Source organism: Rhodovulum sp. 12E13, from assembly GCF_003340565.1.
In the GTDB taxonomy this organism is placed as follows: Bacteria; Pseudomonadota; Alphaproteobacteria; order Rhodobacterales; family Rhodobacteraceae; genus HLUCCA09.
In genome coordinates this window covers 1-57320 of the sequence record NZ_QPLK01000013.1, presented here as the reverse complement: position 1 = coordinate 57320, position 57320 = coordinate 1, and the positions used below count along the sequence as shown (strand labels likewise).

Genomic DNA, 57320 nt, shown 5'->3' with positions numbered 1-57320 from the left:
TCCATTCGCAGTTGGCGAAGCATCCCGCGGTGCACATGCCGCCTCTCAAGGAGGTGAATTACTGGAACACCGTGCGCGCGCCGTTCACCATGCAGTACCGCTACGATGCGCGGGCACGCCTGCGTCAGGTCAAGGGACCGTATGGCTTGCGTCTCGGTTTCCGGGGATTGCTGAGTGCGGAGGCCCGCCACGAAGCGGAGATCGCGGCGTCCTATGCGGCCCTTCTGAACGGGAACGGCCTGGACCACGACTCCTATCTTCGGTTTCTCGGTCTGGATCGGACGCGGGCAAACGTCATCGCTGATTTTACGCCATGGTATGCATTGCTTTCATCAGAGACTTTCGCGGAGATCGATCGGATGCCCGTGGATGTGAGCTACCTCTTCCTGATGCGCGACCCGATCGACCGGCTCGTATCAGGCGTCAACCACTGGGCAAGGCACTATGCCAGGGCGCCAGATCTCCGGGCGCGCGTAGCCGAGCGGATCTGGCATGACGCGTTGAGTTCGGATGACAACATGCATGTTCGGTTCTCGCGCTATGACCTCACGATCAAGAGACTTGAAGCAGTCATCCCTCGGGAGAGGATCATGTATCTCTTCTATGAGCAGATCACGAAGCCTGCCTCGCGGGACGCGCTGGCGGAGTTTCTCGACATTCAGCCTGACGGGCCCTGGGAGCACACCGATCGCGTCAACGCGCAGCGCCAGACGAAATTTCTTCCGGGTGACGATGAACGCGAGCGTGCCTATGCATGTCTCGCTCCGACTTACGCAACGATCCACGGCAGGTTCCGAGATTCCGTACCGGAGGCATGGCTTCCCCTTCCCAGCTCTGCCCAAGCAAGGAGTACACCATAGTGACCGACGCCCTCGAAAGCCTCGGCCGCCATCTCGAGGAGAAACGTCCCGATTGCGTCACCGACTGGCGGGTCGCGCATGGTGAGCTGACCGTCGGCATCGTGCCGGCCTCGATCGCGGGCTTCGCCGAGTTCCTCAAGACCGACGCGACCGCCCGCTTCACCACGCTGGTCGACATCACCGCCGTCGATCATCCCGAGCGCGAACGGCGCTTCGACATGGTCTATCACTTCCTGTCGATGTGGCAGAACCAGCGCATCCGCGTGAAGTCGGCCATCCGCGAGGACACCGTCGTGCCCTCGCTGGTCGAGGTCTTCCCCGCCGCCAACTGGTTCGAGCGCGAGGTGTTCGACCTCTTCGGCATCCTGTTCTCCGGCCACCCGGACCTGCGGCGCATTCTCACCGATTACGGGTTCCGCGGGCACCCGCTGCGCAAGGACTTCCCGACCACCGGCTTCACCGAGGTGCGCTACGACGAGGTGCAGAAGCGCGTCGTCTACGAGCCTGTCAAGCTGGTGCAGGAATACCGCCAGTTCGACTTCATGAGCCCGTGGGAGGGCGCCGACTACATCCTGCCCGGGGACGAGAAGACCGAGGAGGGCGCCAGGTGACCGGCGCCCCCCGGCTCGCGGCGACCGGCGCCGGAGACGTTGCCGCCGTCCGCGCGCAGGCAGTGGCCTATTGCGAGGCGCTCCACCACGCCCGGGCAGACGTGCTCGAGGCGATGTGCGATGCGGGCTTCGCCATGCGCGCGCCCGCCACGACAGGGGCTGCCGAGGCAGGACAGGACCCGCTGCGGTGGGACCGGGCGACCTTCACGGCCCGGGTGGCCGCCCGCGATCCGTTTCCCGGCGACCCCTCGTTCGAGATCCTCTCGGTCGACGTGACGGGCGACATCGCTCAGGTGCGCCTGTGGGTCGACGTGCCGCCCCGCCGCTACGAGGATTTCCTCGGTTTCGTGCGCACCGGCGCCGACTGGCGGCTCGCCACCAAGCTGTTCCGCACGGCCCGCGGGCCGGCGCTGGAGGGATAGAGATGAAAGACGCGACCGACCGCTTCGACGACGCGCTCACGCAAGAGCAGCAGATCCGCAATTTCAACATCAACTTTGGCCCGCAACACCCTGCGGCACATGGTGTTCTGCGGCTGGTGCTCGAGCTCGACGGCGAGATCGTCGAGCGCTGCGACCCGCATATCGGCCTGCTGCACCGCGGCACCGAAAAGCTGATGGAGAGCCGCACCTACCTGCAGAACCTGCCCTATCTCGACCGGCTCGACTACGTCGCGCCGATGAACCAGGAGCATGCGTGGTGTCTCGCGATCGAGCGGCTGACCGGGCTCGAGGTGCCGCGCCGCGCCTCGCTCATCCGGGTGCTCTTCTCCGAGATCGGCCGCATCCTGTCGCATCTGCTGAACGTCACCACGCAGGCGATGGACGTGGGCGCGCTCACGCCGCCGCTCTGGGGCTTCGAGGAGCGCGAGAAGCTCATGATCTTCTACGAGCGGGCGTGCGGCGCGCGCCTGCACGCGGCCTATTTCCGGCCCGGCGGCGTCCACCAGGATCTGCCGCCCGACCTGATCGACGATATCGAGGCGTGGTGCGAGCCCTTCCTAAAGGTGCTCGACGATCTCGACGAGCTCCTGACCGAGAACCGCATCTTCAAGCAGCGCAACGTCGATATCGGCGTCGTCAGCGAGGAGGAGCTGCAGGACTGGGGCTTTTCCGGCGTGATGGTCCGCGGCACGGGGCTGGCATGGGATCTGCGCCGCGCGCAGCCCTACGAGTGCTACGACGAGTTCGACTTCCAGATCCCCGTCGGCAAGAACGGCGACACCTACGACCGCTACCTCTGCCGCATGGCCGAGATGCGCGAGAGCGTGAAGATCATGCGCCAGGCCTGCGCCAGGCTGCGCGAGCCCGAGGGGCAGGGCGACATCCTCGCCCGCGGCAAGTTCACGCCGCCCAAGCGCGGCGAAATGAAGACGTCGATGGAGGCGCTGATCCACCACTTCAAGCTCTACACCGAGGGGTTCCACGTGCCGGCGGGCGAGGTCTACGCCGCGGTCGAGGCGCCCAAGGGCGAGTTCGGGGTGTATCTGGTGGCCGACGGCACCAACCGGCCCTACCGCGTCAAGCTGCGCGCGCCGGGCTACCTGCACCTGCAGGCGATGGATCACATCTGCAAGGGGCACCAGCTGGCCGACGTCTCGGCCATCCTCGGCACCCTCGACATCGTCTTCGGGGAAGTGGACCGGTAGGTACCTGACGCAGGCGCGCGGCCCCGTGGTGGCCGGACATCGATCTGGCCATCGGCCGCGCCCCGGTCGGCGCGGCGTGCGCCTGCCCGGTGACCGTCACGCGGCGCCCGTCCCGCCTCTGGGTGGCGCGGCGTGCGGCACCGCCCGCGGCCGCCGCCGTGTCCGCCGCCCTGCGCCCTGCTGCGGGCAACGCCGTGTGACGTTCCCGGCCGGCGCGGTCCGCTTGACGCCGGCGCGCCGCCCCAGTCTTCTTCTTGCTTCAAATATCCCCGCCGGAGGCTTCCGCCGGCGCCACGGGCGCGCGGGCTGGGGCACGGCGCAGCGCAGCGACAGGCCATGCTCCTCACCCTCGCCATGATCGCCGCCGCCATCGGCGGTCTCGTTACGCTCTGGCTCGCGGTCGACTTCGCCCGCGATCCGGGCGGTGCGATGCGCCGGGCCACGCACCGGCCCGAGATGCTGCCCCAGGTCATGGTGGGCCGCTACGCCGCCTTCACGGCGCTCGCCTTCGGGGCGGCGGCCTACGGCGACCCGTGGCCGATCCTCTTTCTCTTCGTCGTCTTCTCGGCGATCAGCGCCTTCGATGCCGCGCTCTACGCCCGCGCCGGCCATCCGTTCCTGCCCCACGCCGCCGCGGCCGCCGCCTGCTGGATCGTCATCGGCCTTGCCGCCGCCGCGCTCGCGGGGCCATAAGCGGGCGAGCCGCCGAGGCCCCCGCGCGGGGCTTCGTCGCACTGAACCTGGGCGCGTAGCCCGCTACTGTCCCGCCCCGGAAACGCCGATCCGAGGAGAGCCCATGCTCCGCCGCCTGCACCCCGACCAGCCCGACAGCTTCGCCTTCACCCCCGAAAACCGGGCCTGGGCCGAGGCGCAGATCAGCAAGTATCCGCCCGGCCGCGAGGCCAGCGCGATCATCCCGCTGCTGTGGCGCGCGCAGGAGCAGGAAGGGTGGCTGACCCGCCCCGCCATCGAGCATGTGGCCGATATTCTGGGGCTGGCGCATATCCGCGCGCTCGAGGTGGCCACCTTCTACTTCATGTTCCAGCTCGCCCCCGTGGGATCGGTCGCCATCGTGCAGGTCTGCGGCACCACGCCCTGCATGCTGTGCGGCTCCGAGGCGCTGATCGAGGTCTGCAAGGACAAGATCGCCCGCCACCCCCATACCGTCTCCGACGACGGCACGTTGAGCTGGGAAGAGGTGGAGTGCCTCGGCGCCTGCTCGAACGCGCCGATGGTGCAGATCGGCAAGGACTACTACGAAGACCTGACGCCCGAACGCCTGGGCGAGATCATCGACGCCCTGCGCGCGGGCGAGGTGCCGGTGCCGGGGCCGCAGACCGGCCGCTACGCCTCCGAGCCCGCCGGCGGGGCGACGACGCTGACCGCCCATGTCGAGGGCCGGCCCGAGCACAACGCCTCGGTCGCGCGCGCGCTGGCGCTCGGCGATACGGTCAAGCGGATCGACGGCACCGAAGAGCCTTTCTCGGCAACCTGGACCGACCAGGGCGGGCGGCCGCAGGGCTGAGACCCGCCGGTGCCGTGCGGCGCCGACAGCCGCGCCTGACAAAGGTGTGTCAATTTTGCCTGACGGCTCTATGTCACACCGGGCGAGACACACGCTCGCAAACACGCTAGAAAGGGGAGGCGACCTGGTGTCGCCGGCTCAGTTATCTTGGGGAGAGAGATGAAGAAGCAATCGATTGGTTCCGGGGATACGGCCCTCGGCGCGGTCGCCGTGGCGGGGGTGTTTGCCGCCGTCGGCTCCGGCATGGCCGCGGTGATGTGGGGGTTCGACATCAACCAGACGGGCGGCACGTTCATCGGGCTGTTCGCGGTGATCCTGCTCGTTCTCCTGCTCGGCTGGCGTGATCCGCAGCCGCCGGGCGGCGGAAGGCGGGCGCCCACGGCACAGGACCACATGAAGGCGGGGACCGCCCCCACGCCGTCCACCACCACCCATTCGGCCGCGCCCTCGGCGGCCGGCCCCACCACATCGGCAGCCGCCGCTGTCGCGCCGTCCTCCGGGACGGCGCAGACAGCCCCCGGCTCTGCCCCGGGCGACGCCCCGGCGCCCGCCAGGGCCGACGCGGCCGCGGGCGAGGTCGGCACCAAGCCAAGGCTGCTCGATGCGCCGAGCGGCGAGCCGGACGACCTCAAGCAGATCAAGGGTGTGGGCCCGGCGCTGGAAAAGCTGTGCCATTCCCTCGGCATTTACCATTTCGACCAGATCGCCAAGTGGACGGACGCCGAGGTGGCGTGGGTCGACGAGCACCTCGAGGGCTTCAAGGGCCGCGTCAGCCGCGACGACTGGGTGAGCCAGGCCAAGACCCTCGCCTCTGGCGGCTCCACCGAATTCTCCGAGAAAGTCTCCAAGGGCGACGTCTATTGATGCGCCGCGCCACACAGGGCGCAGGCGGCGCAGGGCGGACGGCCCGGGGAGCGCGACCCCCACGATGACGACCTACGACGCGCCCGGCGCGCTCGAGACCGAGGGACCTTCCCGGGCTGAGGCTCCCCTTCGGTCGCGCGTGCATCGCCCGGACACTGCGCGCTCCGGCTGCGCTCCGGCGACGCGCGGCGGCGCCGCGGCCGGCGTCGCCGCAAGGGCGAACAGCGCCGCATGAGCCGCATCGACCCCGAGGCGACAGAGCGCGCCCGCCGCCGCAAGGGACGAATGGTCGCGCTCGTGATCGCGGGCGCGGGGTTGGCGGCGATCCTCGCGCCATATCTTGTCGCGTGGGCGGGGCTGCCCCTCCGCTTCGAGTTTCTGATATACCTCGCCGCGATGGCCGCCTTCGTCTGGGCGCTGGTGGTGAGCCTGCAACTCTGGCGGGACAGGGACGGCCGATAGACCCGCGGGCCGCGGGCCACGCAATGCGAACAGGGCGCGCAGGCGACGCGCGCAGGAGACGACGCGATGCTGAAGGACGAAGACCGCATCTTCACCAACCTCTACGGGATGCACGACCGCACCCTCGTCGGTGCCCGCAAGCGCGGCCACTGGGACGGCACGGGCGATCTCATCAGGAAGGGCCGCGAGTGGATCGTGGAAGAGGTCAAGTCGAGCGGCCTGCGCGGGCGTGGCGGCGCGGGGTTCCCGACCGGGCTCAAGTGGTCGTTCATGCCCAAGGAGAGCGACGGCCGGCCCCATTACCTCGTCGTCAATGCCGACGAGTCCGAGCCCGGCACCTGCAAGGACCGCGAGATCATGCGCCACGATCCGCACACGCTGATCGAGGGCTGCCTGATCGCCGGATTCGGGATGGGCGCCAACACCGGCTACATCTACATCCGCGGCGAATACATCCGCGAGCGCGAGGCGCTGCAGGCGGCCATCGACGAGGCGTATGACGCGGGCCTCCTGGGAAAGAATGCGGCCGGCTCTGGCTGGGATTTCGATCTCTACCTGCACCACGGTGCGGGTGCCTATATCTGCGGCGAGGAGACGGCGCTGCTGGAGAGCCTCGAGGGCAAGAAGGGCATGCCCCGGATGAAGCCGCCCTTCCCGGCCGGGGCGGGCCTCTACGGCTGCCCGACCACGGTGAACAACGTCGAGAGCATCGCGGTGGTGCCGACCATCCTGCGGCGCGGCGGCGAGTGGTTTGCCGGCTTCGGGCGGCCCAACAATACGGGCACCAAGATCTTCGCCGTCTCGGGCCACGTGAACCGGCCCTGCGTGGTGGAAGAGGCGATGTCGATCTCCTTCGAGGAATTGATCGACCGGCATTGCGGCGGCATCCGCGGCGGCTGGGACAACCTCAAGGCGGTGATCCCCGGCGGTTCCTCGGTGCCCATGCTGCCGGCCGCGACGATGCGCGATGGCGCGATCATGGATTTCGACTGGCTGCGCGAGAACCGCTCGGGCCTTGGCACGGCGGCCGTGATCGTGATGGACCAGTCGACCGACGTCATCAAGGCGATCTGGCGGCTCGCGAAATTCTACAAGCACGAGAGCTGCGGCCAGTGCACGCCCTGCCGCGAGGGCTCGGGCTGGATGATGCGGGTCATGGAGCGGCTCGTGCGGGGCGACGCCGACCCTGCCGAGATCGACATGCTGCTCGACGTGACCAAGCAGGTCGAGGGGCACACGATCTGCGCGCTGGGCGACGCGGCGGCCTGGCCGATCCAGGGCCTGATCCGCCACTTCCGCCACGAGATCGAGGACCGTATCGCCCACAAGCGGAACAAGCGCGCCGCGCCGGTCGCAGCGGAGTAGGGCTGCGGCACAGGCGCGACGCCGGGCCGTATGGTCGCCGAATTGCGCGGGCTCGGCGGCAGGTCGGGCCGCGCCGGGGGCTGACGCCGGGCAAGGCGCGCGGAACCGCCCGCGCATCAGAGCCGTTTCCGTGGTCGGGCGGCGCGCTTTCCGGCGGCGCCGCGTGTCAGCGTGACGGAGGTCATCCCGTGCCGGACAAGGAAACCGCGATCCAGGCGGTGCTGATCTGGCTCGCCGTCTACCCCAGCGTGCTGCTGTTCAGCTACGCCTTCCGCTGGCTGGGGGTCGGCGCGCCGCTCTGGGTCGAGATCCTCGTCTCGACGGCGCTGACGGTGCCGCTCATCACCGTGGTGGCGCAGCCCGTGATCGGGCGGATCATGGCGCGGCTGCGAAAGCGGCGGCAGCGTCGACGGTCGGCCGCCCGGTGGGGCGCGCGCGCCCCGCAGGAACACCGCGCTATTGAATAGCCGCGCGCGCGGCCCCCAGATCGGCAGGACGCCAAGGACACCGGACGCTTCGCCATGAGACACCTGATCGCCACCGCCCTCGGGATCGTGCTCTTCGCCCTCGCGCTCGGCGGGGCCGCCGGGGCGTTGCCGCCGCTCGCGCAGAACAAGCCGATCAACGACCAGCTCTTCGCCGCCGCCGTGGGCGACCGGATCCGCAAGGAATGCCCGGAGATCTCGGCGCGGCTCTGGGTGGTGATGCGCAAGGCGCAGGCGCTCGAGCGCTATGCGCTGGACCAGGGCTACACGCAGGCGCAGATCGACGCCTATACCGCGTCGGACCCCGACAAGAAGCGGCTGGAGGCCCGGGCGCTGGCCTACCTCGCCGAACGCAGCGCGCGTCCGGGCGATGCCGAGGCCCATTGCCGGGTGGGCCGTGCGGAAATCGCGGCGAAGTCGCCCATTGGCGAGCTTCTCCGCAGCCGCTAGGTGAGGGCGGAACGCGACAGGAGTCCGCGCGGACCATGCCCGCGCGCCCGACAGGAGGCCGCCCCATGAGCGATGCGCCCGACGCACCGAAGCCCGAGCTGCGCACGATCGTCATCGACGGACAGGAGATCGAGGTCGACCCCGCCATGACCCTGATCCAGGCCTGCGAGCAGGCCGGCATCGAGATCCCCCGCTTCTGCTACCACGAGCGGCTGTCGATCGCCGGCAACTGCCGGATGTGCCTCGTCGAGGTGGTCGGCGGCCCGCCCAAGCCCGCCGCCTCCTGCGCGATGCAGGTGCGCGACCTGCGGGGCGGCCGCAACGGCGAGCCGCCCGAGGTCAAGACCAACTCGCCCATGGTGAAGAAGGCCCGCGAGGGGGTGATGGAGTTCCTGCTCATCAACCACCCGCTCGACTGCCCGATCTGCGACCAGGGCGGCGAGTGCGACCTGCAGGACCAGGCCATGGCCTACGGCGTGGATTTCAGCCGCTACCGCGAGCCGAAACGCGCGGTCGAGGATCTCGATCTCGGGCCGCTGGTCGAGACGCACATGACGCGCTGCATCTCGTGCACCCGCTGCGTGCGCTTCATCACCGAGGTGGCGGGCATGCCCGAGCTCGGCCAGACGGGCCGCGGCGAGGATGCCGAGATCACCAGCTACCTCGGCAAGACGCTCGATTCGAACATGCAGGGCAACATCATCGACCTGTGCCCGGTGGGCGCGCTGGTGTCCAAGCCCTACGCCTTCACCGCCCGTCCCTGGGAGCTGACCAAGACCGAATCGATCGACGTGATGGACGCGATGGGCGCCTCGATCCGGGTCGACACCAAGGGCCGCGAGGTCATGCGCATCCTGCCCCGCAACCATGACGGGGTGAACGAGGAGTGGATCTCCGACAAGACCCGTTTCGTCTGGGACGGGCTGCGCCGGCAGCGGCTCGACCGCCCCTATATCCGCGAGAACGGCAGGCTGAGGCCCGCCAGCTGGCCCGAGGCGCTGGGCGCCGCCGCACAGGCGATGCAGGGCAGGCGCGTGGCCGGGCTCGTGGGCGATCTGGCCAATGTCGAGGCCGCGTGGTCGCTCAAGAGCCTCGCCGAGGGCCTCGGCGGCACGGCCGAATGCCGGCTCGACGGCGCGGCGCTGCCCGCGGGCGACCGGGCAGGCTATGTCGGCACCGCCTCGATCGACGACGTGAGCGCGGCCCGCCGCATCCTGCTGATCGGCACCGACCCGCGTGCCGAGGCGCCGGTGCTCAATTCGCGCATCCGCGGCGCGTGGCTCGCCGGTGCCGAGGTGTCGCTGATCGGCCGCCCGGTCGACCTGACCTACGACTACGAGCATGTCGGCGCCGACCGCGCCGCGCTGCGACGGGTGCTCGATGCCGGCGGCACCGAGGCGATGCGCGAGGAGCCCTCGGTCGTGATCGTCGGCCAGGGGGCGCTGACGGGCGAGGACGGCGCCGCGGTGCTCGCCGCCGCCCGGCGGATCGCCGCGCAGACGGGCAGCGGCCTGATGGTGCTGCACACCGCCGCCGGCCGCGTCGGCGCGATGGATGCGGGCTGCACCAGCGAGGGTGGGCTGGCGGGGGCGCTCGACGGGGCCGAGACGGTCTATGCACTGGGCGTCGACGAGATCGACATCCCCCCCGGCCCCTTCGTGATCTATCAGGGCAGCCACGGCGACCGCGGCGCGCACCGGGCCGACGTGATCCTTCCGGGCGCGGCCTGGACGGAAGAGCAGGCGCTCTTCGTCAACACCGAGGGCCGGCCGCAGCTCGCGCTGCGCGCTGGCTTCCCGCCGGGCGAGGCCAAGGAGAACTGGGCGATCCTGCGCGCGCTCTCGGCCGAGTCCGGCCGGACCCTGCCATGGGACAGCCTCGCGGAGTTGCGCCGCAATCTGGTCGAGACGGTGCCGTTCCTCGCCATGGTCGATCAGGTGCCGGAGAACGCGCCGCCCGAGGACCTTCCCGAGCCCGGCTCGCTGGGCGAGGGGGCGTTCGGCACCGCGATCGGCGACTTCTACCTCACCAACCCGGTCGCCCGAGCCTCGGAGCTGATGGCCGAACTCTCGGCGCTGGCGAAGGCGCGCGCGTCGGGGGCGGCGATGGCGGCGGAGTGAGGGCCCTCGTCGTCGCGGCCCTGTGCGGCGGGCTGTCGGCCTGCCTCCCGTCGGCCGGCGGCGGAGGGCCCGACTATCTCGGGATCGAGACGAAGCTGCTCGACGAGGATCTCGTCAACATCGTCGCCCGCCTCGGCCGCGGCACGCAAGCGGATGTCGCGGAGTATGCGCGCTGCGCCGCCGCGCAATACACGCTGATCCGGGGCTTCGGCTTCGCGCGACATGTGCGCACAAGCGTCGGATCGGAGGCTGGCGTTCGGATCGCAGATGCGGTTTACACGATTTCGCCGGCGCTGCCCCGCGGCGAGCGCACCCTCGACGCCGAGGTGATCGTCGCGGATTGCAGGGCGCGGGGAATACCGACGGTCTGACGACCGGAGCCGGGCGGGGGCCGCGAACACCCCGCACCCGGCACGAGCGATTGCAGGGAGACGCAAGAGCGCATGGCCGACCTCATCGCCAGCAACCTGGGCACGTTGCTTCTGATCGTGCTGCAGACGCTGATGGTCATCAGCTTCGTGATGATCTCGCTCCTGTTCCTCGTCTATGCCGACCGAAAGGTCTGGGCGGCGGTCCAGATGCGCCGGGGGCCCAACGTGGTGGGCGTCTTCGGCCTGCTGCAGACGGTGGCGGACGCGCTGAAATACGTCGTCAAGGAGATCGTCGTTCCGGCAGGGGCCGACCGGACGGTCTTCCTGCTCGCGCCGATGACCTCGTTCGTGCTGGCGCTGATCGCCTGGGCGGTCATCCCCTTCAACGAGGACTGGGTGCTGGCCGACATCAACGTGGCGATCCTCTACGTCTTCGCCGTCTCCTCGCTCGAGGTCTACGGCGTCATCATGGGCGGCTGGGCCTCGAACTCCAAGTACCCGTTCCTCGGGTCGCTGCGCTCGGCCGCGCAGATGATCTCCTACGAGGTGTCGATCGGGCTGATCATCATCGGGGTGATCATCTCGTCGGGCTCGCTCAACTTCTCCGCCATCGTCGCCGCGCAGGACGGCGACCTGGGGCTGCTCAACTGGTACTGGCTGCCGCACCTGCCCATGGTGTTCCTGTTCTTCATCTCCGCGCTGGCCGAGACGAACCGGCCGCCCTTCGACCTGCCCGAGGCGGAATCGGAGCTCGTGGCGGGCTACCAGGTGGAGTATTCCTCGACGCCGTTCCTGCTGTTCATGGCAGGCGAGTACATCGCCATGTTCCTGATGTGCGCGCTCATCACCCTGCTGTTCTTCGGCGGCTGGCTGTCGCCCATACCCGGCCTGCCCGACGGCGCGCTGTGGATGGTGGGCAAGATGGCGTTCTTCTTCTTCCTCTTCGCCATGGTGAAGGCCATCGTTCCGCGCTACCGCTACGACCAGCTGATGCGGCTGGGCTGGAAGGTGTTCCTGCCGATGTCGCTCGGCTGGGTTGTGATCGTCGCCTTCCTCGCCAAGTTCGAGGCGCTGGGCGGCTTCTGGGCCCGCTGGCCGGGCGTGGGCGCATGACGGGCAGGGCCTCGGCATGCCGCCAGCGCCAAGGCGTTTCGAAACGCCTTGGGCAAGCGCTTTCGAAAGCGCTTCGCAACGCCTTTGCAAGGGCGTTTCCCGCGCCCGCGCGCGCGGGCGCTGCACCAACCGGAGGCACGACATGACCGCGATCGACTGGACGAGGGCGGGCAAGTACTTTCTGCTCGTCGACGTGTTCAAGGGGATGCGCCTCGGCCTGCGCTACTTCTTCGCGCCCAAGGCCACGCTGAATTATCCGCACGAGAAAGGCCCGCTAAGCCCCCGGTTTCGCGGTGAACATGCGCTGCGCCGCTATCCGAACGGCGAAGAACGGTGCATCGCCTGCAAGCTCTGCGAGGCGATCTGCCCGGCGCAGGCGATCACCATCGACGCCGAGCCCCGCGCCGACGGCTCGCGCCGCACGACGCGCTACGACATCGACATGACGAAGTGCATTTATTGCGGCTTCTGCCAGGAGGCGTGCCCGGTCGACGCCATCGTCGAAGGGCCGAACTTCGAGTTCTCGACCGAGACGCGCGAGGAGCTGATGTACGACAAGGAGCGTCTGCTGGCGAACGGCGACCGGTGGGAGGCCGAGATCGCCCGCAACCTCGAGATCGACGCGCCGTATCGCTAGAGGCCCCGCCCATGGTTCCCGACTACTCGAAGGTTCTCCAGCACTGGATGGAGACGGGCGCGCAGATGGCGCGCGCGGCCAATCCGGCGATGGAGACCTTCAGGATGCCCGCGCTCGACGAGTGGTTTCCCACCATGCCGCGCGACGCGCTCGAGATGACCATGGGCAAGACCTTCAACCCCGACGGGCTCGACGCGAAGACGCGCCTTCTGGTCACCCTCGCTGCCCTGACCGTGATCGGCGGGCATGCCGAGGACCAGATCCGCATCACCGTGCGCCACGCGCTCGAAGCGGGCGCCACGCCGCAGGAGGTGGCCGAGACGATCGGACAGATGGCCATGTTCGGCGGCGTGCCCGCGATGCAGAAGGCCATGGAGGCGGCGCGCGAGGTGATCGCCGACCGCACCGAGAAGGAGGCCGGCGATGACGGTTGACCGCCGCGGACGAAGCCCCGAGACCACGCCCCGGCCCGACCGGAACGGAGACGCGCAATGACCATCGCCGACATCGCCTTCTTCGCCTTCGCCTTTACCGTGGTGGCGGCCGCGCTCTTCGTCGTCGTCAGCCGCAACCCGGTGCACTCGGTGCTCTGGCTGATCCTGGCCTTCCTGTCGTCGGCCTCGATGTTCGTGCTGCTTGGGGCTGAGTTCGTCGCCATGCTGCTCGTCATCGTCTATGTCGGCGCGGTCGCGGTGCTGTTTCTCTTCGTCGTGATGATGCTCGACGTGGACTTTGCCGCGCTCTCGGCGGAGATGGCGAAGTACGTGCCGCTCGCCGCGCTCATCGGGGTGATCCTGCTGATGCAGCTCGCGCTCGTCTTCGGCGCCTGGGCCACGGCCGACGGGGTGGCGGTGCTCGACAGCCCGCAGGCCACGCCGGAGGGCACGCACAATACCGCCGCACTCGGGATGGTGCTCTACGACCAGTATTTCCTGCTCTTCCAGCTCGCGGGCCTGATCCTGCTGGTGGCGATGATCGGCGCCATCGTGCTGACGCTGCGCCACCGCGAGGGGATCAAGCGGCAGGACGTGCTGGCGCAGATGTACCGCGACCCGGCCAAGTCGATGGAACTGAAAGACGTCAAGCCCGGGCAGGGGCTGTGAGGCGCGCGAATCCTCGAACGAAGATTCGTGACCGGAAGAGGGGGACCGCATGGTCGGACTTGAACACTACCTGGGCGTGGCCGCCGCGCTCTTCGTGATCGGGGTCTTCGGGATCTTCCTCAACCGGAAGAACGTGATCGTCATCCTGATGTCGATCGAGCTGATGCTGCTGTCGGTCAACATCAACCTCGTGGCCTTCTCGGCCTATCTGGGCGACATCAAGGGCCAGATCTTCACGCTCTTCGTGCTCACCGTCGCCGCCGCCGAGGCCGCCATCGGCCTCGCCATTCTCGTCTGCTTCTTCCGCAACCGCGGCACGATCGCGGTGGAAGACGTGGCCAGCCTCAAGGGATAAGGGCATGACCACGATCCTGCTGTTCGCGCCGCTGCTCGGCGCCATCGTCGCGGGCCTGTTCTGGCGCACCATCGGCGAGAAGCCGGCGCAGATCACGGCGACCGCGCTGCTGTTCCTGTCGGCGCTTCTGTCGTGGATCGTGTTTCTCACCTTCGACGGCACGACCCAGCAGATCACGCTGTTCCGCTGGATCGAGTCGGGCAGCCTCGTGGCCGACTGGGCGATCCGGCTCGACCGGCTGACGGCGATCATGCTGATCGTGGTCACGACCGTCTCGGCGCTCGTGCACCTGTATTCCTTCGGCTACATGGCGCATGACGACAACTTCCCCGAGGGAGAGCCCTACCGCGCGCGCTTCTTCGCCTACCTGTCGCTCTTCACCTTCGCCATGCTGATGCTGGTCACGGCGGACAACCTCGTGCAACTCTTCTTCGGGTGGGAGGGGGTCGGCCTCGCCTCCTACCTGCTGATCGGTTTCTACTACCGCAAGCCGTCGGCCGGCGCGGCGGCGATGAAGGCGTTCATCGTCAACCGGGTGGGCGATTTCGGCTTCCTGCTGGGCATCGGCGCGCTGTTCTTCCTGGTCGACAGCGTCAACCTGTCCGACATCTTCGCGGCCGCGCCCGAGATCGCCGAGACGCAAATGACCTTCCTGTGGCGCGAGTGGGCCGCCATCGAGGTGGTCGCGGTGCTGCTGTTCATCGGCGCGATGGGCAAGTCGGCCCAGCTCTTCCTGCACACCTGGCTTCCCGACGCGATGGAGGGCCCGACGCCCGTCTCGGCGCTGATCCACGCCGCGACGATGGTGACGGCGGGTGTCTTCCTCGTCTGCCGGATGTCGCCGATCATCGAGTTCGCCGATGCGGCCGCGACCTTCATCGTGGTGATCGGCGCGGTGACGGCCTTCTTCGCCGCCACGGTGGGCCTCGTGCAGAACGACATCAAGCGGGTGATCGCCTACTCCACCTGTTCGCAGCTGGGCTACATGTTCGTGGCCGCGGGCGTGGGAATGTACTCCGCCGCCATGTTCCACCTGCTGACGCACGCCTTCTTCAAGGCGATGCTGTTTCTCGGCGCGGGCTCGGTGATCCACGGGATGCACCACGAGCAGGACATGCGCAACTACGGCGGCCTCCGCCACAAGATGCCCAGGACCTTCTGGGCGATGATGCTGGGCACGCTGGCCATCACCGGCGTCGGCATCCCGCTCAGCTACGATCTCGTGGGCCTGCCGATCGGCTTTGCCGGCTTCGCCTCCAAGGACGCGATCGTGGAGAGCGCGTTCGCCGCGGGCGGGGTGGGCGAGTTCGGCTTCTGGGCGTTGGTGATCGCGGCGGCGCTCACGAGCTTCTACTCGTGGCGGCTGATGTTCCTCACCTTCTACGGCGAGCCGCGCGGCGACCGGCACACCCACGAGCACGCCCATGAAAGCCCCAACTCGATGCTGGTGCCGCTCGGCGTGCTGGCGGTGGGCTCGGTGCTGGCCGGCATGGTCTTCTTCAAGCCGTTCTTCGGCCATGTCGACGACGTCGCCCGCTTCTACGGGGTGCCCTACGAGGAGCCGCAGGCCGAGGGCGACGATCACGGCGAGGAGGGCGCGGCCGCGGGCGAGCACCATTACGCCTTCGTCGGCCAGCCGGGCGAGGGCGCGCTCTACATGGCGCCCGACAACACGGTGCTGGAGGATGCCCACGAGGTGCCGAAATGGGTCAAGGCGAGTCCGTTCCTCGCCATGCTGCTCGGCCTCGGGCTAGCCTACCAGATGTATATCCGCCGCCCCGAATGGCCGGCGCAACTCGCGCGCAACCAGCGCCACCTCTACGCCTTCCTGCTCAACAAGTGGTACTTCGACGAGATCTACGACGCGGTCATCGTCCGGCCCGCCCGCGGCGCGGCGGGCGTGCTGTGGAAGCGTGGCGACGGCTCGATCATCGACGGCGCGATCAACGGGCTGGCGCTGGGGGTCGTGCCCTTCTTCTCGCGGCTCGCGGGGCGGGCGCAGTCGGGCTACCTGTTCCACTACGCCTTCGCGATGGTGCTGGGGATCGTGGTTATCGTCAGCTGGCTGATGATCCGGGGGGGCTGAGCCATGGACAACCTGATCTCGATCATCGTCTTCCTGCCGACCATCGCCGCGGCGATCCTCGCGCTGTTCCTGCGCGGCGAGGACGAGGCGGCACGGAAGAACGCCAAGTGGCTCGCACTGATCGCCACCTCGGCCACCTTCGTGATCTCGCTGTTCCTGCTGTGGGGCTTCGACCCGGGCGACACGGGCTTCCAGTTCGTGGAAGAGCGCGAGTGGCTGCTGGGCCTGACCTACAAGGTGGGCGTCGACGGCATCTCGATCCTGTTCGTGATGCTGACGACCTTCCTGATGCCGCTGGTGATCGCCAGCGCGTGGGACGTCACCCACCGCGTCAAGGAATACATGGTGGCGTTCCTGCTGCTCGAGACGCTGATGCTCGGCGTCTTCGTCGCGCTCGACCTCGTGCTGTTCTACCTGTTCTTCGAGGGCGGCCTGATCCCGATGTTCCTCATCATCGGCATCTGGGGCGGCAAGAACCGCATCTACGCGGCATTCAAGTTCTTCCTCTACACCTTCCTCGGCTCGCTGCTGATGCTGGTGGCGATGATCGCCATGTACGTCGACGCGGGCACGACCGACATCGTGGCGCTGCTCGACCACAACTTCGGCACCGAGACCGTGAGCGTGCTCGGCATCCAGGTGCTGGGGGGCATGCAGACGCTCATGTGGCTGGCCTTCTTCGCCTCCTTCGCGGTGAAGATGCCGATGTGGCCCGTCCACACATGGCTGCCCGACGCGCACGTGCAGGCGCCCACGGCGGGCTCGGTGGTGCTCGCGGCGATCCTGCTCAAGATGGGGGGATACGGCTTCCTGCGCTTCAGCCTGCCGATGTTCCCCGTGGCCTCCGACCTGCTCGCGCCGCTGGTGCTGTGGCTGTCGGCCGTCGCCATCGTCTATACCTCTCTGGTGGCGCTGGCGCAGGAGGACATGAAGAAGCTCATCGCCTACTCGTCGGTCGCCCACATGGGCTACGTCACGATGGGCATCTTCGCGGCCAACCAGCAGGGGATCGACGGCGCGATCTTCCAGATGATCAGCCACGGCTTCGTCTCGGGCGCGCTCTTCCTGATCGTCGGCGTGATCTACGACCGGATGCACACCCGCGAGATCGACGCCTACGGGGGTCTCCTGGTGCGGATGCCGGTCTATGCGGCGATCTTCCTGCTGTTCACCATGGCCAACGTGGGCCTGCCGGGCACGTCGGGTTTCGTGGGCGAGTTCCTGGCCATCGTCGGCGTATTCCAGGTCAACACCTGGGTCGCCTTCGTCGCGGCGACGGGGGTGATCCTGTCGGCGGGCTATGCGCTCTGGCTCTACCGCCGCGTCGTGCTGGGGGATCTCATCAAGGAGAGCCTCAAGTCGATCAAGGGCACGACCGCGCGCGAGCGGGCGATCTTCGCGCCGCTCGTGGTGATGACCCTGCTGCTCGGCGTCTATCCGAGCCTCGCCACCGACATCATCGGCCCCAGCGTCACCGCGCTCGTGGGCGAATACGAGACCGCACTGCTCGAGGCCGGAGACATCCGCCTCGCCATGGGAGAGTGACATGGGCGCCGACCTCGCCATCCTGCTTCCCGAGATCTTCCTGGCCGTCTACGCCATGTCGGCGCTGCTCTTCGCCGTCTGGACGGGGAAGGACCGGATGGCCTCGATGGTCCTGTGGACGACCGCGGCGGTCTTCGTCGCCGTGGCGATCTGGATCGGGCTGTCGCCCGGCGGCACGCGCGAGGCCTTCGGCGGCATGTTCGTCGACGACGGCTTCGCCCGCTTCGCCAAGATCGTGTGCCTCCTGTCGGCGGCGGCGGTGCTGCTGCTGTCGGAGAGCTACATGGTCCGCCGCGACCTGTTGCGCTTCGAATACCCGGTACTGATCACGCTGGCCGTGACCGGCATGATGGTAATGGTCTCGGCCGGCGACCTGATCGCGCTCTATCTGGGGCTCGAGCTGCAATCTCTCGCGCTCTACGTCGTGGCCTCGATCCGGCGCGACAACGTGCGCTCGACCGAGGCGGGGCTGAAATACTATGTGCTCGGCTCGCTGTCGTCGGGCATGCTGCTCTACGGCGCGTCGCTGGTCTACGGCTACTCGGGCACGACCGAGTTCGCCGGCATCGTCACCGCGGCGACCGACGGCGAGATCGGGCTGGGCCTCGTGATCGGCCTGTCGTTCATGGCCGCCGGCATCGCCTTCAAGGTGTCGGCCGCGCCCTTCCACATGTGGACACCCGACGTCTACGAGGGCTCGCCCACGCCCGTCACCGCCTTCTTCGCCACCGCGCCCAAGATGGCGGCCATGGCCATGCTCGCCCGCGTGCTGCACGACGCCTTCGGGCAGGCGGTGGGCGACTGGCAGCAGATCGTGGCGTTCCTCGCGGTCGCGTCGGTGTTCGTCGGGGGCGTCGCCGCCATCGGGCAGCGCGACATCAAGCGGCTGATGGCCTATTCGTCGATCGCCCACATGGGCTACGCGCTGATCGGGCTGGCGGCCGGCACCGCCGCCGGGGTCGAGGCGATGCTGCTCTACATGGCGATCTACATCGCGATGAACATCGGCACCTTCGCCTTCATCCTCTCGATGAGCCGCGAAGGGCGGGCGATCACCCGGATCGACACGCTCAACATGCTGTCCGAGCGCGAGCCGGGGAAGGCCTTCGCGCTGCTCGTCCTGCTGTTCTCCATGGCGGGCGTGCCGCCGCTCGTGGGCTTTTTCGCCAAGTTCGCGGTGCTGACGGCGGCGGTCGAGGCGGGGCTCGCCTGGCTCGCCGTGGCGGGCGTGCTCGCAGCGGTGATCAATGCCTACTACTACCTGCGCATCGTCTACCTGATGTATTTCGGCTCGCCCGACGCCGACCGGATCGACGGCCGGATGGGCGCAGTGCAGTGGGGGTTCCTGATGGCCTCGGCCGCCGTGATGGTGCTCGGCGTCGTCAACCTCTTCGGCGTGGACGGGGCCGCGGCGGTCGCGGCGGCGGCGCTTGTCGACTGACGGCGGCGGCGCGGCCGGGGCCGGCTGGCCCGCGGGCACGGGGCGGATCGTCCTGCCCCGCGTCGACAGCACGATGGCCGAAGCCGCGCGCCGCGCCCCCGAGCTGACCGGCACGACCTGGATCATGGCAGCCGAGCAGACGGCCGCGCGCGGCCGGCAGGGCCGCCCCTGGGCGATGCCGCCGGGCAACTTCGCGGCGACGCTCGTTCTCTGGCCCGATACCGGCCCGGGGGGCGGCCCCGCGCAGGTGGCCCTGCGCAGCTTCGTCGCCGCGCTCGCGCTCTACGACACCTTCGTGGCGCTGACGGGCGAGCGTGCCCCGTTCGCGCTGAAATGGCCCAACGACGTTCTGCTGGACGGCGGCAAGGTCGCGGGCATCCTTCTCGAGACGGCGCCGGGCGGCGCGCTCCTCGTTGGCGTGGGCGTCAACCTCGCCGCCGCACCCGACGCGGCCGACCTGCCCGCGGGCGCTCTGACGCCCGTGTCGCTCTCGGGCGAGTTGGGGGTCGAGGTGTCGCCCGCCGCCTTCCTCGACGCGCTCGCCCCCGCCTTCGCCGTCTGGGAGGGGCGGCTGGTCGAGGAGGGCTTCGCGCCGGTGCGCGAGGCGTGGCTCGCCCGCGCCGCCCGTCTGGGAGAGCCGATCCGCGCCCGCACCGGCCAGAGAGAGCTTTCGGGCGTGTTCGAGACGGTCGACGAGGCCGGCCACCTCGTGCTGGCGACGGGCGAGGGGCGAGAGGCGATCGCGGCGGCCGAGGTGTTCCTCTAGGGCGCCGCTCGAAGGGTCGCCACGCGAAGGGAGGCGCGCGCCATGCTGCTCTGCATCGATTGCGGCAATACCAATACCGTCTTTTCCGTCTGGGACGGCACCCGCTTCCTGGTGACGTTGCGCTGCGCCACCGTCCACCAGCGCACGGCCGACGAGTACTTCGTCTGGTTCCGCACGCTGCTCGAGCATCACGGCCTGAACGGGCCGGAGGGCCTCGGGATCGACGAGGTGATCGTCTCGTCGACCGTGCCGCGCGTGGTGTTCAACCTGCGGGTCTTTGCCGACCGCTATTTCGGCACGCGGCCGATGGTGGTGGGCAAGCCCGGCTGCCGCCTGCCGGCCGATCCGCGGGTCGACCCGGGCACGCAGGTCGGCCCCGACCGGCTGGTGAACGCCGCCGGCGCCTTCGACCGCCACGGGGGCGACCTGATCGTGGTCGATTTCGGCACCGCCACCACGTTCGACGTGGTGGCCGTCGACGGCGCCTATGTGGGGGGCGTGATCGCGCCGGGGGTGAACCTGAGCCTCGAGGCGCTGCACGCGGCCGCGGCCGCACTGCCCCACGTCGACGTCACCAAGCCGTCGCACGTGATCGGCACCAACACGGTCGACTGCATGACATCGGGCGTCTTCTGGGGCTATGTCGGCCTGATCGGCGGCATCTGCGGACGCATCCGCGCCGAATACGGCGCGCCCATGAAGGTGATCGCGACCGGGGGCCTTGCGCCGCTGTTCCAGCAGGGCGATACGCTGTTCGACGCCTTCGAGGACGATCTCACGATGCACGGCCTGACCGTCATCCACGCCTACAACAAGACGATTGGCAGCCCTGAATGAATGATGACACCGCGCGCCTGATCTACCTGCCCCTCGGCGGGGCAGGGGAAGTCGGCATGAACGCTTACGTCTACGGCTACGGCCCCCCCGACCGGGAGCGTCTGGTGCTCGTGGATCTGGGCGTGACCTTTCCCAACATGGACACGACGCCGGGGGTCGACCTGATCTTTCCCGACATGTCGTGGCTGATCGAGCGGAAGGACAGGCTCGAGGCGATCGTCATCACCCATGGCCACGAGGACCATATCGGCGCGCTCGCCCATTTCTGGGGGCAACTCGAGGCGCCGATCTACGCTCGCCGCTTCACTGCCGCGCTGGCGCTGCGCAAGATGGAGGAGCAGGGTCAGCCGATCCACGACCTGCACGTGGCCCACCCCTGGCCCGAGGAGCGGCAGGCAGGGCCCTTTCGCATCGCGTTCGTGCCGGTGTCGCACTCGATCCCCGAGAGTTCCGCGGTGGTGCTCGACACCCCGGCGGGCCGCATCGTGCACACCGGCGACTTCAAGCTCGACGGCTCGCCCGTGGTGGGCGAGCCCTTCGACCCCGAGCTGTGGGGCAAGATCGCCGCAGCCGGCGTCAAGGTGCTGACCTGCGACTCCACCAATATCGGGGTCGCCCATCCCGGCCGCTCGGAGAGCACGGTGGGCCCGAAGATTGCCGAACTGGTCGAGGGCCACACGACCGGCATGGTGGTGGCCACCACCTTTGCCTCCAACGTCGCACGGGTAAAGACGCTCGCCGAGGCGGGCCTCGCCGCAGGCCGTTCCGTCTGCCTTCTGGGGCGTGCGATGCAGCGGATGGTGCAGGTGGCCAAGGAGACGGGCGTCGTCGACGCCTTTCCCGCCACCGTGCCTGCCGAGGAGGCGACGCAGATCCCCCGCGAGAACCTGATGCTGATCGTCACCGGCAGCCAGGGCGAGCGGCGTGCCGCCTCGGCCCAGCTCGCCCGCGGCAAGTATCTCGGGCTGGAAATGAAGGAGGGCGACCTCTTTCTCTTCTCGTCCAAGACGATCCCCGGCAACGAGCGCGGGGTGCTCGAGATCGTCAACCAGCTCTCGGCGAAGGGCGTCGACGTGGTGGACGACTCGATGTCCGATTACCACGTCTCGGGCCACGCCAACCGGCCGGATCTCGAGATGCTGCACGAGCTGATGCGCCCCGAAATGGTCGTTCCGATGCACGGCGAGCACCGGATGTTGCGGGCGCATGCCAAGGCGGCCGAGGCGCGCGGCATCCCCGCGGCGATCGCCACCAACGGCACGATGCTCGACCTGACGGGCGAGAGGCCCGTGGTGGCCGAGCACGTCGAGGCGGGCCGGACCTATCTCGACGGTTCGGTGAAGATCGGCGCGCTCGACGGGGTGGTGCGCGACCGCATCCGCATGGCGCTGAACGGGCACGCGATGCTGAATCTCATCCTCGACGAATCCGACGCGCCGCTCGGCGAGCCCTGGGCCGAGACGATGGGCCTGCCCGAAGCGGGCCGCTCGCGCGCGCCGCTGGTCGAGGTGATCGAGGCCGAGGCGTCGCGCGCCCTGTCGGCGGCCGAGCAGGCGGTGCTGGCCGACGACGACAAGCTCGAGGACATGCTGCGGCGCATCATGCGGCAGGTCTGCGTCGAGGAGATCGGGCGCAAGCCCGAGGTGACGGTGGTCATCTCGCGGCTGGGCTGACGTAACGGTTCCGGCGCGACGGAAACGGCGCTAGGGTCGGGGCACTCGTCGTTCCCCGCCCTCAGAAAGGTCGCGCCATGCTCAGCCGGACTCCCGATACCATCGTCACCTTCGGCGACAGCCTCAGCGATTCGGGGGCCGTCTTCGGGCTGACGAGCGCGCTTTTCGTCGATCCGCTGGCGATCCCGGTGCCGGGCGCGCTGCTGTCGACACCGGGCTATGCCGGTGTCTTCTCCGACGGGCCGGTGCATACCCAGCGCCTCGCGGCCGAGTTCGGCGCGGGCCTCGACGGCTACGCCGTGGGGGCGGCGCGTGCCGTGGGAGAGCGGACCGCGGCCGACACGGTGGGCCAGGCGGCGGCGCTGATCGATCCGGGGCTGGGGGCCGCGGAGCGAGATGCGCTGTTGTCCTACGGGATCGACCTTGGCGGGCAGGCCGCGCGGTTTCTCGGCGGCGAGCCGCCCTTTCCCGGTGCGCAGGCCCCGCTCGCGGCCCCGGGCGACACGGTGCTCGCGACCGTCTTCATCGGGCTGAACGACTTTGCCCGGTTCGCCGACGATATCCTGGCCAACCCCCTGGGTGCTCTGCTCGACGCGCCCGGCTTCCTCGTCGACCTTGCCGGCGCCACGCGCGGGGCGGTGCGCGATATCGCGGCCTCGCCACTCATCGACCAGGTGGCGCTCTACCTGCTGCCCTCGCTCGGCGTCTTTCCCGCGCCCGACGGTACCGACCCCGGCGCGCTCGCGCTCGCCGACGGCCTTGTCGACACGTACAATGCCGGGTTGCGCCTCTTGGGGGGCGAGCTCGAGCTGACCGGCGCGGCCGAGGTCGAGATCGTCCGTTCCGACCTGATCCTCGAAGAGATTGCGGCCGATCCCGGCACCTTCGGCTTCCTCGCCAAGGGGCCCTACTATCTCGGCTCCGGCACTCCGAATGTCGATCTCGGCGCGGTTCCGCCATTGTCCTTCGCGGTCAACCCCGAGGTCTCGGACCTGCCGGTGCGCCAGGTCGTGTTCTTCGACGAGGTGCACCCGACGGCAACGGTGCATTCCATCCTCGGCGCGTTCGGAGCCGCCTCGCTGACGAAGGACACGCTGTTTCTCGACGACGGCGACAGCGTGCGCTTCTCCGGCTCCGGCGACGACCTCGTGCTGGCGGGAGGCGGTGACGACAGGATCTTCCTGAGCCGCGGCGAGGATATCGCGCTGGGGGGACGCGGCGACGACAAGCTCTACGGGCAGGGGGGCGACGACATCGTGGCGGGCGGATCCGGCGACGACGACCTGCGCGGCGGGCGCGGCGACGACCTGCTGGCAGGCGGCGACGGCGACGACCTGCTGATCGGCAATTCCGGCGACGACCTGCTGATCGGCGGGCGGGGCAGCGATGTCATGGCCGGCCACGGGGGCGACGACGTGATGCTGTGGATCGATCCGCGCCTGACCGGCGGCGCCGACGGATCGCACGACGTCTTCTACGGCGGGCGGGGGAGCGACACGCTGTATCTCGTCTCCGACGCAGCGGGCGCTGCCGATCTCGAGGCCGCTCTCGCGGCGCTCGATCCTGCAGCTACGGCCCGGGGTGCCTACGACCTGTCGGCGCAGGGCATAAGGGCCTTCGACATCGAGGAGGTCGTGGTGCTGAGCGGGGGGCTCGCCGACATTCAGCCCGAGGCCGAGCTTGTCGGCGCGCCGGGCACGCTGCTCGCCGACGCCGCCGCCTGGGGCTTCGTCTGACTCCACGGCCCGCGTGGCGCCGGCCGCGGCTCAGGCGAAGGAGCGCAGCAGGAAGTCGGGCACGTGGTCGCCCATGCCGACGACGGGCTCGTCGTCCGAGCGGCGGCCGCGGCCCCCGCGCGACGACGACCGGCGCCCGCCCGACGCGGGCGACTGGGGGCGCGGCGGCTCGGCCCGTTCCGCTTCGGAAGGTTCCGGTTCGGCCCGGTCCGCTTCGACCGTCGCGCTCTCTGCAGCCGGGGCACCTTCCACCGCAGCGGCAGTAGCCTCTTCGGCCGGCGCGGCCGCCGGCGCGGCCGCGTCGGCCTTCTTGCGCGAGCGGCTGCGGCGGGAGCGGGCAGGCCGCGCCTCGGCCTTGCCCTCGGGCGCGTCGACATCCGCCTCGGGCGGGGCCGGCTTCACCCCGTCGGCGCGGCCGGGGCGATCGACGCGCGGCACGTCGCGCCCGATCATCTGCTCGATGGCATCAAGCGCCTTGTCGTCGCCCGGCGTCGTCGCGATGGTAAAGGCGCGGCCCTCGCGGCCCGCACGGCCCGTGCGGCCGATCCGGTGCACGTAATCCTCGGCATGGCCCGGCACGTCGAAGTTGAAGACATGACTCACGTTGGGGATGTCGAGGCCGCGCGCCGCCACGTCGGAGGCGACGAGGAACTTGAGCGTCCCGTCGCGGAAGGCGTCGAGCGTGCGGGTGCGCTGCGACTGGTCGAGATCGCCGTGGATCGCGGCGGCGTCGAGCCCGTGCTTCTTGAGCGACTTGGCCACCACGTCGACGTCGACCTTGCGGTTGCAGAAGATGATGGCGTTGCGCAGGTCGTTGCCCTCGGCCGCGATCAGGTCGCGCAGCACGCCGCGCTTCTCGCTGGCCGCGCGATCCTTCCGGCTCGGCTTGAACTGCACCACGCCCTGCGTGATCGTCTCCGACGCGGTGGCCTGACGGGCCACCTCGACGCGCGCGGGATTGGTCAGGAAGGTCCTGGTCAGCCGCTCGATCTCGGGCGGCATCGTGGCCGAGAAGAACAGCGTCTGCCGCACCAGCGGGTTGGTCAGGCCGAAGATGCGCTCGATGTCGGGGATGAAGCCCATGTCGAGCATCCGGTCGGCCTCGTCGACCACCATCACCTTGACATCGGCAAGGATCAGCTTGCCCCGCTCGAAATGGTCGAGCAGGCGCCCCGGCGTGGCGATCAGCACGTCGACGCCCCGGCCGATCAGCTTGTCCTGCTCTCCGAAGCTGACGCCGCCGATAAGCAGCGCCTTGGTAAGCTTGGTGTGCCTGGCGTAGGTGTCGAAGTTCTCGGCCACCTGCGCGGCCAGTTCGCGCGTGGGGCAGAGCACCAGCGACCGGGGCATCATCGCCCGTGCGCGGCCGCGCTTGAGCAGCGTGATCATCGGCAGGGTGAAAGAGGCGGTCTTGCCCGTGCCCGTCTGCGCGATGCCCAGCACGTCGCGGCCCTCGAGGGCTGGCGGGATCGCGCCCTCCTGGATCGGCGTGGGGGTTTCGTAGCCGGCTTCCTCGACGGCCTTGAGCACCTTGGGGTCGAGCTTGAGATCGGAAAACTTGGTCATGTCTGTCCCGGTCGGGCGGCCGGCGCTCTGGCTGCGGCCGCGGGGCGGATCGGGACGCGATGTTCGGACGCCCCGGCGTCACGGAGTGGCGCGGATCGCCTACTCCCGCGCGCGCTCTAACCCGTTACGCGCCTTGGGTCAATCGCGGCTCCCTCGCCGTGCCGCGATGCAGCGACGCAGCGCGCATCCGTGACCGGGCCGTCTCAGGTCCGGGCCGCTTCGGTCAGGCGCCGGGCCGATCTCGTCAGATGTCGCGCACGCGGCCGGGGTCGAGCCGGCCGCGCGCCCAGTCCCACAGGGCGAGCAGATTGCCACGCAGGCGCCCGCGGCTGTCGGCCCAGGGGCGGGGGCGTGGCGTGTACCAGAGGTTCGAGGCGAGGTTCCGGCCCATCATGTCGGCCGCGTGGCGGCGGGTCATGGTGCCCTTGCGCACGAGGTAGACGGGGTTGGCCACCTGGCTGTAGCCGAGGCGCAGCCCCGGCGAGCGCGCCATCTTGGTTCCGAGATGGACGCCGACGAGCCCTTCGTGCCGCACGAGGCGCCCGTGCGGCGCGAGCTGGCGCGAGAAGTCGATGTCTTCCAGCCACCCGTAGAGCGGCAGCGCCTCGTCGAAGCGCACGTCATGGGCGCGCACCGGCGCCATGCGCAGGGCGAAGTTGCAGCCGTAGCCCGAATAGGCGGGCCGCACCTCGCCGGCGCCGGGCGAGGCTGCGGCGAGGGCGGCGGCGGCCTCGTCGTGCGACAGGCCCGGCCCGGTCACCCCGTCGGCCACGACTCGCCCGGTGACCAGCACGATGTCGGGCGCGCGCGCCATGAGCGCCTCGAGCCCGGCGAGCCAGCCGGGCGCCATCAGGAAGTCGTCGTCGATGAACAGCACGACATCCTCTTCGGACAGCGCGTCGAGTATGGTGTTGCGCTGCGGGCATGATCCTTTCGGCCCGGTCAGCAGCCGGGTCTCGAAGGGCAGGTCATCGGTCGCGCCGGGCGCGACGTCGTCGGGAGTGACGGCCGAGATCAGCACGAGGTCGGGGCGCCGGCTCTGCGCGGCGAGGGCGCGCAGCGTGGGCGTGAGCACCGGCGCGCGCCCGGTCGTCGCGATGCCGACCGCGAGCCGGCCGGTCAGCAGCGGGCCGGCCGCGCCACCCGAACGCGGTGCGGCTGCGCCGGGGCGGCGGGCCGGGTGCGCGCCTCCGTCATGTCGAGGGTCGCCCGAGAGGTCGGGCTCGGGCCGCCGTGATGGCGCCGAAAAGTCCATCGGGGTCTCCCGTCGTGACTTGTGGCCATGATCCTGCCACGTTTCTCCCCCAGCTTCGTCGCGCGGGGCGAGCGCGGCCGGGTCGCGGAGGGCAGAATGCCTGCCAGAGAGGGTCGGAACATGACCGAAAGGTGCCCGGACTGGGCCGTTCCGTCGCGCCGTTGGGCGTGGCGGATCGTCTGCGGCGCCTGCCTGCTGTTCTGGGCGGCCCTCATCGTGCTCGCCGCATGAAGCGCCTGGCGCGGCCCGCCACTCCCTGCTGATCGCGCCGCGACCGCCCCCTCAGCGAGCGCCTTTCTGGCTGAGGAGCACCCCCAGCGTGCGGACCACGATCACCACGTCGCCCGCCAGCGTGCGCTCGCGCACGTAACGGGCGTCAAGGGCCACGCGCTCGTCGAAGGTCGTGTCGCTGCGGCCGCTCACCTGCCACAGGCCGGTCACGCCAGGGCGCACCGACAGGTAGTCGGCGGAGTGCTCGCGGTAGAGCGGCAGTTCCTCGGCGATGACGGGCCTCGGGCCGACCACCGACATGTCGCCGCGCAACACGTTGATGAATTGCGGCAACTCGTCGAGGCTGGTGCGGCGCAGGATGTCGCCGAGGCACGAGATGCGCGGGTCGTTGGTCAGCTTGCGCGTCGCCTCCCACTCGGCCCGCGCCGCGGGGTCGACCGCGAGGATCGCGGCGAGCCGTGCCTCCGCGTCGGGCACCATGGTGCGGAACTTCAGGCAGCGGAAGCGGCGCCCGCCGCGCCCGATCCTCTCGTGGGCGAAGAACACGGGGCCGCCCTCGCGCCAGAGGAGCATCCCCGCGATCAACAGCAGGATCGGGGCGAGAAAGAGCAGGGCGGCCAGCGAAAAGGCAATGTCGAACAGCCGCTTCGCGTCGATGCGGCGCCCGTCGGCGCCGGTCTGTGCCGCGCGGAGGACGTCGGTCTGAACGCCGGCCCTCAAGAGCGCCGCGCCGTTCTGGCCGTAGCCGATCGGTCCGCCGAAGCGGTCGCGCGAGTTGCTTTGCACGCTCATCTTTCACCACAGCTGACCGGAGCCCCGGCCAGTCCTCGATTCGCCACGGCGAACCACACCCGCCACCAGTTTGACACAAATGCGCCACGTTTCGTCCCCCCCAGCAGCGAACCAGTCTGTTGCCATTCGGGAGACGGCCGCGCGCCCGCGCCGGGCGTGGCGCTCCGGCGCCTCGCGTGTCCGCGCGCCCCGGTCTGGCCACAATGCCGCCATGCGGAGGCCATCGTCGCCATCTGGGCAACGAGGTGTTTCTCGAGGAAAGAGTAAATATTTTCAGATAATTGGGGCGCATTTCTCGCGTTGGGTGGCAGGTGTCTGCGGCGCTGCGTTGACAGCGGGGCGGGTGCTTGCCTAGCTCCCGGCCTGTCCGGTGGCGTGGGGGCGCACCGGGCTGTGGACGATGCGTCCGTGCGGCCGGACGGCGGGTCCGGCGCGTCGGTTCGCAAGGGTGCGAGGTTGGCGATGGCCCCCAGTGGCGGGATACCGCTATTCCCGATCGAGTCGGGCGACGGCCGGTCTGACGGCACCGGCGCCGCGCTCTTCGCCGGCCTGTCGCGGCTGGCCGAGACAGGGCCGGAGGCGCCGGCCCTTCTGGCCGGTTCCCTTCCCGGGCAGGAGATGTGCCGCGCGGATTTCGTCGCCGAGGCAGCGGCCGTGGCCGGCCGTCTCGTCGCGGCCGGTGTCGCGCCCGGAGACCTCGTGGGCGTCTGCGCGGGGCGCTCGGTCGAGGCCTTGGTGGCGATGGCCGGCTGCCTCGCGGCCGGGGCGGGCTACGTGCCGCTCGATCCACGGCACGCGGCCGGCCAGGTCGGCACGCTCGCCAGCGATGCGGGCATCGGACTGTGCCTCATGGGCAGCGGGCCGGGCCCGGCGGCAGACCTGCCCGCCGGCATCGCCCGGCTGCCGATCGCCGAGGCGCGCCGTGCCCGCCGACCCGCCACTCTGCCCGACGAGCCGGGGGGCGCGGCGCCGGCCTGCCTGCTCTACACGTCGGGCACGACGGGCCGCCCGAAGGGCGTGGTCATTCCGCGCCGCGCGGTCGCGGCGCATGCCGGGCAGCGCTGGTTCGGGCTCGGGCCGTCGGACCGGGTGCTGCACCTGACCACGCCCGCCGCCGACGGCGCGCTCTTCGACATCTGGGCGGGCCTGCTGTCGGGCGCCTCCGTCGCCGTGCTGGAAGAGGCGGTGCCGACGCCGGCCTCGGTGGCGGCGGCGATGCGGCGCCACCGGGTGACGGCGATCCTGTGGTATGCCGCGTTGCACCACATGGTGATCGACCACGACCTCGATGCCTTCGAGAGCGTGCGCCTGAACGTCGCCGGGGGCGAGCGGATGTCGCCCGGCCATGCCGCGCGGCTGCTCGCCCGCTGGCCGGAGATCGAGCTGTGGAACTCCTACGGGCCGACCGAGGCGACGGTGGGCGCCCTGCGCCAGCGGGTCACGGCAGAGGTTGCGGCGGCGGACGAGATCCCCCTGGGCACGCCCTACGAGGGCTACGAGGCGTTTCTGCTCGCCCCGGACGGCACGCCCCTGCCGGCCGACGCGGGCGCCGAGGGCGAGATCGTGCTGGCGGGCGCCGGCCTTGCACTGGGCTACCACGGGCAGCCCGCGGCCACGGCGGCCGCCTTCGTGCCCGATCCGCGGCCGGGCCGGTCGGGCACGGTCTATCGCACCGGCGACCGGGGGCGGCAGCGGTCCGACGGGGCGCTCGACTTCCTCGGGCGGGCCGATCGGCAGGCCAAGGTGGGCGGCCGGCGGGTCGAGCTCGACGGGATCGAGGCGGCGCTCGCCGGCGCGCCCGGCGTCGCCGCCGCGGCGGTATGGTCGGTCGAGGGGCCGGGCGGGGCGCGCCTCGCCGCCGCCATCGCCCCCGAGCCGGGCGCCGAACGGCAGGGCCTTGCGGATCGGGTGCGGCACGCGGCGGCGCGCGTGGTCGGCGCGGCCCTCCTGCCGGGGCGGATTGCCCTGGTCGAGGCGATGCCGCTGACCCCGGCGGGCAAGATCGACCGGCACGCCCTTGCGGCATCGCTCGCCGACGCCCTGGCGCCGGGCGGGGCCGACACGGCGGGCGGGGCCGACACGGCGGACGGGGCCGACACGGCGGGCGGGGCCGACACGGCGGGCGGGGCAGGCCGGACGGCGACCGGCACCCGCGCCGTGCTGGCGCAGGTGTGGGACGCGCTGCTCGGCTGCGGCACCCCGCCCGACGACGCCACGTTCTTCGAGCTCGGCGGCAACTCGCTGCTGCTGATCGAGGCGCACCGGCGGATCGAGGCGGCGCTGGGCCTGCGTCTGCCCGTGGCCGAGCTCTTCGCCGCGTCCCGCTTCGGCGCGCTCGTCGCCCGGCTCGACACGCCGGGCGGGGGAGGCACCGGCCGCGCCGCACCCGCGCCCGCCGCCGCGCCGGGCGAGGTGCCGGGCGGGGCCGAAGGCGAGGCCCGGGGCGAGGCCCGGGGCGAGGCGTGTCCGGCGGGCGCGGGTGCGGACGGCGCCATCGCCATCGTGGGCATGGCCGCCCGCCTGCCGGGCATCGAGGCCGACGGCCCGGCTGCGCTCGACGCCCTGTGGGAGGCGATGCGCGCCGGACGAAGCCTCGCCACCCCCGTCCGCGAAGACCCCGAGGGCGGCGGCGATGCCCCGCAGGCGCGGCCGATCCTGCCGGGCGCCGACCTCTTCGACGCCACCCATTTCGGCATCCGCCCGCGCGAGGCCGACCTGATGGACCCGCAGGCCCGCGTCTTTCTGGAGTTGTGCCGCCACGCGCTCGACGACGCGGGCATCGCTTCCGAGCGCGGGCCGACCGCCGTCTTCGCCGGCACCACCCCCTCGAGCTACCTGCTGCACAACCTGATGCCCGACCGGTCGGCCCTCGTCGCCTACGCGGCCGGCTACCCGACGGGCGATTATGCCGTCCTGCAGGGCAACTCGACCGACGCCCTCGCCACCCGTGTGGCCCACCGGCTGAACCTGACCGGCCCCGCCATGTCGGTTGGCACGGCCTGCTCGACCTCGCTCGTCGCGGTGGCGCAGGCGGTCGCCTGCCTGCGCGCCGGCCAGGCCGACACCGCGCTCGCGGGCGGCGTCTCGATCACGTTTCCGCAGACGCGCGGACACCGCGCGCACGAGGGGGGCATGGCCAGCCCCGACGGCACCTGCCGCCCGTTCGACGCCGACGCCAACGGCACCGTCTTCGGTGACGGCGCCGGCGTCGTGGTGCTGCGGCGGCTGGCGGACGCGCTGCGCGACGGCGACCCGGTGCGCGCGGTGATCCGTGGCGTTGGGGTGAACAACGACGGCGCCGACAAGGCGGCCTTTACCGCCCCCTCGGTGGCGGGGCAGGCAGGGGCCATCGCGCGGGCGCTGGCCGATGCCGCCGTGGCGCCGGAAACCGTGGGCTTCGTCGAGGCGCACGGTACGGCGACGCCGCTCGGCGACCCGGTGGAGATCGCGGGGCTGGCGGCGGCCTATCGCGGCGCGGGCAAGACGTGGCTCGGCGCGCTGAAGGGCAACGTCGGCCATGCCGATGCCGCCGCAGGCGTGCTCGGCCTCATCCGCACCGTGATGGTGCTTGAGCGGGGAGAGATCCCGCCTGTCGCCCATTTCCGCGCGCCGAACCCTCAGATCGCCCTGGACGACACGCCCTTCCGCATCCCCGACCGGCCGGTGCCATGGGGCAGGGGCGACATGCCGCGCCGGGCCGGGGTGTCGAGTTTCGGCGTGGGCGGCACAAACGCCCACGTGGTGCTCGAGGAGGCTCCCGCCCTCGCCGATGCCGCCGCGGAAGGCCCGCAGGTCCTGCCCGTGTCGGCCCGCAGCCCCGAGGCGCTGGCCGAGGCCGCCGCCGCACTGGCCGACCGTCTCGCGCGGCCCGATGCGCCGCCGCTGCCCCGCGTCGCCGCGACGTTGCAGACGGGGCGTGCGGCCGAGCCCTGGCGCGTCGCCATCGCCGCCGCCACGGCCGGGGAAGCCGCCGCGCGGCTGCGCTCGGCCCGCCTTCCCGAGCGGCCTGTGCCAGAGGCCGCGCCCGGCGTGATCTTTCTCTTCCCGGGGCAGGGCGCGCAGTATCCCGGAATGGGCGCGGGACTCTACGCGGCCGAGCCGGTCTTCCGCGAAACGATCGACCGGGGAGCGGAGGCGCTCGCCGACCTGATCGGCGAGGACATCCGCGGCCCGCTCCTCGCCCGCGACATGGCCGAGGCGGAAGCGGCACGGGCACTGCGCGCCACCCGCCTCGCCCAGCCGGCGCTCTACCTCACCGAGATCGCCCTTGCCCGGCTGTGGCAGGCGCGCGGCATCGCCCCGACCGCGCTCGTGGGGCACTCGGTGGGCGAGTTCGCCGCCGCCGCACTCGCCGGCGTGCTGTCAGTCGAGGAGGGGCTGCGGCTCGTCGCGCGGCGGGGCGCCCTCATGCAGGCGCAGCCGGCGGGCGCGATGCTCGCCGTGCGCGCGCCGCTCGACACGCTGGCGCCCCTGCTCGGCGAGGGCATCGACCTCGCCGCGACCAACGCGCCCTCCGCGCAGGTGGTGGCCGGCCCGAGGGAGGCCATCGCGGCGCTGGCGGCGCGGCTCGAGGCGGTGGGGCTGCCAGCGACGCGGCTGCACACCTCGCACGCCTTCCACTCCGCCATGATGGACCCGGTGGTGGAGCCGCTTCGCGACGAGATCGCCGGCACGGCGCTGCATGCGCCCCGGCTGCCCCTCGCGTCGTCGGTGACGGGCGCGTGGATGACAGACGACGAGGCGCGCGACCCGGCCTTCTGGGCCGGGCAGGCGCGCGCCTGCGTGAATTTCGCCGGCGCCCTCCGGGCGGCGTGCGAAGGGGCGTCCCCGGTGTTGGTGGAGGTGGGGCCTGGCGCCGCGCTGTCCGCCTTCGCCGCGGGCACGCTCGGCCGCGGAGGCCATGGCGGGGTTTCCCAGTCACTGCCGGACCACACCCAGCCGATAAGTGATGTCGATGCCATGGCCTCCGCGTGCGCTACTCTCTGGCAGAGGGGCGTGCCGCTCGACTGGGCCGCCGCAGGGGCGCGCGCCCGTCGCGTGTCGCTGCCCGGCACCGTATTTCGCCGCCGCCGCCACTGGGTCGATCCGCCCGAGGCCGTCGGCGCGGCCGCGGAGCCGTGCCCCCGCCCGGCATCCGGCCCCTCGGCCGGCGCCGACCGTGCCGCGCGGCTCGAGGGCGACCTCGCGCGCCTGCTGACGCAGCTCACCGGCGAGGATCCCGACCCCGAGGCGGTGGAGAGCACGTTTCTCGAAGGCGGCTGCGACTCGCTCCTGCTGGCGGAGTTCTCGGCCTCGATCGCGCGGCGCTGGGGCGTGCGCGTGGGCCTTTCCGACTTGCTTGGCGCGCGCAACACGCTGCCAGCGCTGGCCCGGCACCTCGATGCGGCCTTGCCGGCCGGCTCTGCCCCGGCGCCCTCTGCCACGGCCCACACCGCGACGCGACCGGCGATGGCCACGCCCGCCGGCCCCATCCCCCTGACCGAGGGACAGAAGGAGCTCTGGATGGCTCACCAACTGGGAGACGCCGCCGCCTGTGCCCTCAACGAAACGATCGTGGTGCGGCTCGACGGGCCGCTCGATGCCGAGGCGCTCGGCGCCGCTCTGGCCGACCTGGTGGCGCGGCATGACGCGCTGCGCCTGCGGGTGGCGCCCTCGGGCGATGACTTTCACATCGCGCCGCCGCACGCGCCCGACCTGCCGGTCGACGACATTTCGGCCGAGGGGGAGCCGGGGCTCGACCGGCTCGTCGCCGCCGACGCCGCCCGGCCCTTCGCGCTGGGGGCCGAGCCCCCCTTGCGCGCCCGGCTCGCCCTGCTGGGCGCGGCGCGACACGCGCTGATCCTGACGCTGCACCACATCGCCTCGGACGGGCGCGCGCAGGAGGTGCTTCTGTCGGAGCTCGCCACGCTCTACACCGCGCGGGTGGAGAGGCGCCCGGCCGACCTGCCGCCCGCTCCATCCTTCGCCGCCCATGCCCGAGCCGCCTCCGAGGCGCCGCCGGCCGAGGACGACCTGCGCTGGTGGGCCGAGCACCTTGCCGACCCGCCGCCGCTGCCGGAACTGCCGGCCGACTTTCCCCGTCAGCCCGGCCGCGGGCAGGCAGGCGCGAGCCTGAGCGTCGAGATCCCCGCCGCCACCTACCGCGCGGCGCGGCGGGCCGCGGCGGGCCACGGCTGCACCGCCTTCGCCACGCTTTTCGCCGCGACGCGGATCGTGCTGTCGCGCCTGTCGGGCGCGAACGACATGATCATCGGCGTGCCGATGGCCGCGCGTGCGCGCCTGCCGGAGCCCGATGTGGCGGGCCACTGCATGAGCTTCCTGCCCGTGCGCGTGCCGCTCGACCCCGAGGCGCCGGTCGCCGCGCACCTCGCGGCGGTCGGCCGGACCCTGGCGGCGGCGGCCGAGCGCGACGGCGTGACGCTCGGCACGCTCCTGCGGCACCTCGAGCCGCCCCGCGACCTGAACCGCCCGCCGCTCACCGCGATCCGGGTGAACTTCCAGCGCGCGCCGGGGCCGCTCGCCTTCGGGCCGGCGCGGGGCGAAGCGCGGCCCGGGGCGAAGGCGGCGGTGACCTTCGACATCGTGCTCAACTTCGTCGAGCACGGCGAGGCGCTGCGCGTCGACGTCGACTACAATGCCGACCTGTTCGCCGAGGCGAGCGTGCGACGCTGGATCGGTCACATCGCCCGGGCGCTCGCGGGGCTGGCCGAGGGGGCCGAGCGGCCCGCCGCCGCGCTGCCGCTGGTCTCGCCGGAAGAGGAGCGCGCGCTGGTCGAGACGCAGAACGCCACCCGCGCCGCCTATCCCGCCGACCGGACGGCGGACGACCTCTTCCGGGCGCAGGTCGCCGCCGCGCCCGACGCGGTGGCGGTGGAGGATACCCGGCGCAGCCTGACCTTCGCCGAGCTCGACGCCGCCGCCGACGCGGTCGCCGCCGGGCTGCAGGCGCGCTGGCCCGCGCCGGGGGCGCGAATCGCCGTGTCGGTCCCGCGCGATGCGGACTTGCCCGCGCGGCTGCTCGGCATCCTCAGGGCGGGGCACGCCTATGTTCCGCTCGACCCGGCCCAGCCCGAGGCGCGGCGGCGGCAGGTCGTGGAGGCGGCGCGCGCCGACGGGTTGCTCGCCACTGCCGAGACCGCTTTCGAGGCGGGCGTGCCGGTGATACGCGCCGATGGCCTCGCGCCCGGGGACCGGCCCGCGCCCGCTCCGGTCGACCCCGGGGCGCCGGCCTACATCATCTTCACTTCCGGCTCGACGGGCACGCCCAAGGGTGTGGCGATCCCGCACCGGGCGATGGTCAACTTCCTCCACGCGATGATCCGGGAGCCGGGGCTGGGCCCGGGCGACCGGCTGCTCGCCGTGACGACGGTGAGCTTCGACATCTCGGTGCTCGAGCTCTTCGGTCCGCTGCTGGCCGGCGGCAGGGTGCGGATCGCCACGCGCGACGAGGTGCTGGCAGGCGCGCCCGTGGTCGAGCCGGTGAACGCGGGGCACGCCACCGTTCTGCAGGGCACGCCCACGCTGTTCGGGCTGCTGCTCGAGGCGGGGCTGGCCGCGCCGAAGGGGGTGAAACTGCTCGCCGGTGGCGAGCCGATGCCGCCCGATCTCGCCGAGCGGCTGATGGCCCATGGCGCGGAGCTGTGGAACATGTACGGGCCGACCGAGACGACCGTGTGGTCGGCGGTCAAGCGGCTTGCGCCGGGTGCGCCCATCAGCATCGGCCGCCCCATCGCCAACACCGAGCTGCACGTGCTCGACGCGTCGGGGCGCCTGCTGCCGGCGGGCGCGGCGGGCGAGTTGTGCATCGGCGGCGACGGGCTGGCGCTGGGCTATTTCGGCCGCGACGACCTTACGGAAAAGGCCTTCGTCGAGGTGACGCTCGCGGGGCGGGCGCGGCGGCTCTACCGGACGGGCGATCTCGCGCGGCGGCTGGGCTCTGGCGAGATCGTGGTGCTCGGCCGCCGCGACGGGCAGGTCAAGCTGCGCGGATACCGGATCGAGCTGGGCGAGATCGAGAGCCACCTGCGCGCGCTCGACGGCATCAGGGCGGCGGCCGTCGACAAGCGCAGCATGGGCGGTGAGGACCGGCTGGTCGCCTGGATCGTGCCGGAGGAGGGCGCGGCCGCGCCCGACCGCGCGGCGCTGGCCGAGGCGCTGCGCGCGCGGCTGCCCGACTACATGGTGCCACAGGGCTGGGAAGTGCTCGAGGCGCTGCCACAGACGGCCAACGGCAAGCTCGACCGCAAGGCGCTCGCCCTGTCCGAGAGGGCCGCCGCACCGGGAGCCGCTGCCGCCGACGGCGGCGCAGCGCCGGGCACGCGACGGCCGCGCCCGGGGCTGGAGGCGCGGATCGCTGCGGTCTGGGCCGAGGTCCTGGGGCGCGAGCGAGCCCAGCCCGAGGCGAGCCTGTTCGAGCTCGGCGCCGACAGCCTCGACGTGTTCCGCATCGCCGCGCGGCTGCAGGCAGAGGGGCTCGACCTCGAGACGAAGGATCTCCTGACGCATTCCTCGATCGCCGCCCTCGCCGTCCATGCCGCGGCACGCGGGGCGGGGGCCGGGGCCGGCCCGCTCCGCCGCCCGCCGCTTTCCGCCTATCGCGGGGGCGCGCAGCGCAAGGCGCGCCGCGCATCCTGACCGTATCAGGGCACTCCCGCCCTCCCTCGCGCCCTTCCGGGCGCTCCTCCGGTTGGGCCCGGCCGCGGGCAGGTGCCCGCGGCGGTCGCGCTCCCGTCCGGCCGTCACGCGCCCGTCGCCCTTGGTCCATCGCTTTGGGGGCTTCCCCGCAGGTCCGTCGCCTTGGACCCGACGCCTTGGACCCGACGCCTTGAGCGCGCCGCCTTGGGCCTGCCGCGTTGGGCCCGCCGCGTTGGGCCCGCCGCGTTGGGCCTGCCGCCGTGGGTGCGTCGCGTCGGTTCGCGGTCCCGTGCCGTTCTCTGCCCTCCGCCCGCCGGCACCCTGTCAAGGGGGAAGCCGCGGTCCCGCGCCGCGCAGCCCAGCCCAGCCCAGCCCAGCCCAGCCCAGCCCAGCCTCCGGGCCGGTCCGGGCAAACCGCCCCCGCACCGGATTCTTTCTGTTCGAAATACGCCGGGGGTGCGGGGGCTGGCCCCCGCTTCCGTCTTCGCCGCCCGCGCCGTGGGGTGGGGCGAGCGGTCGCCCGGGCAACCTTCCCGCCCGGCGTCGGTGCCAGGGTCTGCGGCCGCCTCCCTCCGCGCCATGACGCGGGACCAGCCACAGGCAGGCGGACGCGGCGTCGGCGCAATGCCCGTGCCTTCTGATGACCTGCGGCGGTCGTGCATTCGCCGGGGCGGGGCTCAGGCGGGCAGGGGCAGAACCCCCTCTCGGACGGTCAGCGCCACGGGGCCGGCATGGCGCAGGGCGATGCAGCCGGGAAAATCGCGGCGCAGCTCGAGCGGGTAGAGCTGCCAGCGCGCGGCCACCGCCCCCGAGAGGCGCGTGACGCGGGCGGGCGCGGCGGGCGTCAACGTCACGTCGAAGCTGTCGAGCGGGCGCATGAGCCCGGCCCCCAGGGCCTTGAGCAGGGCCTCCTTGCGTACCCACGCGTTGAAGAAGCCAGCGCGCCATTGATCGGGGGGCAGGGCGGCGAGCTCCGCCTGCTCTGCCGGCGAGAAGAAGCGCGCGGCCACCTCCGGCTCGACCTCGCGCCAGGGCTCGATGTCGATGCCGAGCGCGAGGCGGTGCGGGCCGGTGACCAGCGCAGCCCAGCCGCCCGCATGGGCGAGGTTGAAGGCCGGGCCGCGCCCGCCCGCGCCCGTCCCCAGCAACGGCCGCCCGTGCGGGCCGGTGAGCAGCGGCACGGCGCGGGGGGCGCAGCCGAGATAGCCGCCGAGAATCTCGCGCATCCTGCCGCGTGCGACCTCGAAGGCGGCCCGGTCGGAGTCGCGGTGATAGCCCTTGGCACGGGCCAGCTCGGGCGCGTCGAGATGGGCGGCGAGCGCGGCGCGGCGTTCGGGCGGCACCTCGAGCGGCCAGAGCCAGAGATCGAGTGCCACGGCGGCCTCGCTCGCCACGACCCGGAGCGTCATCGTGTGGTTCCTCCCTCGGTTGGCGGCAGCCTAGTGGGGGGCGGGCGCCGCTTCCAGAGGGGCGCGCGCGGCAGGGCCTGCGCCGGGGTCGGCCGCAACCGCATGGGTCGTGCGCCGCGTGCTGGCCCGTCCGCCGTGCTTCTCCCCGCCGTGTCTCGCCCCGCCGTGTCTCGCCCCGCCGTGTCTCGCCCCGCCGTGTCTCGCCCCGCCGTGTCTCGCCCCGCGTGTCGCGCCCGCCGTGTCCTCTCGCACTGGCCCGCGGCAGGCAGCCACGCTAGAACCGCCTCAGGCCCGCCGCACGACACCAAGGAGACGCAATGCCCCGCCGCCAGCTCGCCGCCGCCCTCGCGCTCGCCGCCGCCTGCATCGCCGCGCCGCTCGCGGCCGGGGCCCAGACACTGTCCGAGCGGCAGGCCCGCGACCAGGTCGCGCCGCCCCGCGGCACGGATGTGCGCGTGGCCGACCTGCCCTGGATCACCAGCGAGGTGCGCCAGCAGATCGAGCGCGAACTCGCAGACTACCCCTATTACGCCGCTCTGGTCATGTCGCCGGGCGACCCGGCGGCCACGCCCGCGGGCGGCGCGATCGTCAACTTCCATTCGCCGGAAGCGGCGACCCGCGCCGCGCTGGCGGCCTGCAATGCACAGCGCACGTCGGGGCCGGATTGCGTCGTCGTGGCGCAGGTGCTTCCGCGCCGCTACCAGGGCGGTCGACTCACGCTGTCGAAGGCGGCCACGGACGCGCTGCGCGGTGACTTCGGTCGTCTGGACAGCCCGAAGGCGCTGGCGATCTCGCCGGCCACGGGCGCCTTCGGCTTCGCCCGCGGCGACGGCACGCGCGCGCTCGCGAGCTGCAACGCCAAGGCCGCCGAACAGGGCGCGCAGGATTGCCGCATCGTGGTGGCCGACCAGTGACGCGCCCCTATCTCGCGCAGCGACGGAGAGTAGCGCCGCAGGGATCCGGCCGGGTTGGCAGGAGGGCACGTATCCGGGTACGTGCATGTCTGGCGAAAACTTGCGCCATGTCAAAGCGCACTCTGCAGAATAGGTGTGCGATCAGCGCCGGAGGGGCTGCGAAGCTCCGGACGCCCACAACAGGACCGAGGTAGTTTCCACGTGCCCCAACTCGTGCCAGACCCCCCCCGACACGGCCTTAACGCCCGCGCCGACAAGGCCCGTTACGACACCGCCATCGACGCGGCGATCGACCGTCTCCACGAGGAGGGGCGCTACCGCACCTTCATCGACATCGAGCGGCGCAAGGGGCAGTTCCCCCACGCGGTCTGGCGCAAGTCCGACGGCGACGAGAGCGAGATCACGGTCTGGTGCGGCAACGATTATCTCGGCATGGGCCAGCACCCGGTGGTGCTTGCCGCGATGCACGAGGCGCTCGAGGCGACGGGCGCCGGCTCGGGCGGCACGCGCAACATATCGGGCACCACGATCTGGCACAAGCGGCTCGAGGCCGAGCTCGCCGACCTCCACCAGAAGGAGGCCGCGCTGCTGTTCACCTCGGCCTACATCGCCAACGACGCCACGCTCTCGACCCTGCCGAAGCTGCTGCCGGGGCTAATCATCTATTCCGACGCGCTCAACCACGCCTCGATGATCGAGGGGGTGCGCCGCAACGGTGGCGCCAAGCGGATCTTCCGTCACAACGACGTGGCGCATCTGCGCGAGCTGCTCGAGGCCGACGACCCTGACGCGCCCAAGCTGATCGCCTTCGAATCGATCTATTCGATGGACGGCGATTTCGGCCCCATCGCCGAGATCTGCGACCTCGCCGACGAGTTCGGTGCGCTGACCTACATCGACGAGGTGCATGCGGTGGGCATGTACGGCCCCCGCGGCGCCGGGGTAGCCGAGCGCGACCGGCTGATGCACCGGATCGACATCATCAACGGCACGCTCGCCAAGGCCTACGGCGTGATGGGCGGCTACATCGCCGCCTCGGCAAAGATGTGCGACGCGATCCGCTCCTACGCGCCGGGCTTCATCTTCACCACATCGCTGCCGCCGGCGGTGGCTGCCGGTGCGGCAGCGTCGGTGCGGCACCTCAAGACCGATCAGGCGCGGCGAGACAAGCAGCAGGAGCACGCGCGCGTGCTGAAGGATCGTCTGATCGCGCTGGGCCTGCCGATCATCGACCATGGCAGCCACATCGTGCCGGTGATCGTGGGCGACCCGGTGCACTGCAAGGCGATCTCGGACATGCTGCTCGAGGATCACGGCATCTATTGCCAGCCGATCAACTTCCCCACCGTTCCGCGCGGAACGGAGCGGCTGCGCTTCACGCCCTCGCCCGTCCATACGCCGCAGATGATCGACCGTTTGGTGCGCGCCATGGACGGTCTTTGGGCACATTGCGCGCTCAACCGCCAAGACATGGCGGGTTGACGCTCACGAGGGTGCAACGACGTCACGCTCGTGCTAACCTGATCTCAAGGAGCGGTGAGTCATCGAATCGCCGCCCGTTGGGGACGAGAGCGTGACGCACGAGAGGCCGGGCAGATGATCGGGTGGCGGCAGCCGCCCTCCGAAGGGCATGCACCCGAACCGCGCGGGTTCGATGATTTCGACCTGCGCATCGGCGATGTCATGCGCGGCGAGCGGGCCACGATGGGCAAGTCGCTGCTCGACGTGCAGCGCGAGCTCAAGATCAAGGCCACCTACATCGCCGCCATCGAGAATGCCGACATCGCGGCCTTCGAGACGACCGGCTTCATAGCGGGATACGTCAGATCCTATGCGCGCTATCTGGGTCTCGACCCGGAATGGACGTTCGAGACCTTCTGTGCCGAATCGGGTTTTGCCCCCGTTGCCGGCATCGAGAAGTCGGCGCCGGTCAGGAGCGGCGGCAAGGGGAAGGGGCAGGTCACCGGCCCCGTCTTCAGAAAGCCCGCGCGCGCGGTCGAGGGCGAGCGCGACCCGATCGTGCAGCCCCGCGTCTCCTTCGCGCCGGTCGAGCGCAGCCCGCTGTCGTCGATCGAGCCGCGGGCGATCGGCTCGACGCTGGTGCTTCTTGCCCTGATCGGCGGGATCGGCTTCGGCGGCTGGTCGGTGATCAAGGAGGTGCAGCGCGTCACCGTGTCTCCCGTCGACGAGGCGCCCGAGGCCATCGCGCAGGTCGATCCGCTGGAAAGCGTGCGCTTCGACGCCGGCGACGAGGCGCCCGCGCAGTCGGGCGTGACCCCCGGCCGCCCCGATGCGCTCGACCGGCTTTATCGCCCCGAGGCGCTCGACGTGCCCGTGATGGTGCCGCGCGATGGCCCGATCGCCGCACTCGATCCGCGCGCGACGGGCGCGCTGGCCAGTGCGGGCGTGCCCGCCTCGCCCGGCCTGTCGCCGTCTCGCCCCGACCCGCTTGCCACGACCGCGATCGCCGAGGAGCCGGCGTCGGGTGCCTCGCAGCAGGACGCCATTGCCGCCGCCGTTGCCGAGGCCACCGGCCTTGGCAGCGGCGAGGGGGCGCCGGCCGAGCCGCAGACGCCGCGCGTGACCGCCGACATCCCCGAGGTGCTGCTCGTCGCCGTGCGGCCTGCCTGGGTGCGGGTGCGGGCGGCAGACGGCACGGTGCTGCTCGAGCGCATCCTCGAACCCGGCGATTCGTGGGAAGTGCCCGCGACCGAGGCGCCGCCCACCCTGCGCACCGGTGCGGCCGGCGCCGTCTACTTCGCCGTCAATGGGCAGACCTACGGCCCCGCCGGCGGCAACGGCGCGGTCGTCGACCAGATCGCGCTCACCGGCGATGTGCTCACGCAACAATTCGCGCTGGCCGACCCTGCCGCCTCGGCCGATGCGCGCGAGGCGGTCGCCGTGGCCGAGGCCGCGCTGGGCGAGGCCGCCGGGCCGGGCCCCCTGTCCGACACTGCGCCGACCGACTAGGCCGGCCTACGGCGGCGACGCCGGGTCCCGGGCGCCGCTGTCGCGTTGTCCCGCGGGGGCGGCGGGCCTATCCTTCCGACCGACTCGTCATCAAACCCGCGAAGGCCCCGACATGTCGCACAATCCCGTCCGCCCGTGGCGCAACATCGATCGCCGCCCCTGCCGCCAGATCTCCGTCGGCCCGGTCAAGGTCGGCGGCGACGCGCCGATCAGCGTGCAGACGATGACCAACACGCCCACCACCGACGTGCGTGCCACGATCGAGCAGGTGCAGCGCTGCGCCGAGGCCGGCGCCGACATCGTGCGCGTCTCTGTGCCCGACCAGGATTCGAGCCGCGCCCTGAAGGAGATCGTGCGCGAAAGCCCGGTGCCGATCGTCGCCGACATCCATTTCCACTACAAGCGCGGCATCGAGGCCGCCGAGGCGGGCGCGGCCTGCCTGCGGATCAACCCGGGCAACATCGGCGACGAGACCCGCGTGAAGGAGGTGATCCGCGCCGCGAAGGACCACGGCTGCTCGATCCGCATCGGGGTGAACGCGGGCTCGCTCGAGCGGCACCTGCTGGAGAAATACGGCGAGCCATGCCCCGACGCGATGGTGGAATCCGGCCTCGAGCACATCAAGATCCTGCAGGACAACGACTTTCACGAGTTCAAGATCTCGGCCAAGGCCTCTGACGTGTTCCTCGCCTCGGCTGCCTACATGGCCATCGCCGAAGCGACCGACTGCCCCATCCACCTCGGCATCACCGAGGCGGGCGGCCTGACGAGCGGCACGATCAAGTCGGCCATTGGCCTCGGCCAGCTGCTGTGGATGGGCATCGGCGACACGATGCGCGTGTCGCTCTCCGCCGACCCGGTGGAAGAGGTCAAGGTCGGCTTCGAGATCCTCAAGGCGCTGGGTCTGCGTCACCGGGGCGTCAACATCATCTCGTGCCCGTCCTGCGCGCGGCAGGGCTTCGACGTGATCAAGACGGTCGAGGCGCTGGAGAAGCGGCTCGAGCACATCAAGACGCCGATGAGCCTGTCGATCATCGGCTGCGTGGTGAACGGGCCGGGCGAGGCGCTGCTGACCGACGTGGGCTTCACCGGGGGCGGCGCAGGCTCCGGCATGGTCTATCTGGCTGGCAAGCAGAGCCACAAGATGTCCAACGACCAGATGATCGACCACATCGTCGAGCAGGTCGAGAAGAAGGCCGAGGAGATCGAGTCGCAGCGCGCCGTCGAGGCTGCGGAGGAAAGCCAGACCGAACCCGCGGAGTGACCCTACGGAAAGGCGAGCCCGCGGTGGATGACGCGGCGGCGCGGATGCTTTATGATGAGGCTACGCGGACGGGGGTCATGGTGTCTCGGGAGGAGGGCATGACGACACGCGTCATCCAGAAAACGGGCGCGCCGCGCTTGAGGTCGGGCTGCGTCGCGCTGCAGCGGATGCAGGATGCGGGGCTGGGGCCGCTCGGCTGGCTCGCTCCGGATTTCCGCGAGTGCGTCGGCATGGACGGCAGGGATTTTGCCGAGTTCGTAGCCGGCCGGATCGCGCGCGATCCGCGAACCCAACACCGCCTGCTTCGGTGCCGCACGGCCGACGAGCTGCGCCGGGTGCAGATGCATTTTCTCGCCGACGCGGCGGCAGCCTACAACGCCGAGACCGGGGCGCATGTGCGAATGCTCGGAGATGCGCCGGTCGTCACGGCCCACTGAGGCACGGCCCGCGGCGGGCCCTGCCGCGGGTGCGGGCGGCGCGCCTCAGCCCTCGGCGCGCTCTTCCGCGACCAGCGCGCGCATGCCCTCGAGCGGCACGTAGCCCCGCACCATGCGGTCGCCCAGGACGTAGGTCGGCGTGCCCGAAATGCCGAGATCCTCGGCGAGGGCGTGGTTGGCGCGGATGACCTCAGTGACCGCCTCGTCGCCCATCATCCCGACGATCTCCTCCACGGGCAGGCCGAGCTCCTCTCCCATCAGCTCCAGCGACAGCTCGTTCATGTCGCCGCGCAGGGTGATGAGCGCGTCGTGAACCTGCTTGTAGGCGTCGTCGCCCGCCACCATCCGCGTGGCGATGGCAAAGCGCGAGGCGAGAACCGACTGCTCGCCGAGGATCGGAAACTCCTTGACGACCAGGCGGATGTCGCCGTCAGACGCGACCAGTTCCTGCACCTCGGGAAAGGCACGCCGGCAATAGCCGCAGCGGTAGTCGATGAATTCGACGATCGTGATGTCGCCCTCGGGGTTGCCGCCCGTCCAGCTGTCGGCATCCTCGAAGAGGGCGTCGGCGCGGGCGGCGATCATCTCGGCATCGGCCGCGACCTGAGCCTCTGCCTCCCGTTCCTCGAGCACCGCGATGGCCTCCATCAGCACTTCGGGGTTCTCGAGCAGGTAGGCCCGCACCTCGGCGCGGAAGGCCGCGCGCTCGTCGTCGGTCATGGAGCCGAGATCGAGGCCCTGCGCCGGGGCGGGCAGGGCGAGCGCCAGGGCGAGCAGCGGCGCGGCGAGAGCGGTGGCGATCGGGCGGCGGGCGGGCATGATGGCGGTTCCTTTCAGTCGTCGGTCTCTGCGGCGATCAGGATGTCCTGCGCACGGCGCCAGCGTTCCGAGCCGCGGGGCAGAAGCCCCTCCGCGCGCTTGGCATGGATGGCGGCGTCCTTCAAGCGGCCGGCCAGCGCGTAGCGCTCGGCGGTCGACAGCGCGGCGGCCCCGGTCTGCCCGGTGCGCGCCTGCGCGAGCGCCAGGTCGCGCAGGAGGGCGGGGTTTCGCGGGTCGCGGGCGCGGGCGCTCTGCAGCACTTCGAGCGCGCGGGCGTCGGCGCCGGTGGCCAGAAGCGCCCGGCCGTAGCCGGCACGGATCAGTGGCTCGCCCGGCGCGAGCTCGGCCGCGCGGGCATAGGCGGCCGCCGCCGCCTCGAAGCTGCGCGCCTCGAACAGTACCCAGGCGCGCAGCTCGTGCGCGTAGGGGTCGCCTGGCCGCCTGGCCACCAGCGCGTCGGCGGCGGCGAGCGCCGAGGCGCCGTCGGCCTGCTGGCTGTGGGCGACCGCGCGGGCGACGAGCGCGGCGTCGGACGTGTCGCTCCGGTCGATCCGGCGCAGCGTCCAGGACGGGTTGCGCAGGTAGGCCGAGAGTTTGGCGCGCGACCGGGCAAACCAGTAGGCGGCGGCGGGGTCGGGCGTGCCGGTGACCGACAGGGCGGCGGCGACGCCGCGGGCCGCGCGCAGCCGGTCGCGCGAAAGCGGGTGGGTGCGCATGTAGGGGTCCTGCCGGCTGCCCGACAGCGCCTCCTGCCCCGCGAAGATCTCGAGCACCTCGGCCATCGCGCCGGGATCGACCCCGACGCGGGCGAGATAGCGCATGCCCGCCTGGTCGGCCGCGGCCTCCTCGGCGCGCGTATGGCCGAAGAAGCGGCGCATGGCCGCGCTCGACGTGCCCGCGGCGACGCCGGCGGCGGCGGCCGGGCTATCGCGCGCCACCGCAGCCGCGGCGGCGAGGCCCACCAGCGCGGCGTTGCGCGCGGCCTTCATGTTGCCCATGCGACGCGCAAGGTGGCCGTTGGCGAGATGGGCGACCTCGTGCGCGATCACCGACTGCAGCATCTCGGGCCGGTCCATCCGCAGGACCAGGCCCGACGTGATCAGGATGGTGGAGCTGTCGGCCACCAGCGCGTTCGGCGCGTCGCTCTCGATCAGCAGGATCCGCAGGGTGGCGGGCGAGAGGCCGGCGGCGGCGATCACCGGCTGGGCGAGCTCGCGCATCGCGCGCTCCAGCTCGGCGTCGCGCAGAAGGGTCTGCGCGGCGGCCGGCAGGGCGAGCGCAAGCGTGAGGATCGCGGCCGCGACCGCCCGCAGGATGCCTGTCGCGTGCCTGCCTCGCGCCATTGACTGCCCCCCGCCGCCTCGGTAGCGCCCGTCCCCGAAGCGGGGCGCGACGCCGTCTCGCGCGCCAGCTTACGGAGCGGAGCATGCGGGCATCAAGCCGGAGCGAGGTCGATCCCTTCATCGTGATGGACGTGATGGAGGCCGCGCGGTTGCGCGAAGCAGCCGGCCACCGCGTGATCCACATGGAGGTCGGCCAGCCCGGCACGCCCGCGCCCGCCGGCGCCCGCGCCGCGCTCGCCCGCGCGATGGAGGCGGCGCCGCTCGGCTATACCGTGGCGCTGGGTATGCCCGCGCTCCGGCAACGGATCGCCCGGCTCTATGCCGAGTGGTACGGGGTCGAGCTGAACCCCGACCGCGTGGTCATCACGCCGGGCGCCTCGGGCGCCTTCATCCTTGCCTTCACCGCGCTGTTCGAGGCGGGCGAGCGGGTGGGGCTCGGCCTGCCGGGCTATCCCAGCTACCGCCACATCCTGACCGCCCTCTCGCTCGAGCCGGTGGGGATCGAGACCGCCGAGGCCAATCGCTTCCAGCCGGTGCCGGGCGACGTGCCCGAGGGGCTCGCCGGCCTGATCGTCGCCTCGCCTGCCAACCCCTCCGGCACGATGCTCGACCGCGCGGCGCTGGCGGCGCTGGTCGAACGCGCGCAGGAGATCGGCGCCGCCTTCGTGTCGGACGAGATCTATCACGGCCTGCACTACGAGCGGCCCGCCGTGTCGGCGCTGCAGGTGTCCGACGACGTGGTGGTGGTCAACTCGTTCTCGAAATACTTCTCGATGACCGGCTGGCGCGTGGGCTGGCTGGTGGTGCCCGAAAGCGAGATCCGCCGCTACGAGCGGCTGGCGCAGAACCTCTTCATCTGCCCGCCGCATGCGAGCCAGATCGCCGCCCTCGCGGCGATGGACTGCACCGAGGAGCTCGAGGCCAACCGCGCGGTCTATACCGAGAACCGGCGGCTGATGGCCGAGGGGCTGCCCGCGGCCGGGCTGGGGCATTTCGCGCCGCCCGACGGGGCGTTCTACGTCTATGCCGATGTCGGCCACGTGCTGCGCGAGGGCACCGACGCGCGGGCGCTCGCGGCCGAAATCCTCGACGAGGCGGGCGTGGCGGTCACCCCGGGGCTCGACTTCGACCCGGCGCGCGGGGGGCGGATGCTGCGTCTGTCCTACGCCGCATCGACCGCCGACATCGCCGAGGGGCTCGAGCGGCTCGCTGCGTTCACCGCCCGGCGCTGAGGCTCGGCCGCAACGGCGTGCCGCTCTGCGCACCGGTCCGGGCTCGCGTCGGGCCACCCGGACGCATCCGTGCCCGGGAAGCCGCCGGTCGCCGCGGACAGATCGCGCAAGAGGGCGTTGCGGGGCGGAGCCGCGACCCTCTGGGCGCGAGCCGTGCGCCGGCCCGGTCGTTGCGCCCCTCGGTCTTTCGCGCGACGGGCCGGCGGCCGCTTCACATCGCCCGCCCGCTCGTCTAGGCAGACGGCCGAAGGCCGGGCGGGCGTCACGGCGATGGGGCAGGGGTGGCATGCGCATTCTCATCACCAACGACGACGGGATCGCGGCACGCGGGCTGAAGGTGCTCGACCGGATCGCCCACGAGATCGCCGGAGAGGGGGGCGAGGTCTGGACGGTCGCGCCCGCCTTCGAGCAGTCGGGCGTCGGTCACAAGATCAGCTACACCCACCCGACGATGATCGCCGAGATGGGGCCGCGCCGCTACGCCGCCGAGGGGGCGCCGGCCGATTGCGTGCTGGCGGGCCTGCACGACGTCTTGCGCGACAGCCCGCCCGACCTGGTGCTCTCGGGCGTGAACCGCGGCAACAACTCGGCCGAGAACGTGCTCTATTCCGGCACGCTCGGCGGCGCGATGGAGGCCGCCCTGCAGGGACTGCGCGCCATCGCTCTGTCGCAATACTTCGGCCCCGCGATCGCCGGCCTCGACGACCCGTTCGAGGCGGCCGGCGCCCACGGCGCCGCGGTGGTGCGCGACCTGCTCGCGCACGGCGACTGGGGCGAGGAGCGGGGCTACCGCACCTTCTACAACGTCAATTTCCCGCCCCTGCCGGCCGGCCGGGTGATGGGCCGCCGCGTCGTGCCGCAGGGCGTGCGGCAGGGCACGTCGTTTTCGGTCGAGCCGCTCGTCTCGCCGTCGGGGCGGCGCTTTCTCTGGGCGGTGGGCGGCCGGCAGGACGCGCCCTCGGCGCCCGGCACCGACGCGCACGCCAATCTCGAGGGCTACATCTCGATCACGCCGATGCGCGCCGACCTGACCGCGCACGACCGGATCGAGGGGCTGCGCGACGCGCTCGAATGAGAGGGGCGCGGGGCAGGGGAGAGCAGCCGCGATGACTGGCGATGATGACGGGATCGACGGTGCATCCGATCCGGGCGCGCTCGCCGAGCGCAAGATGCGGTTTCTCTTCGCCCTCCGCTCGCACGGGGTGACCGACGCGCGGGTGCTGACGGCGATGGAGCGGATCGACCGGGGCCGCTTCGTGACCGGCCTCTTCGCCGACCGCGCCTACGACGACACGCCGCTGCCCATCGCCCACGGCCAGACGATCAGCCAGCCCTCGGTCGTCGGGCTGATGACCCAGGCGCTGGAGGTGGGGCCGCGCGACAAGGTTCTCGAGGTCGGCACCGGCTCGGGCTACCAGGCCGCCGTGCTGGCCCAGCTCGCCCGCCGCGTCTACACGATCGATCGCTACAAGCGGCTGGTCCAGGCGGCGCAGGAGGTCTTCGACGCGCTCGGCCTGACCAACATCATCACCCTGGCGGGCGACGGCAGCCATGGCCTGCCCGAGCAGGCGCCCTTCGACCGCATTCTCGTGACCGCCGCGGCGGAGGACCCGCCCGGCCCCCTCTTGGCCCAGTTGCGCGTGGGGGGTATCATGGTCGTGCCGGTAGGCCAGTCCGACACGGTGCAGCAGCTGATCCGCGTGCGGCGCTCCGAGACGGGCTACGAGTACGACGAGCTTCTGCCGGTGCGCTTCGTGCCGCTGGTCGAGGGGCTCGGGCGGGAGTGACGGGCGTCGGGCCGCGAGCGCGGGCTGCGCCGGAGCGAGAGAAGCGGCCGGACGCCCCGGTGACAAGAGGGCGCCGCGATCGAGGAGAGCAGGCGATGACCCGAGCCCCGATCCCCCACCCCGCGCGAGCGAGCGCGGCAGCGTTGCCCGCACGGCCCGGAGCGGCGGTCCGCACACGCCTCGCTCTCGGTATCGCTTCGCTTGGCCTGCTCGGGGCCTGCGCCGATCTCGACCTCGACATGCGCGATCTCGGCCGTTCGGGCCTCGACACGAGCCAGGCGGCGCTGACCGCGGTCGAGAGCCGCCCCGCGCCCGACAGCCGAGGCATCATCTCCTATCCCGGCTACCAGGTGGCGGTGGCGCGGCGCGGCGACACGGTGGCCGACGTGGCCGCCCGCATCGGCCTGCCCGCCGACGAGCTCGCCCGCTTCAACGGGGCGCCCGCCGCCGCGCCGCTCAACCCCGGCGAGGTGCTGGCGCTGCCCCGCCGCGTGGCCGAGCCCTCGCCTGCGACCGGAGCGCCCGCGACGGGGCCGATCCGCCCGCCGGGCGAGGTCGACGTGGCGTCGCTGGCGGGCGCGGCGATCGAGCGGGCCGAGGGGCCGATCTTGCGCTCCGAGCCCGCGCCGCGCGCCACGCCGCAGACCGGCACCGAACCGCGCCGCCACCGCGTGGCGCAGGGCGAGACGGCCTTCACCATCGCGCGCCGCTACAACGTGCCCGTCGCGGCCCTTGCCGAGTGGAACGGGCTCGATTCGGATTACACGTTGCGGCAGGGGCAGTACCTGCTGATCCCGCCGGCCTCGGCCACCACCGAGCGCACCGCCGCCGCCGCGCCGACCACCGCGCCCGGCACCGGCTCGCCCACGCCCACGCCGCCCTCGGCGGCCGCGCCGCTCCCCGAGGACACGCCCCCCGCTGCCGCCGCCGACGACCCCGAGGCCCCCGGCGTCGACGTGCCCGACTCGCCCAACCTCGCCGAGGATCGCACCGCGGCCTCGGGCGGCGACGCGCCGTTCCTGATGCCGGTCTCGGGCCCCATCATCCGCGATTTCGCCCCGGGCCGGAACGAGGGCATCGACATCGCCGCCGATGCCGGCACCCCGGTGCGCGCCGCCGATGCCGGGACCGTCGCCGCGATCACCCGCGATACCGAGGGCGTTCCCATCGTCGTTGTCCGTCACGCGCAGGGGCTGCTGACGGTCTATGCGGGCGTCGACGACCTGACCGTGGCGCGGGGCGACTCCGTCTCGCGCGGGCAGACGATCGCGCGGGTGCGGGAGGGCGAGCCGCCATTCCTGCACTTCGAGGTCCGGCAGGGCGTCGAGGCGGTCGACCCGGGCGACTACATCGACTAGGTTTCGAGGCCGCTGCCCCCGGGCGCCCGGCGCGTCGTGAGCCGGGGCGGCACGTGGGTCTTCGGGCGACGGCCGTGCCGCCCCGCGTCCACAGGCTTGTCCACAGCGTCACACCGCTGTCACGCGCTCACGCTACCCCTCGGTATGGCACCGCATCTAGCGGGGCTTGCCGGATGACGAACGCCATATATAGTGAGTCGGGGCGACGGCGCCCGGGAAGGCGAGAGACGGAGAGGACGCAGCGCGCGGCGGAGGCGATGGACAGGCGATGAGTGGAGATTTCAGGACGCAGTTCGTCCGCGACCCCAACAGTCTGAGGCACCATCCGGCGCTTGTCCTCAACGCCGATTACCGCCCCCTCTCCTACTACCCCCTGTCGCTCTGGCCGTGGCAGGAAGCGATCAAGGCGGCGTGGCTCGACAGGGTGCAGATCGTCGCCGAATACGACGAGGTGGTGCGCTCCCCCTCCACCGAGATACGCATCCCTTCGGTCGTTGTGCTCAAGGAGTTCGTCAAACCCCAGAAGCGCGTGGCCTTCACGCGCTTCAATCTTTTTCTGAGGGACGAGTTCGCCTGCCAGTATTGCGGCGCGAAGGGCGACCTGACCTTCGACCACGTGGTGCCCCGCGCCCGGGGCGGCGTCACCAGCTGGGAGAACGTCGTCGCCGCCTGCGCCACGTGCAACCTGCGCAAGGGCTCTCGCTCGCTCCGGCAGGCGGGCCTGTCGCTGCGCAAGCCGCCGCGCCGCCCCGGTGCGGAAGAGCTGCGCAACATGGGCCGAAAGTTCCCGCCCAACCACCTGCACGAGAGCTGGCTCGATTTCCTTTACTGGGACGCCGAGCTCGAGGCCTGAGCGCCCCGGGCCCCACTCCGAGCCCCCGACTCCGAGCCCCCGACTCCGAGCCCCCGACTCCGAGCCCCCCCACTCCGAGCCCCCCTACGCCGAGGCCTCGACCCTCGGCCCTCAGCCCTCGTGCGCGGCGCGCGCCAGTGCCGGCGCGAGATCGCCGTAGCCGGTCGGCCGGCGCTCGTAGGTCAGGCCGAGGCGGGCGGCGGCGTCGCGGGCAGCCGCGTCGAGCGCCGGGTCGTCGGTCTGGGCGAGGTAGACCAGTCGCTCGTAATGGCCGAAATACATGGGCAGAAGCTCGGGGTGCCGGTCGAGGCCGAGAGGTCGCCAGACGAAGGCCTCGAACTGCCGGGCGAGAAAGTCGGTCAGGTAGAAGGCCGCGATCTCGTCGTCATGCGCGGCGAACCGCTCCAGCCCCTCGAAGAAGGCGTAGCAATGGGGGCCCGCGATCATCTCGACGCCGAGGCGCGCGCAGGTCTCGGCCAGGTCGCCCCCCGTTCCGCAATCGGCATAGGCCACGAAGATGCGGGAATAAGCGTCGCGATGCGCCGTCACCGCCTCGTCGACCGCGGGCGCGATGCGCTCGGGATGGTTGTGCAGGATGGCGGGCAGGCAAGCGAGATCGACGTGCTGCCAGCCGTTGAGGTCGCGCAGGGCGACGATCTCGCGCGCGAGCGCCCCGCAGGCCACCACCAGCACCCGGCCCGCCCCCTCGGCCGGCTTGCCCGCCTCGGTGAGCGTGGCGTCGTCGGGCAGCGCGTCATCCGGGGGCGCTTCGGTCATTTCAGGCGGACGGCGGTGCCGTAGGCCACGATCTCGGCCGCGGCGGCCTGGATCGTCGAGGTCTCGAGCCGCACGGCCACGACCGCGTCGGCGCCCAGCGCGCGCGCCTGCTCGCCCATGCGGTCGAGCGCCTGTTCGCGGGCGCCGGCAAGGAGCGCCGCGTATTCCTTGACCTCTCCGCCCACGAGGTTGCGGAAGGCGGCGACGACGTCGGAGCCGACATGCTTGGCGCGCACCGTCGATCCCTTCACGAGGCCCAGGCTCTCGGCCACCTCGCGGCCCGGCACGCCCTGGGTCGTGACCAGGAGCATCAGCGGGGCGGGCTGTCGTAGCGGCCGCCCTCGTCGCTGCGCGCCCGGTCGGCGATCACCCGCACCAGCAGATAGGCGACGAGCGCCAGCGGCACCGCCACGGCGAGGCCGAGCCCCGGCAGGTGACCGGCGGAAAGGGCGAGCGCGCCGAGCAGAACGGAGAGGCCGGCGCCGGCGAGGGCGATCACGACGATCAGCACGAAGCGGTCGAGGGGCATGGTGTGTCTCCCTTCGGCCGCGGGGAGGGGGCGGCCTGACCCCAATCTGGGCGCGCAGGCGCGCCGTCTCAAGCGCCGATTGCGCAGAACGGGCCGGATGGCGGCTGCTTGCCGGGCCTTGCGGCGTGCGCGCAGGCACGGCAGGACCGGCCGCGATCCGCAACAGCCCCGAGGCCCGCCCGTGCCCCGCTACGCCCTTCTCGTCGAGTATGACGGCGGCCCCTTCGCCGGCTGGCAGCGCCAGGCCGACCAGCCGACCGTGCAGGGCGCGCTCGAAGCCGCGCTCGCGCGGCTCGAGCACGGGGTGCCCGCGGTCGCCGCGGCGGGGCGGACGGATGCGGGCGTGCACGCGCTGGGGCAGGTGGCGCAGGCCGATCTCGCCCGCGCGTGGGACCCGTTCCGCCTGTCGGAGGCACTGAACCACCACCTGAGGCCCGCGCCTGTGGCGATCCGCGCCGCGACGCACGCGCCGGAGGACTGGCACGCGCGATTCTCGGCCACGGAGCGGCGCTACCTGTTCCGCCTGCTCAACCGACGCGCGCCGCCCGCGCTCTCGCGCGGCAAGGTCTGGCACGTCCCCCGCCCGCTCGATCTCGACGCGATGCGCGACGGCGCCGCGCACCTCGTGGGCCGGCACGACTTCACCACCTTCCGCGCCTCCGAGTGCCAGGCCGACAGCCCCGTGCGCACGCTCGACGCGCTCGAGATCGAGCGGGTCGAGACGGCGGAGGGGCCCGAAATACGCTTCCACGTGCGCGCGCGGTCGTTCCTGCATAGCCAGGTGCGCAGTTTCGTCGGCACGCTGGAGCGGGTGGGGGCAGGGGCCTGGGCGCCGGCCGATGTGGGCCGTGCGCTCGAGGCGCGCGACCGCGCCGCCTGCGGCCCTGTATGCCCGCCGCACGGCTTGTATCTGGAGGGCGTGACCTACCCGGCGGACCTGTTCGGCGAAGGCTGACCGGCGGCGCACCGGGCGGCCGCCGCTTGCGCCCGGCCCGGCCTTCCGTATAACGCCGGTCGATTTGCGCGCAGCCACCAGGCCCCGGGGGACTCATGCCGAAGCGGACCGACATCCACTCCATCATGATCATCGGGGCGGGGCCCATCATCATCGGGCAGGCCTGCGAGTTCGACTATTCCGGCGCGCAGGCCTGCAAGGCGCTGCGCGAAGAGGGCTATCGCGTCATCCTCGTCAACTCGAACCCCGCCACGATCATGACCGATCCGGGGCTGGCCGACGCCACCTATATCGAGCCGATCACGCCCGAGATCGTGGCGAAGATCATCGAGGCCGAGCGCCCCGACGCGCTGCTGCCCACGATGGGCGGGCAGACGGGGCTGAACACCTCGCTCAAGCTCGAAGAGATGGGGGTGCTCGAGAAGTTCGGCGTGCAGATGATCGGCGCCAACCGGGCCGCCATCGAGATGGCCGAGGACCGGGCGCTGTTCCGCGAGGCGATGGACAGGATCGGGCTGGAGAACCCGCGCGCCACCATCGCCACCGACATCGAGCAGTGCAAGGCGGCGCTCGAGGATGTGGGCCTGCCCGCCATCATCCGCCCCGCCTACACGCTCGGCGGCACGGGGGGCGGCATCGCCTACAATCGCGACGACTATCTCGAGATCTGCCGGCGGGGGCTCGAGGCAAGCCCCGTGGGCCAGATCCTGATCGACGAGTCGCTGCTGGGCTGGAAGGAATACGAGATGGAGGTCGTGCGCGACCGCGCCGACAACGCCATCATCGTCTGCTCCATCGAGAACGTCGACCCGATGGGCGTGCACACGGGCGACTCGATCACCGTCGCCCCGGCGCTGACGCTGACCGACAAGGAATACCAGATGATGCGCAACGGCTCGATCGCCGTGCTGCGCGAGATCGGGGTCGAGACCGGGGGCTCGAACGTCCAGTGGGCGATCAACCCCGAGGACGGCCGCATGGTCGTGATCGAGATGAACCCGCGCGTGTCGCGCTCCTCGGCGCTGGCGTCGAAGGCCACCGGCTTTCCCATCGCCAAGATCGCCGCGAAGCTGGCGGTCGGCTACACGCTCGACGAGCTCGACAACGACATCACGCGCGTCACGCCGGCCTCGTTCGAGCCGACCATCGACTACGTCGTCACCAAGATCCCCCGCTTCGCCTTCGAGAAGTTCCCCGGCGCGAAGCCCGAGCTGACGACCGCCATGAAGTCGGTCGGCGAGGCCATGGCCATCGGCCGCACCATCCACGAGTCGCTCCAGAAGGCGCTCGCCTCGATGGAGACGGGCCTGACCGGCTTCGACGAGGTCGAGATCGAGGGCGCGCCCGATGCGGCGGCCATCACCAAGGCGCTCTCGGCCCGCCACCCCGATCGCATCCGGGTCATCGCGCAGGCGATGCGGCACGGCCTGTCGGACGACGAGATCCAGGCGGCCACCGCCTACGACCCGTGGTTCCTCGGCCGCATCCGCGAGATCGTCGAGGAGGAGGCCGCGATCCGCCTCGACGGGCTGCCGATGAGCGCCGAGGGGCTCAGGCGCATCAAGATGATGGGCTTCACCGACGCGCGCCTCGCGCACCTGACCGGCCGCGACGAGGGGCAGGTGCGCCGCGCCCGGCAGAACCTGGGCGTGACGGCCGTGTTTAAGCGGATCGACACCTGCGCCGCCGAGTTCGAGGCGCAGACGCCCTACATGTATTCCACCTACGAGGCGCCCGCGATGGGCGAGGTGGAATGCGAAAGCCGCCCGACGCAGGCCAACAAGGTGGTCATCCTCGGCGGCGGCCCCAACCGGATCGGGCAGGGCATCGAGTTCGACTATTGCTGCTGCCATGCCTGCTTCGCGCTGACCGAGGCGGGCTTCGAGACGATCATGGTCAACTGCAACCCCGAGACCGTCTCGACCGACTACGACACCTCCGACCGGCTCTATTTCGAGCCGTTGACCTTCGAGCACGTGATGGAGATCCTGCGCGTCGAGCAGGAGGCGGGCACGCTGGCCGGCGTCATCGTGCAGTTCGGCGGCCAGACGCCGCTCAAGCTCGCTCGCGCGCTCGAGGCCGAGGGCATCCCCATTCTCGGCACCACGCCCGACGCCATCGACCGCGCCGAGGACCGCGAGCGGTTCCAGGCGCTGGTCGACAAGCTGGGGCTGAAGCAGCCGGTCAACGCCATCGCCTCGTCCGACGCCGCCGCGCTGGAGCTGGCCGAGAGCATCGGCTTTCCGTTGGTGATCCGCCCTTCCTACGTGCTGGGCGGCCGGGCGATGGAGATCGTGCGCGACCGCCCCGCGCTGGAGCGGTACATCCGCGACGCGGTGGTGGTGTCGGGCGACAGCCCGGTGCTGCTCGACAGCTACCTGGCGGGCGCGGTCGAGGTCGATGTCGACGCGCTGTGCGACGGCGAGGCGGTGCACGTCGCCGGCATCATGCAGCATATCGAGGAGGCGGGCGTGCATTCGGGCGACAGCGCCTGCTCGCTGCCGCCGTATTCGCTGCCGGCCGAGGTGGTGGCGGAGATCGAGCGGCAGACCCACGCGCTGGCGCGCGAGCTGGGCGTCGTGGGCCTGATGAACGTGCAGTTCGCGGTCAAGGACGGCCCCGACGGCCCCGATGTCTACCTGATCGAGGTGAACCCGCGCGCCTCGCGCACCGTGCCCTTCGTCGCCAAGGCCGTCGACTCGCCCATCGCCTCGATCGCCGCGCGGCTGATGGCGGGGGAAAGGCTGGGATCGTTCGAGCTGAAATCGCCCCGGATCGAGGGCTTCGCGGTGAAGGAGGCGGTGCTGCCCTTCGCCCGCTTCCCCGGCGTCGATACGCTGCTCGGCCCCGAGATGCGCTCGACCGGCGAGGTGATGGGGTCGGACGCCAATTTCCACCGCGCGTTCCTGAAGGCGCAGATCGGCGCGGGCTCCGACCTGCCGACGGGGGGCCGCGTGTTCCTCTCGATCAAGGACGACGACAAGACCGAGGTGCTGGTCGACACGGCGCAGACGCTCGTCTCCCTCGGCTTCGAGATCGTGGCGACGCGCGGCACGGCCGACTACCTCGCGGGCCACGGTGTCTCGGCGGAGGTGGTGAACAAGGTCTACGAGGGCCGGCCGAACATCGTCGACATGATGAAGGATGGCCGGATCGACCTGGTGATGAACACCACCGAGGGCAGCCAGGCGGTCGAGGATTCCCGCTCGATGCGCGAGGTCGCCCTCTACGACCGCATCCCCTACTTCACCACCCTCGCCGCCTCCCACGCGGCCGCCCACGCGATAAGGGCGCGGGAAGAGGGGGAGCTGGGGGTGAGGGCGTTGCAGGGTCGGCTCCCATCAGTCAGCAACCGGTAGTTTGACTGGCAGGTCGGAAAAGAAGGTGTCGTTCAACCACCTGTTTCCATCCGAGACCTTCGAGAGCACCAAGGCATCGTAACGCTTTGGGAATTCGAGATTCGGAACAATGGCTTGGATCGCCCGCTCTGCCATGCGTCTGCGCCTGCCACCTCCGAGCCGAAAACGGTTGATGTTGCGTAAAGCCGCAAGGTATCCGTAACTTGGTGAGGTGTTGGCTTCCGTTGTCGACACCGTTAGCCGCGCTGCATCGTAGGTGATCGCGGCTCGGATGCAGAAATCTTCGATCAGGCTGCCGTTGTGAAAGTTCTGTCGGTCGAACACCGCAGCATCAATGTTGTCCCAGCCAAACGCCTCTCCCCATAAACTCAGCTCGTTTGCATAGTGTATTGGGGCCCTGATCGCGTCAAGATTCTGCACGAAATCATGGAAAGAGGTAGTCGACCTGTCCGGACCCTTCACGCTTTGGGCGTAATAGCTCTTTACGAAATCAATCTGGTTGCGAAAATAGACTATGATCTTGACAGTGCCGAAAACTGAGGTGAGATCGCGATGAAGGCGTGCTATAGCATCGCGCTCGCCATCGAGGTGGCCATAAAGATACTCGCTTGAGGCGATGAAGTCTGTCGCTCCATGGTGTGAGAGTTCACTTTCAACCCGCCTTATTCATCGAAATCGGGGGTAATGGCTGGCGTGCCCGCGAAAGCTCTGTAGAATCAAGTTGCTACACCAAGTCCGACAGCAGCCCTCGGAGCACGCCATGGGTGAAACGCTACAGCCGGT

Annotated in this window: 47 protein-coding genes and 1 pseudogene (1 of these 48 running past the window's edge); 38 read left to right on the top strand and 10 right to left on the bottom strand. The window is 71.3% G+C overall.

Annotated elements, in window-relative coordinates; genetic code table 11:
* The 25 genes and pseudogenes from DLJ49_RS12575 to DLJ49_RS12455 form a co-directional block, all read left to right on the top strand.
* Positions 1-860, top strand: the 3' portion of a protein-coding gene (locus DLJ49_RS12575; RefSeq protein WP_115393905.1) for a sulfotransferase. The gene continues 55 nt to the left of window position 1, outside the view; the window shows 860 of its 915 coding nt (coding positions 56-915); the start codon falls outside the window, past its left edge; its stop codon occupies positions 858-860.
* Entirely contained in the window at positions 860-1471 is a 612-nt protein-coding gene (locus tag DLJ49_RS12570) for an NADH-quinone oxidoreductase subunit C (RefSeq protein WP_115393904.1), read from the top strand. Before DLJ49_RS12575 ends, DLJ49_RS12570 begins: the two co-directional genes overlap by 1 nt.
* On the top strand, positions 1468-1893 hold the full coding sequence (locus tag DLJ49_RS12565) for a nuclear transport factor 2 family protein (RefSeq protein WP_158547458.1): 426 nt from the start codon (positions 1468-1470) through the stop codon (positions 1891-1893). The genes DLJ49_RS12570 and DLJ49_RS12565 overlap by 4 nt, the downstream gene beginning before the upstream one ends.
* Positions 1894-1895: 2 nt before the next feature.
* Positions 1896-3119, top strand: coding sequence for an NADH-quinone oxidoreductase subunit D (locus tag DLJ49_RS12560; RefSeq protein ID WP_115393903.1), 1224 nt, complete (start codon positions 1896-1898; stop codon positions 3117-3119).
* Between the two features lie 336 nt (positions 3120-3455).
* Positions 3456-3812, top strand: coding sequence for a hypothetical protein (locus DLJ49_RS12555; RefSeq protein ID WP_115393902.1), 357 nt, complete (start codon positions 3456-3458; stop codon positions 3810-3812).
* A 103-nt stretch (positions 3813-3915) separates the two neighbouring features.
* Positions 3916-4626: pseudogene (gene nuoE / locus DLJ49_RS12550) on the top strand (NADH-quinone oxidoreductase subunit NuoE); the annotation flags it as partial.
* A 177-nt stretch (positions 4627-4803) separates the two neighbouring features.
* On the top strand, positions 4804-5508 hold the full coding sequence (locus DLJ49_RS12545; RefSeq protein WP_115393900.1) for an NADH:ubiquinone oxidoreductase: 705 nt from the start codon (positions 4804-4806) through the stop codon (positions 5506-5508).
* A gap of 231 nt (positions 5509-5739) precedes the next feature.
* Complete coding sequence (locus DLJ49_RS12540; RefSeq protein WP_115393899.1) at positions 5740-5970, top strand: DUF5337 family protein; 231 nt, start codon at positions 5740-5742, stop codon at positions 5968-5970.
* A gap of 66 nt (positions 5971-6036) precedes the next feature.
* A complete protein-coding gene (gene nuoF, locus DLJ49_RS12535) occupies positions 6037-7335 on the top strand; it encodes an NADH-quinone oxidoreductase subunit NuoF (protein ID WP_115393898.1) in 1299 nt (432 codons plus the stop codon).
* 188 nt (positions 7336-7523) lie between these two features.
* A complete protein-coding gene (locus DLJ49_RS12530; RefSeq protein ID WP_115393897.1) occupies positions 7524-7802 on the top strand; it encodes a putative antibiotic biosynthesis monooxygenase in 279 nt (92 codons plus the stop codon).
* 54 nt (positions 7803-7856) lie between these two features.
* Positions 7857-8270 carry a DUF5333 domain-containing protein gene (locus DLJ49_RS12525; RefSeq protein WP_115393896.1) on the top strand — a complete coding sequence of 138 codons (414 nt, stop codon included), beginning with the start codon at positions 7857-7859 and terminating at the stop codon, positions 8268-8270.
* A gap of 65 nt (positions 8271-8335) precedes the next feature.
* Complete coding sequence (gene nuoG / locus DLJ49_RS12520) at positions 8336-10390, top strand: NADH-quinone oxidoreductase subunit NuoG (protein ID WP_115393895.1); 2055 nt, start codon at positions 8336-8338, stop codon at positions 10388-10390.
* A complete protein-coding gene (locus DLJ49_RS12515; RefSeq protein ID WP_115393894.1) occupies positions 10387-10761 on the top strand; it encodes a hypothetical protein in 375 nt (124 codons plus the stop codon). Before nuoG ends, DLJ49_RS12515 begins: the two co-directional genes overlap by 4 nt.
* A 72-nt stretch (positions 10762-10833) precedes the next feature.
* Positions 10834-11874, top strand: coding sequence for an NADH-quinone oxidoreductase subunit NuoH (nuoH, locus tag DLJ49_RS12510; RefSeq protein WP_115393893.1), 1041 nt, complete (start codon positions 10834-10836; stop codon positions 11872-11874).
* A 142-nt stretch (positions 11875-12016) separates the two neighbouring features.
* Positions 12017-12511 carry an NADH-quinone oxidoreductase subunit NuoI gene (nuoI, locus tag DLJ49_RS12505; protein WP_115393892.1) on the top strand — a complete coding sequence of 165 codons (495 nt, stop codon included), beginning with the start codon at positions 12017-12019 and terminating at the stop codon, positions 12509-12511.
* Positions 12512-12522: 11 nt separating this feature from the next.
* A complete protein-coding gene (locus DLJ49_RS12500; RefSeq protein WP_115393891.1) occupies positions 12523-12945 on the top strand; it encodes a carboxymuconolactone decarboxylase family protein in 423 nt (140 codons plus the stop codon).
* A gap of 57 nt (positions 12946-13002) precedes the next feature.
* Positions 13003-13614 carry an NADH-quinone oxidoreductase subunit J gene (locus tag DLJ49_RS12495; RefSeq protein ID WP_115393890.1) on the top strand — a complete coding sequence of 204 codons (612 nt, stop codon included), beginning with the start codon at positions 13003-13005 and terminating at the stop codon, positions 13612-13614.
* A gap of 49 nt (positions 13615-13663) precedes the next feature.
* Complete coding sequence (gene nuoK / locus DLJ49_RS12490) at positions 13664-13969, top strand: NADH-quinone oxidoreductase subunit NuoK (protein ID WP_115393889.1); 306 nt, start codon at positions 13664-13666, stop codon at positions 13967-13969.
* A gap of 4 nt (positions 13970-13973) precedes the next feature.
* A complete protein-coding gene (nuoL, locus tag DLJ49_RS12485; protein ID WP_115393888.1) occupies positions 13974-16055 on the top strand; it encodes an NADH-quinone oxidoreductase subunit L in 2082 nt (693 codons plus the stop codon).
* Between the two features lie 3 nt (positions 16056-16058).
* Entirely contained in the window at positions 16059-17600 is a 1542-nt protein-coding gene (locus tag DLJ49_RS12480) for an NADH-quinone oxidoreductase subunit M (RefSeq protein ID WP_115393887.1), read from the top strand.
* A gap of 1 nt (position 17601) precedes the next feature.
* Complete coding sequence (nuoN, locus tag DLJ49_RS12475; RefSeq protein WP_115393886.1) at positions 17602-19041, top strand: NADH-quinone oxidoreductase subunit NuoN; 1440 nt, start codon at positions 17602-17604, stop codon at positions 19039-19041.
* Positions 19031-19807, top strand: coding sequence for a biotin--[acetyl-CoA-carboxylase] ligase (locus DLJ49_RS12470; protein WP_255566637.1), 777 nt, complete (start codon positions 19031-19033; stop codon positions 19805-19807). The genes nuoN and DLJ49_RS12470 overlap by 11 nt, the downstream gene beginning before the upstream one ends.
* A gap of 42 nt (positions 19808-19849) precedes the next feature.
* Complete coding sequence (locus DLJ49_RS12465; RefSeq protein ID WP_115393885.1) at positions 19850-20644, top strand: type III pantothenate kinase; 795 nt, start codon at positions 19850-19852, stop codon at positions 20642-20644.
* On the top strand, positions 20641-22317 hold the full coding sequence (locus tag DLJ49_RS12460; protein ID WP_115393884.1) for a ribonuclease J: 1677 nt from the start codon (positions 20641-20643) through the stop codon (positions 22315-22317). Before DLJ49_RS12465 ends, DLJ49_RS12460 begins: the two co-directional genes overlap by 4 nt.
* Positions 22318-22394: 77 nt before the next feature.
* Positions 22395-24053, top strand: coding sequence for an SGNH/GDSL hydrolase family protein (locus DLJ49_RS12455; protein ID WP_115393883.1), 1659 nt, complete (start codon positions 22395-22397; stop codon positions 24051-24053).
* Positions 24054-24083: 30 nt separating this feature from the next.
* On the opposite strand, the gene DLJ49_RS12450 is transcribed toward DLJ49_RS12455, so the two are convergent.
* The 3 genes from DLJ49_RS12450 to DLJ49_RS12435 all read right to left on the bottom strand — a co-directional run bounded on the left by DLJ49_RS12450 (position 24084) and on the right by DLJ49_RS12435 (position 27897).
* The gene (locus tag DLJ49_RS12450; protein ID WP_115393882.1) at positions 24084-25619 is read right to left on the bottom strand and encodes a DEAD/DEAH box helicase; all 1536 of its coding nucleotides are present in this window, start codon (positions 25617-25619) and stop codon (positions 24084-24086) included.
* Positions 25620-25863: 244 nt separating this feature from the next.
* Entirely contained in the window at positions 25864-26874 is a 1011-nt protein-coding gene (locus DLJ49_RS12445; RefSeq protein WP_115393881.1) for a glycosyltransferase family 2 protein, read from the bottom strand.
* Positions 26875-27156: 282 nt separating this feature from the next.
* A complete protein-coding gene (locus DLJ49_RS12435; protein ID WP_115393879.1) occupies positions 27157-27897 on the bottom strand; it encodes a sugar transferase in 741 nt (246 codons plus the stop codon).
* Between the two features lie 462 nt (positions 27898-28359).
* On the opposite strand from DLJ49_RS12435, the gene DLJ49_RS12430 reads away from it, so the two are divergent.
* Positions 28360-36531, top strand: a complete 8172-nt coding sequence (locus DLJ49_RS12430; protein WP_115393878.1) for a non-ribosomal peptide synthetase/type I polyketide synthase — start codon at positions 28360-28362, stop codon at positions 36529-36531.
* A 677-nt stretch (positions 36532-37208) separates the two neighbouring features.
* On the opposite strand, the gene DLJ49_RS12425 is transcribed toward DLJ49_RS12430, so the two are convergent.
* Positions 37209-37940, bottom strand: a complete 732-nt coding sequence (locus tag DLJ49_RS12425) for a 4'-phosphopantetheinyl transferase family protein (protein ID WP_115393877.1) — start codon at positions 37938-37940, stop codon at positions 37209-37211.
* A gap of 317 nt (positions 37941-38257) precedes the next feature.
* Here DLJ49_RS12425 and DLJ49_RS12415 point away from each other — a divergent pair, with 317 nt between their 5' ends.
* The 5 genes from DLJ49_RS12415 to DLJ49_RS12395 all read left to right on the top strand — a co-directional run bounded on the left by DLJ49_RS12415 (position 38258) and on the right by DLJ49_RS12395 (position 43525).
* Positions 38258-38854: a hypothetical protein gene (locus DLJ49_RS12415; RefSeq protein ID WP_115393876.1), complete on the top strand. Its 597-nt coding sequence runs from the start codon at positions 38258-38260 to the stop codon at positions 38852-38854.
* 213 nt (positions 38855-39067) lie between these two features.
* Positions 39068-40336 carry a 5-aminolevulinate synthase gene (gene hemA / locus DLJ49_RS12410; protein WP_199533365.1) on the top strand — a complete coding sequence of 423 codons (1269 nt, stop codon included), beginning with the start codon at positions 39068-39070 and terminating at the stop codon, positions 40334-40336.
* Positions 40337-40450: 114 nt separating this feature from the next.
* Complete coding sequence (locus DLJ49_RS12405) at positions 40451-41824, top strand: helix-turn-helix domain-containing protein (RefSeq protein ID WP_115393875.1); 1374 nt, start codon at positions 40451-40453, stop codon at positions 41822-41824.
* 112 nt (positions 41825-41936) lie between these two features.
* Positions 41937-43088, top strand: coding sequence for a flavodoxin-dependent (E)-4-hydroxy-3-methylbut-2-enyl-diphosphate synthase (gene ispG, locus DLJ49_RS12400; protein WP_115393874.1), 1152 nt, complete (start codon positions 41937-41939; stop codon positions 43086-43088).
* 23 nt (positions 43089-43111) lie between these two features.
* A complete protein-coding gene (locus DLJ49_RS12395; RefSeq protein WP_147277307.1) occupies positions 43112-43525 on the top strand; it encodes a hypothetical protein in 414 nt (137 codons plus the stop codon).
* A 45-nt stretch (positions 43526-43570) separates the two neighbouring features.
* Here DLJ49_RS12395 and DLJ49_RS12390 read toward each other — a convergent pair whose 3' ends face one another.
* Complete coding sequence (locus tag DLJ49_RS12390; protein WP_115393872.1) at positions 43571-44344, bottom strand: DsbA family protein; 774 nt, start codon at positions 44342-44344, stop codon at positions 43571-43573.
* A gap of 14 nt (positions 44345-44358) precedes the next feature.
* On the bottom strand, positions 44359-45687 hold the full coding sequence (locus tag DLJ49_RS12385; protein WP_115393871.1) for a M48 family metalloprotease: 1329 nt from the start codon (positions 45685-45687) through the stop codon (positions 44359-44361).
* Between the two features lie 83 nt (positions 45688-45770).
* Here DLJ49_RS12385 and DLJ49_RS12380 point away from each other — a divergent pair, with 83 nt between their 5' ends.
* The 5 genes from DLJ49_RS12380 to DLJ49_RS12360 all read left to right on the top strand — a co-directional run bounded on the left by DLJ49_RS12380 (position 45771) and on the right by DLJ49_RS12360 (position 50917).
* Positions 45771-46919, top strand: a complete 1149-nt coding sequence (locus DLJ49_RS12380) for a pyridoxal phosphate-dependent aminotransferase (protein ID WP_115393870.1) — start codon at positions 45771-45773, stop codon at positions 46917-46919.
* 286 nt (positions 46920-47205) lie between these two features.
* Positions 47206-47994: a 5'/3'-nucleotidase SurE gene (gene surE / locus DLJ49_RS12375; RefSeq protein ID WP_115393869.1), complete on the top strand. Its 789-nt coding sequence runs from the start codon at positions 47206-47208 to the stop codon at positions 47992-47994.
* Positions 47995-48025: 31 nt separating this feature from the next.
* Positions 48026-48706: a protein-L-isoaspartate(D-aspartate) O-methyltransferase gene (locus tag DLJ49_RS12370; protein ID WP_115393868.1), complete on the top strand. Its 681-nt coding sequence runs from the start codon at positions 48026-48028 to the stop codon at positions 48704-48706.
* 95 nt (positions 48707-48801) lie between these two features.
* Positions 48802-50064: a peptidoglycan DD-metalloendopeptidase family protein gene (locus DLJ49_RS12365; RefSeq protein WP_115393867.1), complete on the top strand. Its 1263-nt coding sequence runs from the start codon at positions 48802-48804 to the stop codon at positions 50062-50064.
* Between the two features lie 268 nt (positions 50065-50332).
* On the top strand, positions 50333-50917 hold the full coding sequence (locus tag DLJ49_RS12360) for an HNH endonuclease (RefSeq protein ID WP_115393866.1): 585 nt from the start codon (positions 50333-50335) through the stop codon (positions 50915-50917).
* A gap of 111 nt (positions 50918-51028) precedes the next feature.
* Here the strand turns inward: DLJ49_RS12360 and DLJ49_RS12355 are convergent, their stop codons facing one another.
* Genes DLJ49_RS12355 through DLJ49_RS12345 form a run of 3 tightly spaced genes read right to left on the bottom strand, consistent with a single transcriptional unit; the run spans position 51029 to position 52223 of the window.
* Positions 51029-51694 (bottom strand): DUF1638 domain-containing protein, encoded by a 666-nt coding sequence (locus DLJ49_RS12355; RefSeq protein ID WP_115393865.1) that lies wholly within the window; start codon positions 51692-51694, stop codon positions 51029-51031.
* Positions 51691-52005 carry a YbjQ family protein gene (locus tag DLJ49_RS12350; RefSeq protein WP_115393864.1) on the bottom strand — a complete coding sequence of 105 codons (315 nt, stop codon included), beginning with the start codon at positions 52003-52005 and terminating at the stop codon, positions 51691-51693. Before DLJ49_RS12350 ends, DLJ49_RS12355 begins: the two co-directional genes overlap by 4 nt.
* Positions 52005-52223, bottom strand: a complete 219-nt coding sequence (locus DLJ49_RS12345; protein WP_115393863.1) for a hypothetical protein — start codon at positions 52221-52223, stop codon at positions 52005-52007. Before DLJ49_RS12345 ends, DLJ49_RS12350 begins: the two co-directional genes overlap by 1 nt.
* Before the next feature lie 181 nt (positions 52224-52404).
* On the opposite strand from DLJ49_RS12345, the gene truA reads away from it, so the two are divergent.
* Positions 52405-53178, top strand: a complete 774-nt coding sequence (gene truA, locus DLJ49_RS12340; RefSeq protein WP_115393862.1) for a tRNA pseudouridine(38-40) synthase TruA — start codon at positions 52405-52407, stop codon at positions 53176-53178.
* A 95-nt stretch (positions 53179-53273) separates the two neighbouring features.
* Positions 53274-56537 carry a carbamoyl-phosphate synthase large subunit gene (gene carB, locus DLJ49_RS12335; protein WP_115393861.1) on the top strand — a complete coding sequence of 1088 codons (3264 nt, stop codon included), beginning with the start codon at positions 53274-53276 and terminating at the stop codon, positions 56535-56537.
* Here the strand turns inward: carB and DLJ49_RS21450 are convergent.
* A complete protein-coding gene (locus DLJ49_RS21450; RefSeq protein WP_147277306.1) occupies positions 56520-56957 on the bottom strand; it encodes a hypothetical protein in 438 nt (145 codons plus the stop codon). The genes carB and DLJ49_RS21450 overlap by 18 nt on opposite strands.
* Positions 56958-57320: the final 363 nt, after the last annotated feature.

Excerpts from the sequence above, each read along its gene's own strand:
- DLJ49_RS12560 (WP_115393903.1), top strand. The coding sequence starts at position 1,896 with ATGAAAGACGCGACCGACCGCTTCGACGACGCGCTCACGCAAGAGCAG.
- DLJ49_RS12555 (WP_115393902.1), top strand. The coding sequence starts at position 3,456 with ATGCTCCTCACCCTCGCCATGATCGCCGCCGCCATCGGCGGTCTCGTT.
- DLJ49_RS12545 (WP_115393900.1), top strand. The coding sequence starts at position 4,804 with ATGAAGAAGCAATCGATTGGTTCCGGGGATACGGCCCTCGGCGCGGTC.
- DLJ49_RS12540 (WP_115393899.1), top strand. The coding sequence starts at position 5,740 with ATGAGCCGCATCGACCCCGAGGCGACAGAGCGCGCCCGCCGCCGCAAG.
- nuoF (WP_115393898.1), top strand. The coding sequence starts at position 6,037 with ATGCTGAAGGACGAAGACCGCATCTTCACCAACCTCTACGGGATGCAC.
- DLJ49_RS12525 (WP_115393896.1), top strand. The coding sequence starts at position 7,857 with ATGAGACACCTGATCGCCACCGCCCTCGGGATCGTGCTCTTCGCCCTC.
- nuoG (WP_115393895.1), top strand. The coding sequence starts at position 8,336 with ATGAGCGATGCGCCCGACGCACCGAAGCCCGAGCTGCGCACGATCGTC.
- nuoH (WP_115393893.1), top strand. The coding sequence starts at position 10,834 with ATGGCCGACCTCATCGCCAGCAACCTGGGCACGTTGCTTCTGATCGTG.
- nuoI (WP_115393892.1), top strand. The coding sequence starts at position 12,017 with ATGACCGCGATCGACTGGACGAGGGCGGGCAAGTACTTTCTGCTCGTC.
- DLJ49_RS12500 (WP_115393891.1), top strand. The coding sequence starts at position 12,523 with ATGGTTCCCGACTACTCGAAGGTTCTCCAGCACTGGATGGAGACGGGC.
- DLJ49_RS12495 (WP_115393890.1), top strand. The coding sequence starts at position 13,003 with ATGACCATCGCCGACATCGCCTTCTTCGCCTTCGCCTTTACCGTGGTG.
- nuoK (WP_115393889.1), top strand. The coding sequence starts at position 13,664 with ATGGTCGGACTTGAACACTACCTGGGCGTGGCCGCCGCGCTCTTCGTG.
- nuoL (WP_115393888.1), top strand. The coding sequence starts at position 13,974 with ATGACCACGATCCTGCTGTTCGCGCCGCTGCTCGGCGCCATCGTCGCG.
- DLJ49_RS12480 (WP_115393887.1), top strand. The coding sequence starts at position 16,059 with ATGGACAACCTGATCTCGATCATCGTCTTCCTGCCGACCATCGCCGCG.
- nuoN (WP_115393886.1), top strand. The coding sequence starts at position 17,602 with ATGGGCGCCGACCTCGCCATCCTGCTTCCCGAGATCTTCCTGGCCGTC.
- DLJ49_RS12465 (WP_115393885.1), top strand. The coding sequence starts at position 19,850 with ATGCTGCTCTGCATCGATTGCGGCAATACCAATACCGTCTTTTCCGTC.
- DLJ49_RS12460 (WP_115393884.1), top strand. The coding sequence starts at position 20,641 with ATGAATGATGACACCGCGCGCCTGATCTACCTGCCCCTCGGCGGGGCA.
- DLJ49_RS12455 (WP_115393883.1), top strand. The coding sequence starts at position 22,395 with ATGCTCAGCCGGACTCCCGATACCATCGTCACCTTCGGCGACAGCCTC.
- DLJ49_RS12450 (WP_115393882.1), bottom strand. The coding sequence starts at position 25,619 with ATGACCAAGTTTTCCGATCTCAAGCTCGACCCCAAGGTGCTCAAGGCC.
- DLJ49_RS12445 (WP_115393881.1), bottom strand. The coding sequence starts at position 26,874 with ATGGACTTTTCGGCGCCATCACGGCGGCCCGAGCCCGACCTCTCGGGC.
- DLJ49_RS12435 (WP_115393879.1), bottom strand. The coding sequence starts at position 27,897 with ATGAGCGTGCAAAGCAACTCGCGCGACCGCTTCGGCGGACCGATCGGC.
- DLJ49_RS12430 (WP_115393878.1), top strand. The coding sequence starts at position 28,360 with ATGGCCCCCAGTGGCGGGATACCGCTATTCCCGATCGAGTCGGGCGAC.
- DLJ49_RS12425 (WP_115393877.1), bottom strand. The coding sequence starts at position 37,940 with ATGACGCTCCGGGTCGTGGCGAGCGAGGCCGCCGTGGCACTCGATCTC.
- DLJ49_RS12415 (WP_115393876.1), top strand. The coding sequence starts at position 38,258 with ATGCCCCGCCGCCAGCTCGCCGCCGCCCTCGCGCTCGCCGCCGCCTGC.
- DLJ49_RS12405 (WP_115393875.1), top strand. The coding sequence starts at position 40,451 with ATGATCGGGTGGCGGCAGCCGCCCTCCGAAGGGCATGCACCCGAACCG.
- ispG (WP_115393874.1), top strand. The coding sequence starts at position 41,937 with ATGTCGCACAATCCCGTCCGCCCGTGGCGCAACATCGATCGCCGCCCC.
- DLJ49_RS12390 (WP_115393872.1), bottom strand. The coding sequence starts at position 44,344 with ATGCCCGCCCGCCGCCCGATCGCCACCGCTCTCGCCGCGCCGCTGCTC.
- DLJ49_RS12385 (WP_115393871.1), bottom strand. The coding sequence starts at position 45,687 with ATGGCGCGAGGCAGGCACGCGACAGGCATCCTGCGGGCGGTCGCGGCC.
- DLJ49_RS12380 (WP_115393870.1), top strand. The coding sequence starts at position 45,771 with ATGCGGGCATCAAGCCGGAGCGAGGTCGATCCCTTCATCGTGATGGAC.
- surE (WP_115393869.1), top strand. The coding sequence starts at position 47,206 with ATGCGCATTCTCATCACCAACGACGACGGGATCGCGGCACGCGGGCTG.
- DLJ49_RS12370 (WP_115393868.1), top strand. The coding sequence starts at position 48,026 with ATGACTGGCGATGATGACGGGATCGACGGTGCATCCGATCCGGGCGCG.
- DLJ49_RS12365 (WP_115393867.1), top strand. The coding sequence starts at position 48,802 with ATGACCCGAGCCCCGATCCCCCACCCCGCGCGAGCGAGCGCGGCAGCG.
- DLJ49_RS12360 (WP_115393866.1), top strand. The coding sequence starts at position 50,333 with ATGAGTGGAGATTTCAGGACGCAGTTCGTCCGCGACCCCAACAGTCTG.
- DLJ49_RS12355 (WP_115393865.1), bottom strand. The coding sequence starts at position 51,694 with ATGACCGAAGCGCCCCCGGATGACGCGCTGCCCGACGACGCCACGCTC.
- DLJ49_RS12350 (WP_115393864.1), bottom strand. The coding sequence starts at position 52,005 with ATGCTCCTGGTCACGACCCAGGGCGTGCCGGGCCGCGAGGTGGCCGAG.
- DLJ49_RS12345 (WP_115393863.1), bottom strand. The coding sequence starts at position 52,223 with ATGCCCCTCGACCGCTTCGTGCTGATCGTCGTGATCGCCCTCGCCGGC.
- carB (WP_115393861.1), top strand. The coding sequence starts at position 53,274 with ATGCCGAAGCGGACCGACATCCACTCCATCATGATCATCGGGGCGGGG.